The 57,671-nt window shown below is 46.0% G+C and carries 50 protein-coding genes (2 of these 50 cut by a window edge); 34 read left to right on the forward strand and 16 right to left on the reverse strand.

The annotated features are described in order from the left end of the window. From metF to AB4351_RS03390, 3 genes are all read right to left on the reverse strand, one after another. On the reverse strand, window positions 1-845 hold the 5' portion of the coding sequence (gene metF, locus AB4351_RS03380) for a methylenetetrahydrofolate reductase (protein ID WP_004729683.1). Its footprint begins 55 nt before the window's first position; 845 of the gene's 900 nt are visible here — the first part of the coding sequence; its start codon is at window positions 843-845; its stop codon lies beyond the left edge, outside the window. Between the two features lie 297 nt (window positions 846-1,142). Continuing rightward, entirely contained in the window at window positions 1,143-3,554 is a 2,412-nt protein-coding gene (locus AB4351_RS03385) for a bifunctional aspartate kinase/homoserine dehydrogenase II (RefSeq protein ID WP_017063682.1), read from the reverse strand. A 2-nt stretch (window positions 3,555-3,556) separates the two neighbouring features. After that, window positions 3,557-4,738 carry an O-succinylhomoserine (thiol)-lyase gene (locus tag AB4351_RS03390; RefSeq protein WP_017063681.1) on the reverse strand — a complete coding sequence of 394 codons (1,182 nt, stop codon included), beginning with the start codon at window positions 4,736-4,738 and terminating at the stop codon, window positions 3,557-3,559. Between the two features lie 208 nt (window positions 4,739-4,946). On the opposite strand from AB4351_RS03390, the gene metJ reads away from it, so the two are divergent. Next, window positions 4,947-5,267 (forward strand): met regulon transcriptional regulator MetJ, encoded by a 321-nt coding sequence (gene metJ / locus AB4351_RS03395; protein WP_004415993.1) that lies wholly within the window; start codon window positions 4,947-4,949, stop codon window positions 5,265-5,267. Window positions 5,268-5,432: 165 nt separating this feature from the next. On the opposite strand, the gene AB4351_RS03400 is transcribed toward metJ, so the two are convergent. After that, window positions 5,433-6,740, reverse strand: coding sequence for a malic enzyme-like NAD(P)-binding protein (locus tag AB4351_RS03400; protein WP_371713391.1), 1,308 nt, complete (start codon window positions 6,738-6,740; stop codon window positions 5,433-5,435). A 333-nt stretch (window positions 6,741-7,073) separates the two neighbouring features. Beyond that, window positions 7,074-7,292 carry a 50S ribosomal protein L31 gene (gene rpmE, locus AB4351_RS03405; RefSeq protein ID WP_004737142.1) on the reverse strand — a complete coding sequence of 73 codons (219 nt, stop codon included), beginning with the start codon at window positions 7,290-7,292 and terminating at the stop codon, window positions 7,074-7,076. A gap of 331 nt (window positions 7,293-7,623) precedes the next feature. On the opposite strand from rpmE, the gene priA reads away from it, so the two are divergent. From priA to AB4351_RS03420, 3 genes are all read left to right on the forward strand, one after another. Beyond that, window positions 7,624-9,825 (forward strand): primosomal protein N', encoded by a 2,202-nt coding sequence (priA, locus tag AB4351_RS03410; RefSeq protein ID WP_372125060.1) that lies wholly within the window; start codon window positions 7,624-7,626, stop codon window positions 9,823-9,825. A 240-nt stretch (window positions 9,826-10,065) separates the two neighbouring features. Beyond that, complete coding sequence (gene cytR, locus AB4351_RS03415; RefSeq protein WP_048659182.1) at window positions 10,066-11,070, forward strand: DNA-binding transcriptional regulator CytR; 1,005 nt, start codon at window positions 10,066-10,068, stop codon at window positions 11,068-11,070. Between the two features lie 122 nt (window positions 11,071-11,192). Then, window positions 11,193-11,732: an SPOR domain-containing protein gene (locus AB4351_RS03420; RefSeq protein ID WP_372125063.1), complete on the forward strand. Its 540-nt coding sequence runs from the start codon at window positions 11,193-11,195 to the stop codon at window positions 11,730-11,732. Between the two features lie 108 nt (window positions 11,733-11,840). Here the strand turns inward: AB4351_RS03420 and AB4351_RS03425 are convergent, their stop codons facing one another. Next, window positions 11,841-12,101, reverse strand: coding sequence for a hypothetical protein (locus tag AB4351_RS03425; RefSeq protein WP_017061149.1), 261 nt, complete (start codon window positions 12,099-12,101; stop codon window positions 11,841-11,843). A 298-nt stretch (window positions 12,102-12,399) separates the two neighbouring features. On the opposite strand from AB4351_RS03425, the gene hslV reads away from it, so the two are divergent. The 4 genes from hslV to rraA all read left to right on the forward strand — a co-directional run bounded on the left by hslV (window position 12,400) and on the right by rraA (window position 16,012). Continuing rightward, window positions 12,400-12,948 carry an ATP-dependent protease subunit HslV gene (gene hslV / locus AB4351_RS03430; RefSeq protein ID WP_004729692.1) on the forward strand — a complete coding sequence of 183 codons (549 nt, stop codon included), beginning with the start codon at window positions 12,400-12,402 and terminating at the stop codon, window positions 12,946-12,948. Between the two features lie 58 nt (window positions 12,949-13,006). Continuing rightward, window positions 13,007-14,347: an HslU--HslV peptidase ATPase subunit gene (gene hslU / locus AB4351_RS03435; protein WP_017061150.1), complete on the forward strand. Its 1,341-nt coding sequence runs from the start codon at window positions 13,007-13,009 to the stop codon at window positions 14,345-14,347. 155 nt (window positions 14,348-14,502) lie between these two features. Beyond that, the gene (locus AB4351_RS03440; protein WP_017061151.1) at window positions 14,503-15,420 is read left to right on the forward strand and encodes a 1,4-dihydroxy-2-naphthoate polyprenyltransferase; all 918 of its coding nucleotides are present in this window, start codon (window positions 14,503-14,505) and stop codon (window positions 15,418-15,420) included. A gap of 73 nt (window positions 15,421-15,493) precedes the next feature. After that, window positions 15,494-16,012: a ribonuclease E activity regulator RraA gene (gene rraA / locus AB4351_RS03445; RefSeq protein ID WP_017061152.1), complete on the forward strand. Its 519-nt coding sequence runs from the start codon at window positions 15,494-15,496 to the stop codon at window positions 16,010-16,012. Window positions 16,013-16,109: 97 nt separating this feature from the next. On the opposite strand, the gene zapB is transcribed toward rraA, so the two are convergent. Further along, a complete protein-coding gene (gene zapB / locus AB4351_RS03450; RefSeq protein ID WP_008219652.1) occupies window positions 16,110-16,352 on the reverse strand; it encodes a cell division protein ZapB in 243 nt (80 codons plus the stop codon). A gap of 324 nt (window positions 16,353-16,676) precedes the next feature. Here zapB and glpX point away from each other — a divergent pair, with 324 nt between their 5' ends. The 3 genes from glpX to AB4351_RS03465 all read left to right on the forward strand — a co-directional run bounded on the left by glpX (window position 16,677) and on the right by AB4351_RS03465 (window position 18,954). Then, the gene (gene glpX / locus AB4351_RS03455) at window positions 16,677-17,684 is read left to right on the forward strand and encodes a class II fructose-bisphosphatase (protein WP_017061153.1); all 1,008 of its coding nucleotides are present in this window, start codon (window positions 16,677-16,679) and stop codon (window positions 17,682-17,684) included. Between the two features lie 179 nt (window positions 17,685-17,863). Then, window positions 17,864-18,484, forward strand: a complete 621-nt coding sequence (locus AB4351_RS03460; RefSeq protein WP_017063674.1) for a metalloregulator ArsR/SmtB family transcription factor — start codon at window positions 17,864-17,866, stop codon at window positions 18,482-18,484. Between the two features lie 122 nt (window positions 18,485-18,606). Then, entirely contained in the window at window positions 18,607-18,954 is a 348-nt protein-coding gene (locus AB4351_RS03465; protein ID WP_017061155.1) for a DUF3135 domain-containing protein, read from the forward strand. Window positions 18,955-19,015: 61 nt separating this feature from the next. On the opposite strand, the gene AB4351_RS03470 is transcribed toward AB4351_RS03465, so the two are convergent. Together AB4351_RS03470 and AB4351_RS03475 are read right to left on the reverse strand one after the other, a co-directional pair. Beyond that, window positions 19,016-19,444, reverse strand: coding sequence for a DUF805 domain-containing protein (locus tag AB4351_RS03470; protein ID WP_017061156.1), 429 nt, complete (start codon window positions 19,442-19,444; stop codon window positions 19,016-19,018). A gap of 45 nt (window positions 19,445-19,489) precedes the next feature. Next, window positions 19,490-19,837 (reverse strand): 5-carboxymethyl-2-hydroxymuconate Delta-isomerase, encoded by a 348-nt coding sequence (locus AB4351_RS03475; protein WP_017061157.1) that lies wholly within the window; start codon window positions 19,835-19,837, stop codon window positions 19,490-19,492. Between the two features lie 249 nt (window positions 19,838-20,086). Between AB4351_RS03475 and tpiA the strand changes: the two genes are divergently transcribed. After that, entirely contained in the window at window positions 20,087-20,857 is a 771-nt protein-coding gene (gene tpiA, locus AB4351_RS03480) for a triose-phosphate isomerase (RefSeq protein ID WP_017061158.1), read from the forward strand. Between the two features lie 149 nt (window positions 20,858-21,006). On the opposite strand, the gene pfkA is transcribed toward tpiA, so the two are convergent. From pfkA to AB4351_RS03495, 3 genes are all read right to left on the reverse strand, one after another. Next, window positions 21,007-21,969, reverse strand: coding sequence for a 6-phosphofructokinase (gene pfkA, locus AB4351_RS03485; protein WP_017061160.1), 963 nt, complete (start codon window positions 21,967-21,969; stop codon window positions 21,007-21,009). 317 nt (window positions 21,970-22,286) lie between these two features. Further along, window positions 22,287-23,195, reverse strand: coding sequence for a CDF family cation-efflux transporter FieF (gene fieF, locus AB4351_RS03490; protein WP_136977490.1), 909 nt, complete (start codon window positions 23,193-23,195; stop codon window positions 22,287-22,289). A 164-nt stretch (window positions 23,196-23,359) separates the two neighbouring features. Continuing rightward, complete coding sequence (locus tag AB4351_RS03495) at window positions 23,360-23,869, reverse strand: CpxP family protein (protein WP_017063671.1); 510 nt, start codon at window positions 23,867-23,869, stop codon at window positions 23,360-23,362. A 178-nt stretch (window positions 23,870-24,047) separates the two neighbouring features. Between AB4351_RS03495 and AB4351_RS03500 the strand changes: the two genes are divergently transcribed. The 4 genes from AB4351_RS03500 to trmL all read left to right on the forward strand — a co-directional run bounded on the left by AB4351_RS03500 (window position 24,048) and on the right by trmL (window position 27,367). After that, window positions 24,048-24,737 (forward strand): response regulator, encoded by a 690-nt coding sequence (locus AB4351_RS03500; RefSeq protein WP_017066566.1) that lies wholly within the window; start codon window positions 24,048-24,050, stop codon window positions 24,735-24,737. Continuing rightward, window positions 24,737-26,116 (forward strand): envelope stress sensor histidine kinase CpxA, encoded by a 1,380-nt coding sequence (cpxA, locus tag AB4351_RS03505; protein WP_017068848.1) that lies wholly within the window; start codon window positions 24,737-24,739, stop codon window positions 26,114-26,116. Before AB4351_RS03500 ends, cpxA begins: the two co-directional genes overlap by 1 nt. 76 nt (window positions 26,117-26,192) lie before the next feature. Further along, complete coding sequence (locus AB4351_RS03510; RefSeq protein WP_372125067.1) at window positions 26,193-26,810, forward strand: superoxide dismutase; 618 nt, start codon at window positions 26,193-26,195, stop codon at window positions 26,808-26,810. A gap of 77 nt (window positions 26,811-26,887) precedes the next feature. Next, entirely contained in the window at window positions 26,888-27,367 is a 480-nt protein-coding gene (trmL, locus tag AB4351_RS03515; RefSeq protein WP_009844716.1) for a tRNA (uridine(34)/cytosine(34)/5-carboxymethylaminomethyluridine(34)-2'-O)-methyltransferase TrmL, read from the forward strand. A 182-nt stretch (window positions 27,368-27,549) separates the two neighbouring features. Here trmL and AB4351_RS03520 read toward each other — a convergent pair whose 3' ends face one another. After that, window positions 27,550-28,074 carry an FxsA family protein gene (locus AB4351_RS03520; protein WP_012604974.1) on the reverse strand — a complete coding sequence of 175 codons (525 nt, stop codon included), beginning with the start codon at window positions 28,072-28,074 and terminating at the stop codon, window positions 27,550-27,552. Window positions 28,075-28,358: 284 nt separating this feature from the next. On the opposite strand from AB4351_RS03520, the gene aspA reads away from it, so the two are divergent. From aspA to AB4351_RS03575, 11 genes are all read left to right on the forward strand, one after another. Further along, a complete protein-coding gene (gene aspA, locus AB4351_RS03525; RefSeq protein ID WP_017063668.1) occupies window positions 28,359-29,810 on the forward strand; it encodes an aspartate ammonia-lyase in 1,452 nt (483 codons plus the stop codon). A gap of 180 nt (window positions 29,811-29,990) precedes the next feature. After that, window positions 29,991-31,298: an anaerobic C4-dicarboxylate transporter gene (locus tag AB4351_RS03530; protein WP_017061168.1), complete on the forward strand. Its 1,308-nt coding sequence runs from the start codon at window positions 29,991-29,993 to the stop codon at window positions 31,296-31,298. A 510-nt stretch (window positions 31,299-31,808) separates the two neighbouring features. Beyond that, window positions 31,809-33,257 carry a YfcC family protein gene (locus tag AB4351_RS03535; protein WP_017062726.1) on the forward strand — a complete coding sequence of 483 codons (1,449 nt, stop codon included), beginning with the start codon at window positions 31,809-31,811 and terminating at the stop codon, window positions 33,255-33,257. A gap of 804 nt (window positions 33,258-34,061) precedes the next feature. Then, entirely contained in the window at window positions 34,062-35,285 is a 1,224-nt protein-coding gene (gene arcA / locus AB4351_RS03540) for an arginine deiminase (protein ID WP_017062724.1), read from the forward strand. 73 nt (window positions 35,286-35,358) lie between these two features. After that, window positions 35,359-36,270: a carbamate kinase gene (gene arcC / locus AB4351_RS03545; protein ID WP_017062723.1), complete on the forward strand. Its 912-nt coding sequence runs from the start codon at window positions 35,359-35,361 to the stop codon at window positions 36,268-36,270. Between the two features lie 141 nt (window positions 36,271-36,411). Then, on the forward strand, window positions 36,412-37,422 hold the full coding sequence (locus tag AB4351_RS03550; RefSeq protein WP_372125070.1) for an ornithine carbamoyltransferase: 1,011 nt from the start codon (window positions 36,412-36,414) through the stop codon (window positions 37,420-37,422). Between the two features lie 492 nt (window positions 37,423-37,914). After that, window positions 37,915-38,844: an aspartate carbamoyltransferase gene (gene pyrB, locus AB4351_RS03555; RefSeq protein WP_017063665.1), complete on the forward strand. Its 930-nt coding sequence runs from the start codon at window positions 37,915-37,917 to the stop codon at window positions 38,842-38,844. A gap of 15 nt (window positions 38,845-38,859) precedes the next feature. Further along, complete coding sequence (gene pyrI, locus AB4351_RS03560) at window positions 38,860-39,324, forward strand: aspartate carbamoyltransferase regulatory subunit (RefSeq protein ID WP_017062720.1); 465 nt, start codon at window positions 38,860-38,862, stop codon at window positions 39,322-39,324. Between the two features lie 327 nt (window positions 39,325-39,651). Beyond that, on the forward strand, window positions 39,652-40,140 hold the full coding sequence (locus tag AB4351_RS03565) for an arginine repressor (protein ID WP_017063664.1): 489 nt from the start codon (window positions 39,652-39,654) through the stop codon (window positions 40,138-40,140). A 175-nt stretch (window positions 40,141-40,315) separates the two neighbouring features. Then, window positions 40,316-42,163: a protein-disulfide reductase DsbD gene (locus AB4351_RS03570; RefSeq protein ID WP_372125073.1), complete on the forward strand. Its 1,848-nt coding sequence runs from the start codon at window positions 40,316-40,318 to the stop codon at window positions 42,161-42,163. A 212-nt stretch (window positions 42,164-42,375) separates the two neighbouring features. Further along, window positions 42,376-43,005 (forward strand): response regulator transcription factor, encoded by a 630-nt coding sequence (locus AB4351_RS03575; RefSeq protein ID WP_017062717.1) that lies wholly within the window; start codon window positions 42,376-42,378, stop codon window positions 43,003-43,005. Here AB4351_RS03575 and AB4351_RS03580 read toward each other — a convergent pair. Next, window positions 43,002-44,753 (reverse strand): potassium/proton antiporter, encoded by a 1,752-nt coding sequence (locus tag AB4351_RS03580; protein WP_136979831.1) that lies wholly within the window; start codon window positions 44,751-44,753, stop codon window positions 43,002-43,004. The genes AB4351_RS03575 and AB4351_RS03580 overlap by 4 nt on opposite strands. A 426-nt stretch (window positions 44,754-45,179) precedes the next feature. Here AB4351_RS03580 and AB4351_RS03585 point away from each other — a divergent pair, with 426 nt between their 5' ends. The 4 genes from AB4351_RS03585 (at window position 45,180) to AB4351_RS03600 (ending at window position 48,884) form a co-directional block, all read left to right on the forward strand. Further along, window positions 45,180-45,446, forward strand: a complete 267-nt coding sequence (locus AB4351_RS03585; RefSeq protein WP_010435433.1) for a DUF4212 domain-containing protein — start codon at window positions 45,180-45,182, stop codon at window positions 45,444-45,446. A gap of 10 nt (window positions 45,447-45,456) precedes the next feature. Continuing rightward, on the forward strand, window positions 45,457-47,160 hold the full coding sequence (locus AB4351_RS03590; RefSeq protein ID WP_017062715.1) for a sodium:solute symporter family protein: 1,704 nt from the start codon (window positions 45,457-45,459) through the stop codon (window positions 47,158-47,160). Window positions 47,161-47,360: 200 nt separating this feature from the next. Next, on the forward strand, window positions 47,361-47,747 hold the full coding sequence (locus tag AB4351_RS03595) for a hypothetical protein (protein WP_017068852.1): 387 nt from the start codon (window positions 47,361-47,363) through the stop codon (window positions 47,745-47,747). A gap of 12 nt (window positions 47,748-47,759) precedes the next feature. Then, a complete protein-coding gene (locus tag AB4351_RS03600) occupies window positions 47,760-48,884 on the forward strand; it encodes a lyase family protein (RefSeq protein WP_372125076.1) in 1,125 nt (374 codons plus the stop codon). Between the two features lie 148 nt (window positions 48,885-49,032). On the opposite strand, the gene AB4351_RS03605 is transcribed toward AB4351_RS03600, so the two are convergent. After that, window positions 49,033-52,464 carry a PAS-domain containing protein gene (locus AB4351_RS03605; protein WP_372125079.1) on the reverse strand — a complete coding sequence of 1,144 codons (3,432 nt, stop codon included), beginning with the start codon at window positions 52,462-52,464 and terminating at the stop codon, window positions 49,033-49,035. Window positions 52,465-52,581: 117 nt separating this feature from the next. Beyond that, window positions 52,582-53,778, reverse strand: a complete 1,197-nt coding sequence (locus AB4351_RS03610; protein WP_372125082.1) for a 3-phenylpropionate MFS transporter — start codon at window positions 53,776-53,778, stop codon at window positions 52,582-52,584. Between the two features lie 232 nt (window positions 53,779-54,010). Between AB4351_RS03610 and AB4351_RS03615 the strand changes: the two genes are divergently transcribed. From AB4351_RS03615 to acs, 3 genes are all read left to right on the forward strand, one after another. Further along, window positions 54,011-55,843 carry a DUF294 nucleotidyltransferase-like domain-containing protein gene (locus AB4351_RS03615; RefSeq protein ID WP_102333896.1) on the forward strand — a complete coding sequence of 611 codons (1,833 nt, stop codon included), beginning with the start codon at window positions 54,011-54,013 and terminating at the stop codon, window positions 55,841-55,843. 10 nt (window positions 55,844-55,853) lie between these two features. Next, a complete protein-coding gene (locus AB4351_RS03620) occupies window positions 55,854-56,486 on the forward strand; it encodes a 3'-5' exonuclease (protein WP_017062708.1) in 633 nt (210 codons plus the stop codon). A gap of 218 nt (window positions 56,487-56,704) precedes the next feature. Continuing rightward, window positions 56,705-57,671 carry the 5' portion of an acetate--CoA ligase gene (gene acs / locus AB4351_RS03625; protein WP_009844693.1) on the forward strand. The gene runs 983 nt beyond the window's last position, so only the first 967 of its 1,950 coding nucleotides appear in the window; its start codon is at window positions 56,705-56,707; its stop codon lies off the right edge, out of view.

Below are 57,671 nucleotides of genomic sequence, written 5' to 3' on the forward strand. Positions count from 1 at the left end.
ATTTCTGCACGGTTTAGCGTGTAGAAGTGGAAATCTTTCACACCTTCACGGCTCAGTGTACGAACCATATCAATTGCTTGGCTAGCACCAACAAGCTGACGAGTCGTTGGATCATCATCCAAACCTTCAAACTGCTTCGCCATCCAGCCCGGTACTTTTACGTTGTTCATCGCAGCAAAGCGAGATGCTTGCTTGAAGTTAGAAACCGGCAGAATGCCCGGTACAATCTCAACATCAACGCCAGCCGCTACACAGCGGTCACGAAAGCGTAGGTAGCTCTCTACATCAAAGAAGAACTGAGTGATGGCACGGTTGGCACCCGCATCCACTTTACGCTTTAGGTTAATAAGATCAGATTGAGCGCTTTTTGCTTCAGGGTGAACCTCAGGGAATGCCGCTACTGAGATATCAAAATCGTGGCGAGATTTAAGTAGCTCGACTAGGTCAGATGCGTACATCTCTGGCGCGCCGCCGCCTGCTGGAATATCACCACGTAGCGCAACAATACTCTCGATACCATTTGCCCAGTAATCGTCGGCAATTTGAATCAGCTCTTCACGGCTTGCATCAATACACGTTAGGTGCGGTGCAGCCACTAGGCCGGTTTGGTTTTTAATTTCTTTAATGATTGAGTGGGTACGGTCACGTTCACCCGAGTTTGCACCGTAAGTTACCGATACAAATTTTGGTTGAAGTGTTTTAAGGCGGTGAACAGAGTTCCACAGGGTCTCTTCCATCTTCTCACTGCTCGGTGGAAAAAACTCAAATGACACATTGATGTTGTCAGAAAGCTCAGCGATATTCTGATTTAAAGCGTCGATATGACTAGCGTGTGTGTATCCCATCTTACTCTCCCTGTGGCAAAAGCAACCACTAAAAACTCAAATCCTTAAACGACGTTTAGACGTCTATATGTCTGTAGAATGTATTGAATACGATTTAATGTCAACAGATCCATTATGAATTTTTCTCAAGTAGATCGTGAGTAAAACTCAAGTCGTTAGATGGGTCGCAAAGCAGAAATAATGTAGAAAAAAGGCTGAAAAACACATCGTGCTTTCAGCCTTATTTATCTTAGTGAATAGTATGCCATTTACGTACTAAAACAATTGATCTGAGTTTCAAACCAACCGATCTGAGTATCAGAACAGGCTAGACATTCTGTTTAAATCAGATTGAATTGCACCTGCCGTTACTTCACGACCGGCACCTGGGCCACGAATAACCAATGGATTATCTTTGTACCATTTGCTCTCAATCGCAAAGATGTTGTCGCAAGGCAACAAGTTCGCCAGAGCATGTTCTTTAGACAGTGCTTCAACGCCTACGGTTGCCTTACCGTTCTTCTCCAAACGCGCTACGTAACGCAGAACTTTCTGTTGAGAGTGCGCTTTCTCTAAACGCTCAGCCAGCTCTTCGCTCAGTACAGAAGCTTTGTCGAAGAAGTCATCCACAGATAGATCTTGCAGCTCTGCAGGTACGAGCGATTCCACTTTTACGTTTTCAGGTTCGATATCCAAACCAGATTCACGCGCCAGAATCACCAGCTTACGCATCACGTCTGAGCCATCTAGGTCAGCACGAGGGTCAGGTTCCGTAAGGCCTTGTTGCCATGCTAAGTCAACCAACTCGCTGAACGGCACGGTGCCATCAAACTGTTGGAACAACCAAGATAAAGTGCCCGAGAAAATGCCAGACAACGCAATGATGTCATCGCCACTTTCACGTAGGTCACGTACCGTGTGGTTAATCGGCAATCCAGCACCCACTGTCGCGTTGTACAACCAATGACGGCTGATCTTAGCGAAAGCATCTTGTACTTGATGGTAATACTCGCTCGATGCAGAACCTGCCACCTTGTTCGCCGAGATTAGGTGAATACCTTGTTGTGCGATTTGCAGATACTTTGCTGCAAGCACTGGGCTCGCAGTCACATCCAGAACCACTGCTTCGTCATAACCTTGAATAGAGCCCAAACGCTCTAACCAGTCGTTACCATTGTTAGCAATAGCTTCGTCGTCAAAGCGCTTACCTACCGAAGTCGCATCAATGCCTTGATCGTCGAACCAATAGGTTTGGCTATCAACCACGGCAACCAATTCAAAGTTCATTCCACGGCGCTTTTCAAGTTCCGCTTTTTGCTCAGCAAACAGGCTTAGCCAGCTTGAACCAATATTGCCCTTACCACACAAGGCAATCGCAACACGCTTCTGCGCTTGGAACAGTTGAGAATGAATGCCTTTCACTAGACTTGATGTTTCACTCTTACGAATCACAGCCACCAAGCTTAAGCCTGAGTTCGCTTCTGAGATGAACTCAACCGGCGAGCTCTTAAGCTGCTGGTAGAAACCGTAGCAATGGTTAGGGTTCTTAGTCACACCCGCACCCACTGCAGCAATCAGAGAGAAACCTTCTTTTAGCTTAATCTCAGCTTCAATCGCATGGTCTTGGAGATATTCTAATGCACCACCAGCGATCTCTTCTGTGTAGGCAAGACGCAAACAGTGTTGATCCGGTTCAAGCTCATAAGCAAGCGGCTCAAGTTGAGCACGCTTAAGCCCTTCAAGCACTTCACTCTCTAGACGGTCGAAATCATGGCCGTGACCAAAGGTCAGTTGCACGATAAGCACTTCATCCAAAGAGGTAATGATTTTTGCGCCACGACCCGATGCCAGTACACGCTCGATCTGTGTAGAGCCCGCCTCCGGCTGATAGCTGCAGCGTAAGCTGAGATCCATAGCACTTTGAGCCACAGGCTGTAGCGTTCGGCTGTGAAGCACTGGAGCGGCAAGACGAGCCAATTCGCTGGCTTCATCAAGGCGAAGTAGAGGCAATAGACACGCATCTGAAACCAGACGAGGGTCAGCGCTGTAAACGCCTGCCACATCACTCCAAATCGTCACGCGTTCAACTTCAGCCAAAGCACCAATCACGGTTGCTGAGTAATCCGAACCGTTACGGCCAAGCAATACCGTTTCACCCTCGCAGTTCTGAGCCATAAAGCCCGTAATCACCACGCGGCAATGTGCATGCTGCGCCAAGGCTTCTTTGATCAGAGGGTAAGAACGTGCGCGGTCGACTTCAGGCTGAGCGCCCACTTCTGCACGTAAAAAAGCACGCGCATCTTGAGCAACGGCTTGTAAATCATGCTGGCACAACAAAGCCGCGAGTAGACGTGAAGACCAAACCTCACCGTGTCCAAGCACTTTTGCTTTTTGTGCTTCGCTCAAGGGAGCCGTTAGCTCACCCAAAGCGGTAAATTCTTGTTGAATGGTTGAAGTAAGTTGTGCGGCTGATTCACCCTCAAGCAGTGCTTCAATCAGATCGAGTTGGAACTGACGAAGTGCTTGTAGGCATTCATGGGCAATACGACCATCTTTGTCGAGCGCTTCAACAAATTCAATCAAACGGTTGGTTGTTTTGCCTGCTGCCGATACCACCACCAAATCAGATGCTGATGAGTATTCTCTAAGAATGTTGACCACGCGTTGGTAACATTCAGGATTCGCTAAACTGCTGCCACCAAATTTATGTAGCTGGCGAAAGGTTGCCATTATTAACCCTCCCCTTCAGCGATAAAGCGCTGTGTTCTTTCAAACGCTTGCTTGAGGTCATCGATTAGGTCTTCTGCATCTTCAAGGCCAACAGATAGACGCAGTAGTTGCTGAGAAACACCCGCTTCTGCTAAGGCTTCTTCACCCATCGCGCGGTGAGTCATCGACGCAGGGTGACAAATCAGACTTTCAACACCGCCCAATGATTCTGCCAAAGAGAACAGCTCTAACTTATCAACAAAGTATTTAAGCGCCTCGAATGAGCCCGCAAACTCAAAGCTGAGCATGGAACCAAAGCCCGATTGCTGTTTCTTCGCGATATCATGACCCGGATGTTCAGGAAGGCTTGGGTGGTAAATAGTGCCGACGAGATCTTGTTGCTGTAGAGACGCCAGAATTTCACGTGAACTCTCTTCGTGAACACGCATACGCGCACCTAGCGTACGAATACCACGTAAAGTCATGTAGCTATCAAATGGTGTGCCGGTCGCACCAATACAGTTGCCCCACCATGCTAACTCTTCAGCGTGTTCTTCTGTCTTAGTGACCACAACGCCACCAATAACATCTGAGTGTCCATTGATGTACTTAGTGGTTGAGTGGATAACAAAATCAGCACCCAGCTCTAAAGGCTTTTGGAACACAGGTGTCAAAAACGTGTTGTCGACAGCAACCAGAGCACCAACCTCTTTCGCTTTACGGCAAGTTTCTGCAATATCAACCACGCGAACCAGTGGATTCGATGGGGTTTCAATTAAGATCAACTTTGGCTTAAGCGCGAGCGCCGCATCCAGCGCTGCTTGATCCGATTGATCAACGAACAGAACTTTGAAGTCACCTTTTAGCGAGCGAGTGTTAAACAGACGGTAAGTACCGCCGTAGCAATCGTGCGGTGCAATAATAAGATCATCGCCGCCTAAGAAAGCCGAAACCCATAAGTTAAGCGCCGAAGTACCACAGTTAGTCACAACCGCGCCTTTGCCTGATTCAAGCTCAAACAGTGCCGTCTCTAATAAACCGCGGTTTGGGTTACCAGAACGGGTGTAATCGTACTTTGGCACTTCACCAAAAGCGGGAAACCCATAGTTAGTCGAAAGATAAATAGGTGGGACAACGGCATGGTGTTGCGTGTCTGACTCGATACCAGTACGTACTGCGATTGTTGCTGGCTTCCGGCTGCTCATAGGTGCTTCCTTACAAGTTTTGCGTCTGAGAATCACAGCTGCTTGTCGGCATTTTGCGGCTGTGTTAGATATATGTTATTCACTTTACTTTCATAAACGTGAGACGTCAACACTTCTAGACGTCTATATGTCTTTGCTTATGGCAGTAAATCCCGCTAAAATCACCACTATTAATTTATTCTAACAACTAAAGTGATGAAGGTACGCAATGGCCGACTGGAATGGTGAATACATAAGCCCATATGCTGAGCATGGAAAGAAAAGCGAACAAGTAAAGAAAATTACAGTTTCTATCCCTCTAAAAGTGTTAAAGGTTCTTACTGACGAGCGTACTCGCCGCCAGATTAATAACCTACGCCATGCAACAAACAGTGAGCTACTGTGCGAAGCCTTTCTACATGCGTACACAGGCCAACCACTACCAACGGATGAAGACCTTCGTAAAGATCGTCCTGACGATATCCCTGCTGAAGTAAAAAAACTGATGACAGAAATGGGTATCGAGTTCGAAGCGTTTGACGAAGAATAAAAACAACTCAGTCACTGCCTTCATTATTGATTCGCTATAGCTGACCCTATCTATCACATTATGCATTGCGTTTTTATGACTACGCTGCGAATGATAGACATAAAAAAACCGACTCCAGATGAGTCGGTTTTTTATTATTCTTTTCTCTCAATAGAGCAGCAGCTACTACGCCATGTAGTTAGCAGGCATCTCGATACGAGCTACGCCAGATTCAACAGCCGCTTCCGCAACTGCTCGTGCTACGCGAGGAAGTAGACGTGGATCCATTGGCTTAGGAATGATGTAGCCTTTACCAAATTCCAGTGCGGTCTCACCCGCCGCTGCTAGTACTTCAGCTGGAACTGCTTCTTTCGCCAGTTCACGAATCGCTTTAACCGCCGCTAGCTTCATTTCGTCATTGATTTCGCTTGCACGCACATCTAATGCACCACGGAAAATGAATGGGAAACAAAGTACGTTGTTTACTTGGTTAGGGTAATCACTACGGCCTGTACCCATGATAAGGTCAGAACGAACTTCGTGTGCAAGCTCAGGTTTGATCTCTGGATCTGGGTTTGAACATGCAAACACAACTGGCTTATCAGCCATCAACGTTAGTGCTTCAGCAGGCAGTAGGTTAGGACCCGATACACCTAAGAACAGGTCAGCGCCTTCGATAACATCTTCAAGTGTGCGCTTATCCGTGTTGTTTGCGAATAGCTCTTTGTATTCGTTCAGATCATCACGACGAGTGTGAATCACGCCTTTACGGTCAAGCATGTAAATCTTCTCACGCTGAGCGCCACACTTAATCAGTAGTTCCATACATGCAACCGCTGCTGCGCCAGCACCTAAACAAACGATCTTACACTCTTCAAGTTTCTTACCTTGAAGTTCGATCGCGTTCAGCATACCCGCTGCCGTTACAATCGCAGTACCGTGTTGGTCATCGTGGAATACCGGTACATCACAACGCTCAATCAGGCGACGTTCAATCTCAAAACAGTCTGGTGCTTTGATGTCTTCCAGGTTAATACCGCCGAATGTATCTGCGATATTCGCAACCGTATCAACGAACTCATCGATTGTGCGGTGTTTTACTTCAATATCGATAGAATCTAAACCAGCAAAACGCTTAAACAGGAGCGCTTTACCTTCCATAACAGGTTTAGAAGCAATAGGACCAAGGTTACCTAGGCCAAGAATCGCTGTACCGTTAGAGATAACTGCAACCATGTTGCCTTTACCTGTGTACTTATAAACGTTATCGACGTTCTGTGCGATCTCGCGAACAGGCTCGGCTACGCCTGGGCTGTATGCAAGTGCTAGGTCTTCTGCAGAGTTTGCAGGCTTCGTCAGTTCTACGGCAATTTTGCCAGGAATTGGGAACTCATGGTAATCAAGAGCTTGCTGACGGAATTGTTCTTGAGGCGATAACGATTTTTCAGATGATAACGCTTGAGAGGATTGAGCTTGGCTGCTGTCTTCAGACATAGGTGTAGGTTCCTAGGATATTATTATTTGGGGGATCTTGTTCATGTTAATGGATGTACTTCAAAGTTCCTAGGTGGTTGGAGCCTCTGTCTCATTAAAAAACGAGATTTCACTACTAATAAGACCAGTGAGCAGTTGAAATTACTGTCGCTTGTTGAACTTTCGAGCTGAATTTTGGTGAAGAGAGATACGCAAGGAATTGCCCTGCAATAGAAAGATAGGCACCTTATCGTTGGGCGGGATTGAAGCTTGAATGAAAATCAGTGCTTTCTCAAATTTCAGGCAACAAAAAAGGACACCGAAGTGTCCTTTTTCATGTCTAAATAGCGAGAATTACTTCTTGCTAGAAAGAGCACCGAAACGCTTGTTGAAGCGATCAACACGGCCGCCAGTATCTACGATACGTTGCTTACCAGTGTAGAACGGGTGACATTTGTCACATACGTCTAGGTGGATAGATTCTTTTGCAAGAGTTGAGTTGAACTCAAATGTGTTGCCGCAAGAACAAGTTGCAGTAACTGCTTTGTATTCTGGGTGGATTCCAGCTTTCATGGGATAACCTCAAGTAGGCCGTGTCGCTATACGATTCTAAGCCGCACACCACACGTAGTTTAAAAAAGAAATAAAGACACCGCATCGACACAAAAGAGTGATGAAGCCATACCTTTAAGGCGCAGTATAGTAATGAATCTATAAGGCAGGATCAACTGATTTGATACATTTTTCACCAATTCTCTCTTTATTTCCTTTATCGGCCTGAGATTTCGAGCTGTCGTTGTCTGTATACGTTAACTCGCCGCCTTCATCCAAACTGCTTCTCGAATTTAACCGCCTTATCCTTTAGACTGTTCGCTCTCGTCAACTCAGATAAAGCCGTCCCTTTATGCGTCCAATGATTGCCCGCGTGGCACTGCCTGTTCCACTCGACAAGCAGTTCGATTACAAGATTCCTAGCCACCTATTTCCTATTATTGGTGGACGAGTCTCTGTGCCTTTTGGACGACAAACCTTAACCGGTATTGTAACGGCTCTGGTTAACGAATCTGAATTCGAGCTCGATAAGCTCAAACCCATTAAAGCCCTATTAGACAATCAGCCTGTTTGGCCGGAATCTGTCTATTCACTCTTAATGTGGTGCAGTCAATTTTATCAGTACCCTCTTGGCGAAACCTTTGCTAACGCCCTTCCGAGTGCTCTAAGAAAAGGCAAAGCCGCCGACTTCGCAACGCTGGTTGAGTGGCAGTTAACGCCATCAGGCAAAGACCAACTGATGCAAGGTTTTGGTCGCGCAGTCAAACAAGCCAAAGTGATGCACATGCTTGAGCAAGGCCCCGTTCCCCATCAAGAGTTCATTGATGAAGAAGTTGGCAGCGCCGTACTCAAGACACTAGAAGAGAAAGGCTGGATTGAATCGGTAGAGAAAAAGCCGAAGCGTCAGCCGTGGCCAGTTGATCTTGAAAACGACCAAGACAAACCTAAGCTCAATGCTGAACAAGCCATCGCGATTGCGACCGTAAATAGCCAAACCGACTTTGGTTGTTTCCTGTTAGAAGGCGTCACTGGCTCAGGTAAGACCGAGGTTTACCTGAATATGATTAAGCCGATTCTCGATCAAGGTAAACAAGCGTTAGTACTCGTGCCTGAGATTGGCCTCACCCCTCAAACGATTAACCGCTTTAAGCGACGCTTTAATGTGCCTGTTGAGGTTATCCACTCGGGTTTAAACGATTCTGAGCGACTGAATGCTTGGTTATCGGCACGCGATAAAATAGCGGGCATCGTGATTGGTACCCGTTCAGCTCTGTTCACGCCGTTTGCTGATCTGGGTATTATCATTGTCGACGAAGAACACGATGCTTCTTATAAACAGCAAGACAGCCTGCGCTACCACGCTCGTGATGTGGCGATCATGCGTGCTCATAAAGCGCAGATCCCGGTTGTGTTAGGCTCGGCGACTCCGGCCTTTGAAACACTGCACAACGCTCAGATCGGTAAATACAGTTATCTCACCCTTACTTCACGTGCGGGTGTCTCACTGCCGACCACCAATAAGGTATTGGATGTTAAAGGTGAATATCTAGAAAGTGGCTTGTCTGCGTCGTTGATTGCAGAGATGCAAAGACACCTCAAAGCAGGCAACCAAGTGATGCTGTTCCTCAATCGCCGCGGGTTTTCTCCCGCATTGATGTGTCACGATTGTGGTTGGACTGCCGAGTGTAAACGTTGTGATGCTTACTATACCTATCACCAATACAGTAATGAGATGCGCTGCCACCACTGTGGTTCTCAGCAGCATATCGTGCACAATTGCCAAGGTTGTGGGTCTGCGAACTTAGTGACAGTGGGTGTCGGTACCGAGCAGTTAGAGGCTCAGCTTGGCCAACTATTCCCTGAATACAAAACCATTCGTATTGACCGCGACAGCACCCGCCGTAAAGGCAGCTTAGAAAGCGCACTCGAGTCGATTCGTAAGGGTGAATTCCAAATTCTTATCGGCACGCAGATGCTTGCTAAGGGTCATCATTTCCCTGATGTGACACTTGTGGCGTTATTGGATGTCGATGGCTCTTTATATAGCAGTGACTTCCGAGCGTCTGAACGTCTTGCCCAGCTATTCATCCAAGTAGCGGGACGCGCAGGACGAGCAAGCAAACCCGGTGAGGTGATCTTACAGACTCACCACCCAGAACATGGGTTGCTGCAAGCTTTGCTGCATAAAGACTATAACCACTTTGCTCAGACGGCGCTGGCAGAACGTAAGCAGGCAATGTTACCGCCTTATACCTTTATGACTCTGTTTAGAGCAGAAGCCAATGACACTCGCTTGGTGGAAGAGTTCTTGCGTCAGGTTCGTCACACATTGGAATCGCACCCGCTGTTTGATCAATATTGCATGGTGCTAGGACCAACCCCAGCCCCATTAGCAAAACGAGCAGGCAAATCGCGCTGGCAGTTAATCTTACAGACTCAAACTCGCTCGTTAATGCAGAAGCTATTAATGAGCGCTAAGCCGGCAATTAATATGTTACCCGCCGCGAAAAAAGTTCGTTGGTCACTCGACATAGAGCCGCAAGATCTGAGCTAAACCCCTTCGGGTTAAAACTAATGACAAGTTTGTTCACAAATATTTCATATTTCTCGTGAGCAAGTTCACACGAGTCATGTGATTTTTGTTAATCTAGCCGTAACTTTACACGGATTAAACGAATAAAATATTGCAATAAAAAAAGTGTTAGCAACACTTTCATAATATCTATTCGATTACATTTATTATTCACGCCTTAGATACTTAGGCGACAAAGGAACTTAAAAGAGGGTTTAATTTATGGCGACAATGAAGGATGTTGCCCAGCTAGCAGGCGTCTCAACAGCCACGGTATCACGTGCATTGATGAACCCTGAGAAAGTCTCAGTTTCGACTCGTAAACGAGTGGAAACAGCAGTACTTGAAGCTGGATACTCACCCAATACATTAGCTAGAAACTTACGTCGCAACGAATCAAAAACCATCATCACTATCGTTCCTGATATCTGTGACCCTTATTTCGCCGAGATCATTCGTGGTATCGAAGATGCCGCAGTAGAAAATGACTACCTTGTCTTACTGGGTGATAGCGGCCAACAAAAGAAGCGTGAGTCTTCGTTTGTTAACTTAGTTTTCACCAAACAAGCTGACGGTATGCTATTGCTTGGCACTGACCATCCATTTGACGTCAGTAAGTCTGAACAAAAGAACTTACCACCAATGGTGATGGCGTGTGAGTTTGCCCCTGAGCTTGAACTGCCTACCGTACACATCGATAACCTGACCTCTGCATTTGAAGCGGTGAACTACTTAGCTCAGTTAGGTCATAAGCGTATCGCTCAAATATCAGGGCCAGTATCGGCAACGCTGTGTAAGTTCCGCCAGCAAGGCTATCAACAAGCGCTGCGTCGCGCTGGAGTATCAATGAACCCTGCCTATAGCACCGTCGGCGACTTTACTTTTGAAGCCGGTGCTCAAGCGGTTCGTCAATTGTTGGCACTTCCTGAACAGCCTACAGCTATCTTCTGTCATAACGACGCGATGGCCATTGGCGCGATTCAAGAAGCGAAGAAGCTGGGCTTACGCGTTCCTCAAGACCTATCGATTGTCGGCTTTGATGACATCCAATTCGCTCAATACTGCGATCCTCCGCTAACCACCATTTCTCAACCTCGTTATGAGATTGGACGCCAAGCGATGTTGATGATGCTTGATCTACTGAAAGGCAACGATGTGCAAGCAGGTTCGCGTCTACTTGAAGCTAAATTAGTGGTTCGAGGTAGTACAGCACCACCTCGAATGTAACCTTCAAAAATACCCTTACAAATCTGCGGCACATTTTGATGTGCCGCTTCCATTTCTGCACTATTATCCTCGCGCAATCTGGATTACCATGAGGGCAGAATCAGCAACTATTGAAATGTCTTGTGGCTAATAGAGATTATGTAAAGCGCGGTCGTGGTACGAAAAAACCGACCAAAAAACAAGCCCCTCGCCGTAAACCTTGGCGCAGTGGTCTTTTGGCGATCCTCCTTGCCGGTGGTTTTGGTTACGGACTTTACCTATTGAGTAATGATCCTGAGCCGCCAGCACCTGCTCCTGTGGTAACCAAACCAAAACCTAAGCCAAAACCAGCGAAAGTGATTCCGCCGCCTCCTGAAGAGAAATGGGACTACGTTGAAACGCTGCCAAGCCGCGAAATCGAAGTGAAAGCCAAAGAGCAAGAGATCTCGAAGATCCCTTACATCATGCAGTGTGGCGCTTACAAAACCTCGTCGCAGGCAGAAGCTCGTAAGTTGGATATTGCCTTCCAAGGTATCTCGAGTGAGATCCGCAAGAAAGATGGCAGTAGCTGGTACCGTGTGGTTTTAGGGCCATACAAGTTGAAGCGTGACGCAGAACGCGATCGCCATAAGCTGCAACGAGCGAAAATTGAACCTTGCGCTATTTGGAAAGACGGATCTTAATCAACTCAATATATAATAGGGGGAAGAGGATTCCCCCTATTGCTGTTTGAAAGCGTTCAATAGTTCATCGCACAAGCAATACCAGTATGTTAATCAAAAGAGTGCGTTTTAACGAAACTGAGGTACTTGTTCGTAGTACTCAAGCCCAAAGTCAGTCAGGTAGACCTGCTCCTTATTTATCTCGATGTAACCAAAAAAATCCAAGTGCGCTAAAACGTTAGGAAATGGACGTTTAAGAAAAACGTTGACCGAGTTTTTTAGATGTTCTGTTGAACACTCGCCCGCCTCCTGATACATCAGATGATGCAGTATAGACAGCTCATCCAGATCCATATCTCTATTAAAAAAACTGATATTGTCACTATTCATCACACTACTCCTTATGCAGTGAATACCACTGATTAGTGAACATCATTCCTTATAAATCAAACAAAAAGTGTTAACCATTTCACGTTAGAAATTTGTTTTATCTTTTTTTATATTTATCACAAACTATTAACCCACCAACCCTTACCACACATAGGCTCAACAGGTAATGGATGTTTGAAACAACTGGTAACATTTAGTTTTTTTGATATGACATACCATTAAAAGTGGCACTTGAATTCATGATAGTGGAGCCACATATAAGTAGTAACCATAAATAATAATCAAAAGAGGTCGACTCGTGACTACCATTGTATCTGTACGTCGTAATAATAAAGTCGTCATCGCGGGTGATGGACAAGTATCTCTGGGCAATACAGTAATGAAGGGCAACGCCCGTAAAGTACGTCGCCTATACAACAACAAAGTACTGGCCGGTTTTGCTGGCGGTACGGCTGATGCTTTCACGCTATTCGAAAAATTTGAAAGCAAGCTGCAAATGCACCAAGGCCATCTCACCAAAGCGGCAGTTGAGCTAGCGAAGGATTGGCGTAGCGACCGTGCTCTACGTAAGTTAGAAGCACTGTTAGCAGTAGCGGATGAGACCGCTTCACTGATCATCACAGGTAACGGTGACGTAGTTCAACCTGAGAACGACCTGATTGCGATCGGTTCGGGCGGAAACTTCGCTCAAGCAGCCGCTACTGCACTATTAGAAAATACTGATTTAGATGCGCGTGAAATCGCAGAAAAGTCGCTGAACATTGCAGGCGACATCTGTGTCTTCACCAACCATCACCACACTATTGAAGAACTAGAAAGCACCGTTGAGCTGCCAAAGCCAGAGTAACGACCGCTTCCATCAATAACGTTGTATTCAACAGTGATTAAAGAATTAAGGAAAAACCATGTCTGAGATGACTCCTCGCGAAATTGTTCACGAACTCAATCGCCACATTATCGGCCAAGACAACGCTAAGCGCTCAGTGGCTATCGCTCTTCGTAACCGCTGGCGGCGTATGCAGCTTGAAGAAAGCCTGCGTGTTGAAGTATCGCCAAAAAACATCCTGATGATTGGCCCAACGGGTGTAGGTAAAACTGAAATCGCTCGCCGCCTAGCGAAATTAGCAAACGCGCCTTTCATCAAGGTAGAAGCGACTAAGTTCACCGAAGTGGGTTACGTTGGTAAAGAAGTTGAAACCATCATCCGTGATCTAACGGACGTTGCGATCAAGATGACGCACCAACAAGCGATGGAAAAAGTACAATACCGCGCTGAAGAACAAGCTGAAGAACGCATTCTTGATGCCCTTCTACCACCAGCGCGTGATGCTTGGGGTCAGAACGAGCAATCAACTGAAGACACAACCTCTTCAAACACTCGTCAGATTTTCCGCAAGAAACTGCGTGAAGGTAAGCTAGATGACAAAGAGATTGAAGTTGATGTAGCCGCACCGCAAATGGGCGTTGAAATCATGTCACCTCCAGGCATGGAAGAGATGACAAACCAGCTGCAAGGCATGTTCCAAAACCTAGCGGGCGACACCAAGAAAAAGCGTAAGATGAAAATCAAAGACGCATTCAAAGCACTGACGGAAGAAGAAGCTGCGAAGCTTGTGAACCAAGAAGAGCTGAAAGAGAACGCGATCTTCAACGCTGAAAACAACGGCATCGTATTCATCGATGAGATCGACAAAATCTGTAAGCGTGGCGACAGTTCAGGCCCAGATGTATCTCGCGAAGGTGTTCAGCGTGACCTACTGCCTCTTATCGAAGGCAGCACAGTATCAACCAAGCACGGTATGGTTAAAACTGACCACATCTTGTTTATCACATCAGGCGCATTCCAAGTGGCTAAGCCATCTGACCTGATCCCTGAGCTACAAGGTCGTCTACCAATCCGCGTAGAACTTGAAGCACTATCAGCACATGACTTCAAACGCATCCTAACTGAGCCAAAAGCATCTCTAACAGAGCAATACATTGCCCTAATGAAAACAGAAGATGTCAACATTGAGTTCACTGAAGATGGCATCAACCAGATTGCGGACGCAGCATGGCGCGTAAACGAAACCACTGAGAACATCGGTGCGCGTCGTCTACACACAGTGATGGAGCGTCTAATGGATGAGATTTCATTCGAAGCAACAGACAAAGCTGGCAGCAAGCTAGTGATTGATGAAGCTTACGTAACATCGAAACTTGGCGAATTCGTTGAAGACGAAGACCTAAGCCGCTTCATCCTGTAGCACACCAAACTCTAACTTATTGCTCTATCTCAAAGAAATAGCAGCTAATAAGCGAATTCAAGGCCCACTTTCGAGTGGGCTTTTTATTACCCGAAAAATGGGCGTATACTCAAATCACAGTATGAAACGAAGACTTACAAAGAATTAGACCTACGATGAAACAATCTCTACTGATCTGGCTTGATGCCGCACGACCAAAAACTCTGCCTCTCGCACTTGTCTCTATTCTTACAGGAAGTAGTTTAGCGTTCGCCGGTGGTCAGTTTTCTTTATCGATAGCCCTACTGGCATTTTTAACCGCCACCCTATTACAGATTTTATCGAACCTAGCCAATGACTATGGCGACGCCGTAAAAGGCACAGACAACGAAAATCGTCTGGGGCCAACACGTGCCATGCAATCTGGCGCGGTAACAGCGAAAACCATGAAGCAAGCGATCATCCTCAACATCGTGTTTACTATGGTCGCTGGGCTGATTCTTATTTTTCATGCCTTAACCTCGATTGAAAGTATCTTATCTTTCATTGCGTTAGGCATATTAGCCATTGTTGCTGCCATCGCTTATACCGTCGGTAATAAGCCTTATGGCTATATTGGCCTTGGCGACTTATCGGTATTTATCTTCTTCGGTTTATTAGGTGTTTCAGGGACTTACTTCTTGCACACTGGCCATGTTGAACCAAGCCTATTCCTTCCGGCATTGGGCTGTGGCTTGATGGCGGTTGCGGTACTCAATATCAACAACATGCGTGATATCGAAAACGACAGCGAATGTGGTAAGCGCACCATGGCGGTTCGCCTAGGACAACGCAAAGCCAAACACTATCATTTTGCTCTGCTTGGCCTCGCCCTTGCGTCTTTCGCTATCTACCTGCTTATTCAAGAAAAACCGGTCTGGATCAGCCTGCCGTTTTTGCTGAGCATTATTATTGTTTACAAGCATGGCAAAGCCGTTTGGGAAACCGAAAAGCCAGCGCAAATTGCACCAATGATGCCCGTGATTGTGAAATGCTCACTGGTCACTAACCTATTGTTTGCAGGGGTTGTCGTAGCTCAAACTCTATTGAGTTAAATGAGACTAATCATTGCAAAGGGATCAAGCGCCGATATACTCAAAGTAAGCTCATTGTTCAAAAGGTATACTAATGGAATACAACACTTCAGCACTGTGCGACATATATTTGGATCAAGTTGATGTCGTGGAGCCAATGTTCAGCAACTTCGGTGGACGTGCATCCTTCGCAGGACAGATCACGACATTAAAGTGTTTTGAAGACAACGCTTTGATTCGCTCTGTACTAGAGCAAGACGGTCTGGGGCGTGTGTTGTTAATCGATGGGGGCGGCTCACTACGTAAAGCGCTGATCGATGCTGAGATAGCCCTACTTGCCGAAGACAATGAGTGGGAAGGGATTGTGGTTTACGGGTGCGTTCGTGAAGTCGATGAGCTTGAAGACATGAACCTAGGTATCCAAGCCTTGGCTTCTATCCCTGTTGGTGCGAGCCAAGAAGGTGTCGGTGAATTAGACGTTCCAGTGAACTTTGGCAGCGTGACCTTCTTACCTGAAGATTACCTCTACGCAGACAACACTGGCATCATTCTTTCTGCCGAACCTCTAGATGTAGAACTCGATTTGGATGTCGAGGAAGAAGACGTCGAGTAACTCTCACTCAGCTTCAAATAATAAAACAAATCATAAGAACACAAACAAAAACGCCCGCTACTGAGTAGCGGGCGTTTTTTTAAATCTGAAGAGTCGATTACTCTACTTCATCCATTTTACCAAGAAGGTTACGGATGCGATCTTGCCATGCTGAATGCTCTTCCTGCATTTGCTGAGTTTTTTGCTCTAGCTCGTGACGGCTTGCTTTAAGCTCACCAGCTTCTGTTGCTAGTGCTTGTTTCTCTTCTTTAAGCTCTTCCACTTCCATTTGAAGAAGTGCAATTGTATCTACTGCTGTTTGAATTTTTGCTTCTAGCTGCTCTAGTACTTCAAAAGACATTCTGGCCTACCTTTAAGTTATCCGTTTGATGGTGAAGGTTCACTCCACTTATTTCCCCATTCTACTCAGCAGAGCAAGGATAAACACTCAATATATTCGATATTTTGCGCCATTCGATGAAAAAAACAGCACTTTTTACCGAATATTGACGTGAACGATTACCGCCACAACGGCAAACCGATTATTTTGATGAATAATAACTGTTTTCCACTGCGAATTGATCGAGAGCAATCTCCAAAAAACAAAAAGGCAAACGTTTCCTTTTGGATATGGTAAAATTCGCCGCGAAATTTCTATTCCCCCTTTGAAAATTTTGGAGTCCGCATGAAACGCGATTTAGCAATGTCATTCTCTCGTGTCACAGAAGGTGCAGCACTAGCTGGTTACAAGTGGCTTGGCCGTGGCGATAAAAACGCTGCAGATGGCGCTGCTGTAGAAGTAATGCGTAGCCTATTAAACAAAACCGAAATTAGCGGTGAGATTGTTATCGGCGAAGGTGAAATCGATGATGCACCTATGCTATACATCGGCGAAAACGTAGGTGTGGGCGGCGACGCTGTCGACATCGCAGTTGACCCAATTGAAGGGACACGCATGACAGCAATGGGCCAATCAAATGCATTGGCTGTATTGGCTGCGGGCGAAAAAGGCAGCTTCCTTAAAGCGCCTGATATGTACATGGAAAAGTTGGTTGTTGGCCCTGGCGCTAAAGGCGTGATTGACCTAGAACTGCCACTAACAGAAAACCTAGAAAACATCGCTAAAGCACTAGGTAAAACACTTGATACTCTAGTCGTAACCACGCTTGCTAAGCCTCGTCATGATCAAGTCATCGCCGACATGCAAGCAATGGGCGTTCGTGTATTTGCTGTGCCAGACGGTGATGTTGCGGCTTCTATCTTAACCTGTATGCCAGACAGTGAAGTAGACGTCATGTACTGCATCGGCGGCGCACCTGAAGGTGTGGTCTCGGCGGCGGTAATTCGCGCACTCGACGGCGACATGCACGGTCGTCTTCTACCTCGCCACGAAGTGAAAGGCGACACAGAAGAGAACCGCAAGCACGGTGAACTTGAACTTGAGCGCTGCGCAGAAATGGGCGTAACGGCGGGTATCGTATTGAAGATGGAAGACATGGCACGCAGCGACAACGTTGTATTCTCAGCAACAGGCATCACTAAGGGTGACTTGCTAGAAGGTATTTCTCGTCAAGGTAATATCGCAACCACAGAAACCCTGCTTATCCGTGGCCGCTGCCGTACAATTCGCCGCATCAAATCTATCCACTACCTAGAGCGTAAAGATCCAGAAGTAGTAGGTCATATCCTGTAAGCCTAAATTCGGTGAAACAGAATATTCCAAGGCTGATACCTAGTATCAGCCTTTTGTTTTATTAGCGCACCAGAATCTGACCATGGCAGCCAATAGAGTAAATTATCATCAATATAGTAAATGGTTTGCTTTATAAACACCTTGCCTCATAATAGTAAGGTTCATTAGGTAGGGATAGTATGAAAACAAGCGACAGAATCTTACAGACCATTAAGCGTCAAGGCGCGGTAACCGCGAAACAACTGTCAGAAGAATTTGGCATGACGACAATGGGGGCAAGGCAACATCTGCAAAGCCTGGAAGATGACGGTATTCTTGCGTTTCATGATGTGAAAGTGAAAGTGGGTCGCCCGACTCGCCACTGGTCCCTGACTCAACAAGGTCATAACCAATTTTCAGACCGACATGGTGAACTCACCATTCAAGTGATTGATGCTGTCGAGAATCTATTTGGTAAAGAAGGGCTGGCTAAGGTTGCTGCCGAGCGTGAACAACACACTCTTAAGCAGTATCAAACTGCGCTGTCTGGCTGTGATTCACTCATCAGCAAGCTTAAAAAACTCACCCAGCTTCGTGAAGACGAAGGCTACATGGCTGAGCTTCAAGAACATGATGATCACTACATCTTGATTGAGAACCACTGCCCTATCTGTAAGGCTGCAACTCGCTGCCCTAGCCTGTGCCAATCTGAGCTCAACGTGTTTACTGAGTTACTAAAAGATGAGTGTCACGTGAGCCGTACAGAGCACATCATTGCTGGCGAACGACGCTGCACTTACACCTTAACACCCGCCCTTTGATTGCAAAGGTAATCGGCTAATACCGTCTCAATATTGAGAAAATACAAATAGATTAAAATTTGTACAGATTTCTTTCTTAAGCTTAGAGCATATGAAACACGCTTAATGCTAAGGAAGGAATGATGGCGCATCCACAACCCGCTCAAAAACTGCCACCCTTTGATGAACTTGTCCAACTCGCGAAAAGCGACCCGAAAGCATTCAATCAATTCAAACACGAGATGTGCGAACAGATGATTTGTTCGGCTTCAGACGTGATGCAAGACCGACTTCGTGCGCAGCAAAGTCACATCGACTTAGTGGTTAGCCGTTGTAAAAACCCACACCACGCCAATGTCGTACTCATGCAAGAGCTGCGCTGTCAGGTCTGTAAGTTCCAAGATGCACTCGAAGGGCGCTGCGGCTTTGAAGAATCTCTGCCTGAAAATGTCGTGCCTTTTAAGCCGAATACCGAACCTAAAATGTACTGAAATTAGCAAAGCACTAAAAAGAAAAAGGGAGCGTAATGCCCCCTTCTTATTGGTTCGCTGTTCAATATTCACATGGGTCTTCGCCGTAGTCATTACGGCCTTCTGTACCTTTCAACAAACCACACTCAATCAGAATCCAGAAACCACACACTAATGCCGCGACGGTTGCCGCCATATGAATTGGCGATACCGGCTCTGTCGTCGTTGCAACCATTGGCGAAGCTAAACGACCCAATACTAATGGCACATTCAATAGTAGCCAGTAATTAGACTTATTGCGGTCGTGCCAGCGCTTAGCGGTTACCGCAAGGTCTGGGATCACAAGCATCAATAGGATGATTGGTAGCAGGATATAAGAGTAAGCAGGGAACAACACAGAGATACCTGAAGCAAAACCGGTAATCGCTATGTAGTAGAAAACATTCCAAATCCAGTAAGTCTTACGACCAATTCTCCCCTTGAAAGAGAGCAGTAATTCTTTCATCGACATCTTAAATACTCAAATTTATACGCCGCTAAAAGTCAGCAGCAATGGTTAGTTTATTACTTTTTGAAAGCAACTTTTATCCATATCACGAATATTCACCGTTAAGCTTCTTACATGACTCGCTTGTTCTTGCAGGATCTGCATTAACGATCGTGACAATTCTCGCTTTTGCTCTTCCGTTCGTCCCGAAAGTAACTCAAAGCTGATATGAATAAAGTCTACACTATCTTCCTCATCACCGACCAACCAATTATGGCAACGCAGTGAACGAGATTTCACTGATGGCACATCAAACAAGCCACATGTGAGAGCGACTTGGTGGAGATCTTCCAGTAAGCCTTGGATATTTACTCGCTCATCCACTGAATTGGAGTACTCTAGAACTAGATTCGGCATTGTTACTTCCTGTTGTTAACGCAATCGTTTGTCCCTTAATAACAACTAACGATGAAAAATCCGAGAAGTTAGCTATTATTCTGTCTGCCGGATCACTGATATATGCTCAAAATCTACTCTGACCATTGAGTAAGATCCAAGAAAGTCATGACCACAGTCATGATCTGTTGATATTAATCTGTTATATTATTTCGTAATAAAGTTTACTTTTTTACATTCGATTTATTTAAATACTTTGGAGATATTCCTATGCGTCATCCTGTAGTTATGGGTAACTGGAAACTAAACGGCAGCAAAGAAATGGTTGTTGATCTACTAAACGGTCTTAACGCTGAACTTGAAGGCGTAACAGGCGTAGACGTAGCAGTTGCTCCACCAGCACTTTTCGTTGATCTAGCAGAGCGTACGCTTACTGAAGCGGGCAGCGCGATCATCCTAGGTGCTCAAAACTCTGACCTAAACAACAGCGGTGCATTCACTGGCGACATGTCTCCAGCAATGCTTAAAGAGTTCGGCGCATCTCACATCATCATCGGTCACTCTGAGCGTCGTGAATACCACAACGAATCAGATGAGTTCGTAGCTAAGAAATTCGCATTCCTAAAAGAGAACGGCCTAACTCCAGTTCTTTGTATCGGTGAATCTGAAGCACAAAACGAAGCAGGCGAAACTGTTGCAGTATGTGCTCGTCAACTTGACGCTGTTATCAACACTCAAGGTGTTGAAGCTCTTGAAGGCGCTATCATCGCTTACGAACCAATCTGGGCTATCGGTACTGGTAAAGCAGCTACAGCTGAAGATGCACAACGCATCCACGCTCAAATCCGTGCACACATCGCAGAGAAATCTGAAGAAGTTGCTAAGAAAGTTGTTATCCAATACGGCGGTTCTGTTAAGCCAGAAAACGCAGCAGCTTACTTCGCACAACCAGACATCGACGGTGCTCTAGTTGGCGGCGCAGCTCTAGACGCGAAAAGCTTCGCAGCTATCGCTAAAGCAGCAGCTGAAGCAAAAGCTTAATTTAAACCTCACCGTTTAGATTAGATGAAAGGTCAACTTAGGTTGGCCTTTTTTATTACCTGTCGTTTCTGAAACCCAAACGGCAGGCACAAAAAAACCGCTGAATAATCAGCGGTTTTTAAATTCTTTAAGCGAACGCTAAGCGTGGCTTAGAACAACTCTTCTGCAACGCGGAACAGCTCAGAACGGTCTGGGTTCTGCATGTTCTCGATACAATCGATGATGTCGTGGTGAACAAGTTCTTCTTTCTCGATACCCACACAACGACCACCGTGACCTTCTTGAAGAAGGTGAACAGCGTAGTTACCCATGCGAGAAGCCAATACACGGTCAAATGCAGTAGGACGACCACCACGTTGGATGTGACCAAGAACCGTTGCACGAGTTTCACGACCTGTTGAAGATTCGATCTCTTTAGCCAGTTCGTTAGCATCCATCATTAGCTCAGTTAGAGCGATGATTGCGTGCTTCTTACCTTTCGCAATACCATCTTGGATGTTGCTGATAAGCTGTTCTTTATCTAGGCCAGTCTCTGGAGTAATGATGTACTCACAACCACCCGCGATTGCTGACATAAGCGTAAGGTCACCACAGTGACGGCCCATGATTTCAACAATAGAAATACGTTGGTGAGAAGAAGACGTGTCACGTAGACGGTCAATTGAATCAATAACAGTGTTAAGCGCTGTTAGGTAACCGATTGTGTAGTCAGTACCCGCGATATCGTTATCGATTGTGCCTGGAAGACCGATACATGGGTAACCCATTTCAGTCAGCTTCTTAGCACCCATGTAAGAACCGTCACCACCGATAACAACAAGTGCTTCGATACCGTGCTTCTTAAGGTTCTCAATGCCTTTCTCACGAACAGCAACGTCTTTAAATTCAGGGAAACGTGCAGAACCTAAGAAAGTACCACCACGGTTGATCACGTCAGATACGCTTGAACGGTCAAGCTTTTCGATACGGTCTTCAACAAGGCCTTGGTAGCCATCGTAAATACCGTAAACTTCAATGCCAACTGATAACGCAGTACGAACAACGCCGCGAACTGCTGCGTTCATACCTGGAGCGTCACCACCACTGGTCAAAACACCGATCTTCTTAATCATGCTCACCCTCGATTTTTGGGAATCTATTATTCAATTCTTGTTCTTGCTGATTGTATATCAACAAGATTTTAAATCTATATTTGTGCGTTATGTTACATTTCCTCAACAGGAATAGCACTCAAATCGCGTAAAATTATGTAACATTTCTACTTCTGTAAGAGTATTACAGTTTTACTCAATAACTTTGTTGATTCACATCAGAATCAACATTAATTGTTACTAAGGTGGTTTTTGAATCACCTAACAGTTAATAATTTTTACTCACTTTAGTTCAAAAGCCACTCACTTACCATTTGCCCGCTGATTTTTAGCACGCATTACCACGAGTGGAATTTTTGCTGCTTCTCTGGTCCAAATACGACCGAATACGGGTCTTGGTGAATTAATACATCAGCATCAGGGAACACGGAGATAAGCTTAGCCTCTACTTCGTCAGAAATGCGATGCGCTTCAATAAGTGGGATATTATCTTCCAATTCTAGATGCAGTTGGATGAAGCGTATTGGCCCCGAGCGACGCGTTCGTAATTGATGCACACCCAACACGCCTTCCACGCTCAATGATGTCTCTTTAATCTGTTTCAGCTCATCATCTGGCAGCTTATGATCAAGCAGAGACTGAACCGCTTCCATCGCCATTTGATAAGCGCTGTACAGAATGTAGATACCTATACCCACCGCAAATACAGAGTCCGCTTGGCCAAGCCCAAACCAACTCAATGCCAGTGCCAGCATAATCGCAGCGTTCATATAAAGGTCTGATTGATAGTGCAGAGAGTCGGCCGCAATAGCTTGGCTGCCTGTTTTGTTGACCACATGCTTTTGGAATCGAACCAAACCGAAGGTCATCACCATCGCAAATAAGCTGACATAGATACCAATCTCTGGAGAATTCAGTTCATGAGGTCGGAAGAAGCGCTCAATACCATTGAGAATAAGGAAACATGCAGAGCCTGAAATAAACATTGCCTGCGCTAATGCAGCGAGAGATTCAGCCTTACCATGACCAAAGGTGTGCTCTTTGTCGGCAGGCTGCAGAGAGTAACGAACCACGATAAGGTTAACGACAGAGGCCGCGATATCCAGCATTGAATCCACGACGGAAGCCAGCAGACTCACAGAACCTGTTACCCACCACGCTGCGACTTTCACTATCAATAAAATAGTGGCGATGGTGGTGGCTGCCCAAGCGGCGAGCGTAACTAAACGTGCGTATTCTTGTTTCATAACTTGGCTATAAAGTGACTGATAGCACAAAGTATAACCTGCAAACAACCAATTGAATATGACAGCTATGATGTAAAACATTCATTTTTAAGGATCAAAAAAAGCGGCACTCGGCCGCTTCTTTCTAAACACTTTCATTCAACGCTGATTTTTCAAGCAATGAATTACTTGTCTTTGTTCATGCGTTTTCCCATTTTGTCAGCACACTTAGTCATGCGCTCTTGTTGGATTTCTTTCAGTTGAGTCTTTTGCTCAGCCGTTAGTACGCTCATCATTTGGTGTTGCTTCTTAAGCATTGCTACGCGACGCTCAGTTTGCTTCTCAACCATTTGGCTTGCTAGGTCGTTTGCTGCTGCTTCGTCAAAGTTGTCAGCAAGTACCAATGCTTGAACCTTTTCGTGATGCGCTTTCATTTGCGCCATTTTTGCCGTTTTGTTTGCACCGCGCTTTGCTTTCATCTCAGCACGGTCTGCTTCACGCATCTCTTTTAACTGTTCTTTTTGAGCGTCGGTTAGGTCTAGTTGGCGCATTACTTTTTTATCGAAACCGCCACACTTGTCGTGCATACCTTTGTGGTCACCTTTATCACCACCACCGTAAGCATACGCGCTTGCTGTACCAAAAATAAGTGGAAGTGCCGCAGCTGCTAGTACAAGTTTCTTAGTCATTTTCATAATTGTTGCCTCAATTCGGTATAATAAGTCATGTGTTGCGTCTGTTTCTCAGCGCTTGAATATAGATTAGTCTTTCCCTCGTAAAGTGACGTTTAGAAAGCGTAAAGAATCGTAAAGAGTGAAAGTTGACGAATAATTAGCAGTATTATTAACCTAACTAAATGATTAAGGCTTCCCAATGGCGAACATTCTTCTTATTGATGACGACACAGAGTTAACCAGCTTACTTAAAGACATTTTGAGCTTTGAGGGCTTCACTGTCTCCGAAGCCAATGATGGCTATGCCGGGCTTGAAGCGATCAATGATGAGATTGATCTGGTCCTTTTGGATGTGATGATGCCGCGCCTTAATGGCATGGAAACGCTAAAAAAGCTGAGGGAAAATTGGGAAACGCCGGTACTAATGCTGACCGCAAAAGGCGAAGAGATCGACCGTGTGATTGGTCTTGAACTTGGCGCGGATGATTACCTGCCTAAACCTTTCAGTGACCGAGAGTTGTTAGCTCGTATTCGAGCTATCTTGCGTCGTACTCAAACCAACACCGCACCTAAGGCGGCCAGTGATAGAGTTCAATATCAAGACATCGAAGTCTTCCCGGGCAAACAAGAAGCCTACTGCAATGGGGAGCTCATCGACCTCACCACAACCGAGTTCGCCCTACTGAGTCACCTTATCCAAAACCCAGGGCAAGTGATCACCAAAGAAGCATTGAGTTTGGATGTGCTGGGTAAAAGGCTCGCAGCGTTTGACCGCGCGATAGACATGCACATCTCTAATCTACGTAAGAAGATTCCTGAGCGCACTGACGGCAAATCACGTATCAAAACCTTACGAGGCCGTGGCTACTTATTGGTAGAGGAAGATTAATGCGTATACCTAAAATCACCAGCTTATATGGACGTATCTTTGCTATCTTTTGGTTCACCATGTTACTGGTGCTTTTGTCGGTGCTGTCACTTCCCCATTTAGACCCTCGAGTCGCGCGAGATGTGCCCGCAGATCACCTCGATAAACTCGAGCGTATCGCTAAAATCACAGAGAAACGCTACGCCAAAGAACCTAATCTGGGCAAGATTGTCTTCCAACTGGAGGCGCCACGCAGCCGCAAGGATTCTAGAGCTCGCATCTACCTGACCGATCTTGAGGGCGCAGTCCTTACCTCGAAAAGGCATTCAGACTATAAGCTAAAGGCGATTCGTAACTTTGTTACCTCGATTGATAACCCTGAGATACCGAAGCAAAAACTCTACGGACACTACATGGTCGCAGGGCCAGTGCCAATTACTCTCGCTGGTGAAGAGTTGCTGATGTATGCCGGAGTGAAGTGGAACCAACCACCGCCATTCTTACTGCGCCTGTTTGATAGACCTCTGCAGCTATTGCTTGCCGTGATGTTGGCGAGTACCCCGCTATTACTTTGGTTAGCTTGGGCACTGAGTCAACCCGCTCGCAGGCTAGAACGCGCGGCACAACGCGTGGCGAAAGGTCAATTCGAGGTCGATCCAACACTCGAAAAAGGTACTTCAGAGTTCAGACAAGCTGGTGAAAGCTTTAACCAGATGGTAGAAGCGGTAAACCAGATGATTTCGGGGCAACAACGCCTGCTCTCTGATATCTCACACGAGCTCCGCTCGCCACTGACACGTCTTCGCATGGCCAATGCACTGGCGATTCGTAAACAAGGCGAGAGCCAAGAGTTAGAACGCATTGATACCGAAGCACAGCGTTTGGAACAGATGATCAGTGAGCTGCTAACGCTATCTCGTATGCAGGTCGACAGCCATATTACTCGTGAGGTTCAGCCTATCTCGAGCCTATGGGAAGAGATCTTAAAAGACGCAGAGTTTGAAGCCGAACAGATGGGCAAACAACTGACGTTCTCGGAGATCCCAGAACGCTCTATTTCGGGGAACCCTAAACTGCTGATGAGTGCGCTAGACAACATTACACGCAATGCCATCTACTACGGTAAAGACCAAGTGGATGTACAGTTCCATGTGGTTCAAGATCAGCTAACAATTTGCGTCAATGATAATGGTGATGGTGTTCCAGAGGATGAACTCGATTCTATCTTCAGACCTTTCTACCGTGTCTCAACAGCGCGTGACAGAAACTCTGGCGGCACAGGGCTTGGATTAACCATTACTGAAAGTGCGATTCGCCAACACAGCGGAACCATCACCGCAACCCGCAGCCAGCTCGGTGGATTACAACTCGAAATCACGCTGCCTATCTTACCGGTGTAATACCCCCACAAAGATCACAGTTGATAATGATTGTTATTATCATTATGGTAAATCCTCTAATTAAGGAGGATTTACCATGTCGCACACTTTCCCTGCTTTACCCTACGCTTACGATGCCCTAGAGCCTTACATTGACGCTAAGACAATGGAAGTGCATTACAGCAAGCACCATAGAACCTACTACGATAAGTTTGTTGCGGCAGTGTCTGGCAGCGAGCTAGAACAGCAATCTCTGACCGAGATCTTTGCCAACATATCTCAGCACAGCCCTGCCGTGCGTAACAATGGCGGCGGCTACTACAATCACATCTTGTATTGGAATTGCATGTCGCAAGACGGTGGTGGTGAACCTACGGGCGAGCTTGGTGAGGCTATCAAGAGTACCTTCGGTGATTTCGAGACATTCCAAGATCAGTTCGCCCAAGCGGCGATCAATACCTTTGGCTCCGGCTTTGCTTGGCTAGTGGTAGAGCAAGGGCAACTGAAGATCATCTCAACCTCGAACCAAGATAATCCGTGGATGGATACCGTGGCGAGTGATGGCGAACCGATTCTCGCGCTCGATGTTTGGGAACACGCCTACTACATCAGCTACCAAAACCGTCGTCCTGATTACATCAACGCATGGTGGAATGTGGTGAATTGGAAGGCGGTTGCTGAAAACTACGCACAAGCACTCGCGAATAAAGCGTAAGCGAATGGTGGTGAACTGTACTCACTCAGCTTGCCACCGTATACTCGGGCTATCTTTGATTACTCTTGTGAACCAACATGTTTGATATCGCTCTATACGAACCAGAAATTGCACCCAATACGGGTAACATCATCCGCCTATGTGCTAACTGCGGCGCAAACCTGCACCTGATTGAACCGCTTGGCTTTGATTTTGAAGAGAAGAAGGTTCGTCGTGCTGGCTTGGATTACCACGACCTTGCGCGAGTTAAGCGTCACAAGAACCTAGAAGCTTTCCTTGAGTATCTTGAGAATGAACGCGAGGGTGACTTCCGCATCTTTGCCTGCACCACTAAAACGACAGGTCACCACGTTGATGCAAAATTCCAACAAGGTGATGTGTTGATGTTTGGCCCAGAGACTCGCGGGCTGCCTGCTGAATTCATCGAAAGTATGCCAATGGAACAACGCATTCGTATTCCAATGATGCCAGACGCGCGCAGCCTGAACCTGTCTAACGCAGTGGCAATCATTGCTTTTGAAGCATGGCGACAAATGGGTTTTGAAGGCGCGGTATAACCGAACACTCAAGCTTATCTTTTATCTGTTATCTGTTATCTGTTATCTGTTATCGATAGTAAACAGTAAGTAACAGCTAGCGACAGACAATAAAAAAGGCTCTTACCATTATCACTTTCTTGCGAAGGATAAAGGTAAGAGCCTTTTCTGTTTTCCCTCTATATAAAGAGAGAAAAAATTAATTAGTTTAAGCGGTTACGATCGTTGTCGTCGTCTTTCTTCTCAAACTCACCTTCAAAGGTGTTGCCGTCTTTTGATTGGTCAGATGGATCGCGATTGAATGGGTCTTGTCCAAATGGGCTCTGGCCAAAACCAGCTTGTCCACCGGCATGGAAACCACCAGACATGTTGGTCACCACCATTTTTTCCATCATTTTCTTGGCAATCATCGCTCTTGGTGCTGGCAATAATACCAACATACCGAGTGCGTCCGTCATAAAACCCGGAGTCAGCAGCAATACACCGGCAACTGCAAGCATCACGCCTTCAAGAATCTGTTGTGCTGGCATTTCGCCTTGTTGCAAGCGACCTTGCACAGACATAAGTGTCTGAATGCCTTGGCTACGAACCAGCGATGCACCCACAAATGCAGTGATCAAAACCAACGCAATAGTTGGCCACAATCCTAAGAAGCCACCAACTTGAATAAATAGCCCAATCTCAATGATGGGTACGAAGATAAATAGTAATAATAAGATAGGAAACACACGCCCTCCTTTGTTACTTGCAGTTTACGCTGAAAGCCCTAACAATCTCAAATTTATCCTGTAAATAAGCGTGTTTATTGACCAAGAATAACTTTGCAAAATATTGACGAAACAAAACCGAAAAAGGTGATCCACTTAATATTTTTATGCGCTAAGTACAGTATCATGTGCCACATAAGTCAGGACGGATTTATCAGCCCAATATTCTAGCGAACGGAGTATTTGCACACAGAATAGGCTAATAACTAACTATATAATCAGAATAATTCTCTAAGGATCCTGTTATGGCTACTCAATCAGAAGCTCAAGTTGAAGCTCCTCAAGCTACTCGTCTCGAAGAAGATCTATTAGGTCAACGTCATGTTCCGGCTGATGCTTACTACGGCATCCACACTCTACGCGCAGTTGAAAACTTCAACATCTCAAATGTAACGATCTCAGATGTACCTGAATTCGTTCGCGGTATGGTGATGACTAAGAAAGCAGCGGCTTTAGCAAACAAAGAGTTAGGTGTAATTCCAAGCGAAGTGGCTAAATACATCATCCAAGCTTGTGACCTAATTCTAGACACGGGTAAGTGCATGGATCAGTTCCCATCGGACGTTTTCCAAGGTGGTGCTGGTACTTCTGTAAACATGAACGCAAACGAAGTTGTTGCGAACGTGGCTCTTGAACTTATGGGCAAAGAAAAAGGCCAATACGAGTTCATCAACCCGAACGACCATGTAAACCGCAGCCAATCTACAAACTGTGCTTACCCAACTGGCTTCCGTATCTCTGTTTACAACAGCGTTCGTAAACTGATTGATGCGATCGAATACCTAAAAGGTGCATTCGAGCTTAAGAGCCAAGAATTCAACACGATTTTGAAGATGGGTCGTACTCAGCTTCAAGACGCAGTTCCAATGACGGTTGGCCAAGAGTTCCACGCTTGGGCTGTAACCATCAATGAAGAAATCAAAAACCTAGAATACACTTCAAAACTACTGCTTGAAGTAAACCTAGGCGCAACGGCTATCGGTACAGGTCTGAACGCAGCACCGGGTTACCAAGGCCTAGCAGTGAAACACCTAGCAGAAGTAACAGGCCTAGAGTGTGTAGCGGCTGAAGATTTAATCGAAGCAACGTCTGACTGTGGCGCATACGTAATGACGCACGGCGCACTTAAGCGTCTAGCAGTTAAGCTATCTAAGATCTGTAACGACTTGCGTCTACTTTCTTCAGGTCCACGTACTGGTTTGAACGAGCTAAACCTACCTGAACTGCAAGCAGGTTCTTCAATCATGCCTGCTAAAGTAAACCCAGTTGTACCTGAAGTAGTAAACCAAGTTTGCTTCAAAGTTCTAGGTAACGACAACACGGTTTCTTTCGCTGCGGAAGGTGGTCAACTTCAACTGAACGTAATGGAACCTGTTATTGCACAAAGCATGTTTGAGTCTCTAGACATTCTGACAAACGCTTGTGTGAACCTGCGCGACAAGTGTGTAGACGGCATTACGGTAAACAAAGAAGTATGTGAAGCGCACGTATTTAACTCTATCGGTATCGTCACTTACCTAAACCCATACATTGGCCACCACGAAGGTGACATTGTTGGTAAGATCTGTGCAGAAACAGGTAAGAGTGTTCGTGATGTAGTTCTAGAACGCGGTTTATTGACCGAAGAAGAACTTGATGACATTTTCTCTGTTGAAAATTTGATGCATCCTCAGTATAAAGCGAAGCGCTACGAATAAAGTTAGCGAGAAAGGGTTCCAAACGGAGCCCTTTTTTAGGCTCCAATACGGTTAACCATGATTATTTTGTGGATTTCCGTTGGTTGCGCTTTTGCCAAATTGAATCTAAACCATAGAACTATTATGTGAACATTCCAGCGGCGAATGTTCACATAATAAAATCTAAATGAGGTGTTACTTATGATTGCAGTAGAACTGTTTGTCGTCCTGCTCTTTATCTTTTTGGGGGCCAGAATTGGCGGTATCGGTATTGGTTTTGCCGGTGGTGCTGGTGTTATTGCCCTTTCACTTATTCTTGGCGTTCCAACAAGCCAATCTTTCATCCCGATCGACGTAATCTTGATCATCATGTCAGTTATCACCGCAATTGCTGCAATGCAAGTTGCTGGCGGTATGGACTGGTTGGTACAAATTGCCGAAAACTTTTTGCGTAAACACCCTGAACGCATCACCTTTTACGCGCCGATTGTGACCTTTGTAATGACATTAATGGCGGGTACTGGTCACACAGCATTCTCTACGCTTCCTGTTATTGCAGAAGTAGCGAAAGGCCAAGGTGTTCGTCCTTCTCGTCCACTGTCTATCGCAGTTGTCGCTTCTCAAATTGCTATCACAGCTTCGCCAATCTCGGCTGCAGTTGTGGCTTTCGCAGCAATGTTGGCACCATTTGGTGTTGATTACCTAACGCTATTGATGGTTTGTATCCCAACAACCTTCATCGCTTGTATGGTTGGTGCGGTTGTTGCTAACTACATGGGTAGCGAATTGAAAGACGATCCTGTTTATCAAGAACGTCTAGAGAAAGGTCTAATCAAGCTAGCAACAGAAGAGAAACGCGAAATTCTACCTACAGCGAAGAAAGCAACGTACATCTTCCTAGCTGCAATTGGTTTCGTGGTTTGTTACGCAGCGGCTATCTCTAGCTCTGTTGGCCTAATTGAAAACCCGGCGCTAGGTCGTAACGAAGCGATCATGTCTGTAATGCTGGCAGCAGCAGCGGCTATCGTGATGTTCACTAAGATTGATGCAGCGAAGATTTCTTCAGCACCAACGTTCCGTTCTGGTATGACGGCATGTGTATGTGTACTTGGTGTGGCTTGGTTAGGTTCAACGTTTGTAAACGCACACGTTGCTGAAATCAAAGACGTAGCAGGCGCTCTACTGGCTGACTACCCATGGATGCTGGCTCTTGTTCTGTTCTTCGCTTCTATGCTGCTTTACTCTCAAGGCGCAACAACAGTTGCACTGATGCCTGCAGCACTAGCGATTGGCGTAGCACCACTAACAGCCGTTGCTTCTTTTGCTGCGGTAAGTGCGCTGTTCGTACTTCCAACTTACCCTACGCTACTAGCAGCGGTTGAGATGGATGACACAGGCTCAACGCGTATCGGTAACTACGTATTCAACCACCCATTCTTCATTCCAGGTGTGGTAACAATCAGTACTGCGGTAGCACTCGGCTTCGCATTCGGCGGTCTGTTTATCTAACATTCGCTGGTGATTGAACATTTAAAAGGAAGCTTCGGCTTCCTTTTTTGTTTTCTGATCAATGTGTTATTTGATACGCATCAAATAACCATTATAAACTTTAAAAACCGCCTAAAAATAAAGTTTGAATAAAATTCCAAGATTATTCTTCCTAATCATAAACAACACCTACCAAATCAATCTCCTTCCACTTCCAGTTAATCCAAAACGAATATTAATCCAAGCTAACTAACCAAAAAACCTTGACGATTTTCTGCCATTTTTTAGCCCTTTTATTAGCCATTATTTTTGTGAACAGCACCAAACTTAAATACCGGAGTAAGGAATAAAATAACCGCAGCTAAATTAAATCTAACTTCATTTGGATTAGTAAATATAAAAACAACCTTAATTTAAAGTCAGCAACTTTATATCGTTGAGTGCTTTATAAGTGTCCGTGTATTTACAATCTATAAATCATTAGTCGCTAATTCACATCACTTCTATTTAAGATGATGTAAGGAGATAGCCATGACAACTCAAACGATACCAAGCGAGAAAAAAAAGGGCGGCTTCTTTGCCAACTTTAAATTCCCTTCTGCCTACACCATTCTATTTATTCTGATTGCGTTCGTCGCACTGCTTACCTGGATTGTTCCAGCAGGCCAATACGACCGTGCAATGAATGAAGAGCTAGGCCGAGAAGTACCCGTAACCGGAACCTATCAAGCGGTAGAAGGTAACCCTCAAGGCGTGATTGATGTACTGCTCGCGCCTATTGACGGCTTCTATGACCACAATAGCTATGAAGCGGCGGCTATCGACGTTTCGCTGTTCATCTTAATCATTGGTGGCTTCTTAGGGCTAGTAACCAAAACGGGTGCCATTGATGCCGGTATCGAGCGCGTCACCGCCCGCTTAGAAGGGCGAGAAGAGTTGATGATACCAATACTGATGGCGCTATTTGCCGCAGGTGGTACCGTCTACGGCATGGCGGAAGAATCACTGCCCTTCTATACATTGCTAGTGCCGGTAATGATGGCAGCTCGCTTTGACCCTCTTGTTGCCGCTGCGACCGTACTGCTTGGTGCAGGTATTGGGGTGCTGGGTTCAACGATTAACCCATTCGCAACCGTGATCGCTGCCAACGCCTCTGGTATTCCATTTACAGACGGTATCGTGTTGCGCATTGCGATGTTGATTATTGGTTGGGGTATTTGTGTTGCCTACGTAATGCGTTACGCAAGAATGGTTCAAGCCGATCCAACAACATCAATTGTCTACGACAAATACGAAGAGAACAAAGCGCACTTCTTAGGTAATGCGAGCGGCGAAAAACTTGAATTCACCGCGACTCGCAAACTGATTCTGACCATTTTTGGTGGCTCGTTCGCTGTAATGATTTATGGTGTATCCGTTGCTGGATGGTGGATGGCTGAGATCTCAGCGATGTTCTTAGCAGCAACCATCATCGTTGGTATTGTGGCTCGCATGAGCGAAGAAGAGTTTACCACCAGCTTCATTGATGGTGCCCGCGACCTACTTGGCGTTGCGCTCATCATAGGTATTGCACGTGGTATCGTAGTGGTGATGGACCGCGGTATGATCACCGATACCATTCTCTTCTCAGCAGAACAGATGGTAACGGGGCTTTCTTCGGTTATCTTCATTAACGTGATGTTCTTCTTAGAGATTCTACTGTCGTTCTTAGTGCCATCGACCTCTGGCTTAGCGGTACTGACCATGCCAATCATGGCACCACTGGCCGACTTTGCTGGCGTAGGTCGTGACTTGGTTATCACTGCGTACCAATCTGCATCTGGCTTGGTGAACCTAATCACCCCAACCTCCGCGGTGGTGATGGGTGGTTTGGCGATTGCTCGTGTCCCTTACGTGCGCTGGGTTAAATGGGTGATGCCACTAGTCGGTATATTGATGGTGTTCTGCATTGTTGTACTGAGTATTGGTGCGCTGATCTAACTAACAGCACTTCACTCCTTTCTCATCCAAAGCCGCTTCTCACAGCGGCTTTTTTATTGTTCCCTCTCAATGTAACCCTCTGCCACTGAAACAGCTCCTCAAAGCCATACACGCGATATTCAAGGTTCTTCTGTTCGTAGCCAAGCTCAACCAAACTCAAAGCACTCGCAATAGAAGAATCAATCCTACTTTTAAACATCTAATTTTCTTGATGAAATAACACTCTATTTTCAACCATGATGTTTAAAAAATAGTTAGTCACTTATTAGCGTTAATTATATTTAAAGTAATTAATAGCCTAATAAACAGACGAGGATTAATGCCCTTTTCTATCAAAAAACACACTTAAACAGCCGATTTTAAAATGTGATCGCAACAGCTTTATTCGCATTTACTTTGTTAATAAACAATTAATTCCACATCCAAAATTAAATATCTAAATAAAAACACTGCATACTTCCAAGCTAAGTACACTCTTATCAATAAAACTATTCTGCATATAATCCCTCGTAAATTAGATTCTAGTAAGTTTCGTCAAAAAAGCGTGCATAAAGTTCCCTAACTGCTAACTATTTAGAATGTATTATTCATAACTGAAAGTGCATAAAGTTTGTTAAAACCCTTAATTTTAAAGGGCTGCGGGATAAAAAACGATTTGTGATAGATCTCTAAGAATACCTGACTAGCAGGCGTAATATTAATTCCAGACAAGAGATATGAATAAATAATTCATTCTTCTCAACTGAAAATAAATAATTACTCTTAGCGATAAAAGTAATTCAAATATATAAGAGAGAGACGATCATGAGTAAGTTCTATGTAGGTTCTGAAATAGGTCAATTACGCCGCGTTCTAGTTCACCGTCCAAGACGCGCACTGACTCACCTAACACCCTCTAACTGTCACGATTTACTATTTGATGACGTACTGGCTGTTGAACGTGCTGGTAAAGAGCATGACGCATTTACTCAAACGCTGCGTGATCAAGGTGTTGAAGTTCTTCTTCTTACTGACCTACTAGCAGACACGCTAGCAGTGCCAGAAGCGAAAGATTGGCTTTTGAATCATCAAGTTTCTGATTACCGCTTAGGCAAAACCTTTGCTAACGATGTGCGCTGCTACTTGGGCGACTTACCAAACCTAGAACTAGCAAAAATCCTAACGGGTGGTCTGTCTTACGCTGAGATGCCAATGAAATCATCTTCAATGATGCAAGGCATGCACGCACCAACCGACTTCATTATCGAACCGCTACCAAACCACCTATTTACTCGTGACACATCTTGCTGGGTATACGGTGGCGTATCCATCAACCCGATGGCGAAACCTGCTCGTCAACGTGAAACCAACCACGTTCGCGCTATTTACCGCTGGCACCCAACATTTGCTGGCCAAGACTTCATTAAGTACTTCGGCGATGAAGAAAACATCAGCTACGACAACTCAACCATTGAAGGCGGTGACGTTCTTGTAATCGGTCGCGGTACGGTTCTTATCGGTATGTCTGAGCGTACAACAGCACAAGGTGTTGAGCACTTAGCATCTAGCCTATTCAAACACGGTCAAGCGAAACAAGTTATCGCAATGCAGCTACCAAAACACCGCTCTTGCATGCACTTAGACACCGTTATGACGCACATGAACGAAGATACGTTCTCTGTTTACCCTGAAGTGGTGAGTAAAGACGTACAGTGCTGGAACCTAACTGGTGATGAGTCTGGCGCAGTGAAAGTGAAAGAAGAAGGCTACTTCGTAACAGCTATCGAAAAAGCACTTGGCGTAGACAAGCTAAACCTAATCACGACCGGTGGTGACAACTTCCATGCAGAACGTGAGCAGTGGAACGATGCAAACAACGTTCTAACGGTTAAACCTGGCGTTGTGATTGGCTACGAAGGCAACACCTACACCAATGAAAAATACGATAAAGCAGGCATCACAGTTCTTCCTATCCCTGGAGATGAACTTGGCCGCGGTCGCGGTGGCGCACGCTGCATGAGCTGCCCAATTGAGCGTGATGGTATCTAATCACTAAGACGAAAACGGCCAAGTTGAATGATCTTAAATAATCTCAGCTTGGCCAAAATGAGAGAACACAATTATGACTAAGCAAACTGTTGTTGTTGCACTCGGCGGTAATGCCTTACTTCGTCGCGGTGAGCCGTTAGAAGCCGATGTTCAACGCCGTAATATTGAAACAGCGGTTAAAACCATCTCTGAAATCGCGAAAGTGTACAACGTGGTTCTAGTACATGGTAATGGCCCACAAGTTGGTTTACTGGCTCTGCAAGGTTTGGAATACAAAAAAGTAAACCCGTATCCGCTAGATGTATTGGGCAGTGAGACTCAAGGCATGATCGGCTACATGCTGATGCAAGAGTTCAAGAACTATCTACCTAACCGCAACATCTCGTGCATGTTGACGCAAATGACCGTTGATCCAAACGATCCTGCATTCGCCGATCCAACGAAGCCGATTGGCCCGATCTACGAAGAAGCGGAAGCGCGTGAATTGGCGGAGAAATTCCACTGGATCGTCAAACCAGACGGCCAACACTTCCGTCGCGTTGTGCCAAGCCCACGCCCTACTGGCATTGTTGAGCACGAAGCGATCACCCAACTTATCGATGCAGGCCACCTAGTGATTTGTACTGGCGGCGGTGGCATCCCAGTGAAAAAAGAGAACGGCAAATTAGTGGGTGTTGAAGCGGTTATCGACAAAGACATGTCAGCGGCTTTCTTAGCGAAACAACTGGATGCGGATGCACTGCTTATTTTGACCGACGCGGACGCTGTTTACCTTGATTGGGGCAAACCGACTCAACACGCACTGCGCAGCACCACACCAAGTGAACTGGCGAAATTCGAATTTGATGCAGGCTCTATGGGACCAAAAATTGAAGCATCGTGCGAATTCATTCAGCAAGGCGGCAAAGTCGTCGGTATTGGTGCACTCGAAGATGGTTTGCAAATCCTGCAAGGCTTGGCGGGCACCAACATCACCAAAGATTAATCTACTCGCGAGCTTTTCAAACCTTGCGAGAAAACTGAATCACCGTTTGAACTGAAATTAATACACAAAAATTGAATCGCGCTTTCTTGAATTTTCTTTCCCTGTAACAAGAAAGCGCCTAAATCTAAGAAGGAATACATCATGGCTTTTAACCTACGCAATCGTAACTTCCTAAAACTACTAGATTTCACTCCACGCGAAATTCAACACTTATTAGATCTTTCTATGGAGCTAAAAAAAGCGAAGTACAACGGTTACGAACAGCCAACACTAACTGGCAAAAACATTGCGCTTATCTTTGAGAAAACCTCAACTCGTACTCGCTGTGCATTCGAAGTAGCGGCATTCGACCAAGGCGCTCGCGTGTCTTACTTAGGCCCATCTGGCTCTCAAATTGGCCACAAAGAATCAATGAAAGATACCGCTCGCGTTCTTGGCCGTATGTACGATGGCATTGAATACCGCGGCTTCGGTCAAGAGATTGTTGAAGAGCTAGGCGCTTACGCTGGAGTTCCAGTATGGAATGGTCTGACTGACGAATTCCACCCAACACAAATCCTGGCTGACTTCCTAACCATGACGGAATACGGCAGTGGTAAACAACTGCATGAAATCAGCTTTGCTTACCTAGGTGATGCTCGCAACAACATGGGTAACTCTCTGATGGTTGGCGCAGCGAAAATGGGCATGGACATTCGCCTTGTTGCTCCAAAACAGTTCTGGCCACAAGAAGAACTATTGGCTCAGTGTCGTGAAATCGCAGAGCACACAGGTGGCAAAATTACACTGACTGAAGATGTTCAAGAAGGCGTGCAAGGTTGTGACTTCCTGTACACCGACGTTTGGGTATCTATGGGCGAAGCGAAAGAAGCATGGGCTGAGCGTATCAACCTAATGATGCCTTACCAAGTGAACATGGAAATGCTGAAAGCAACGGGTAACCCACATGTGAAATTCATGCACTGTCTGCCAGCTTTCCATGGCGAAGATACCACGGTAGGCAAACAACTTGCGGCTGAATATCCACAGCTAAAAGACGGTGTGGAAGTGACTGATGAGGTAGTTGAGTCTGAATACTCTATCGTGTTCGATGAAGCTGAAAACCGCATGCACACCATCAAAGCAGTAATGGTTGCAACACTAGGCAGTTAATTACCTAAACAGCTAAGAATCGAAACAACTAAGAAGTTAAGCACTCACTTGTTCGCGAGACATTGACAAGTTAAGTGTAATGACAGGGAAATGCGGGCGGCGAACTTGGGATTTAGCCCTTGGATAAAGCCCGCATTTTTTTTCATGTCCTTGAAAAGATTATTACCTGAAAAAGCCTGAGATTTGCAGTTCCAACAAAGGCTTAAATGGAAACTAGAAACGGACGTTATTTCGCATAAAAATCCATTAAATGAATACTTTACGGAAAGTATTGCATGGCCTTTTTATCTGAGTATAATCCTCCGCAATTTGTCTAAAGAGAGCAAAAAATGAACCGCAATTCTGTCGCACATAATTGTCAAACTACACGCCAAAGAGTGGCGGTGGTGTCATTTTTATTTTGCTCTATTGATCGTTTCGAAGCCTCCTATTTTTAGGGGGCTTTTTTTTGTCCGCAATTTGACTGTATGCATAGAAAAAGGAAGACCCGTTATGGCGCATTCGTTATTTAACAAGCACATCATCTCCATTCCAGAGCTCTCTCGTGATGAACTGGAGCTTATCGTCGATACTGCCGCAAGACTCAAAGCAGAGCCAAATCCAGAGCTGCTGAAAAATAAGGTGGTGGCGAGCTGCTTCTTTGAGCCTTCAACTCGAACTCGCCTTTCATTTGAAACCGCAGTTCAACGCCTAGGTGGCACGGTCATTGGCTTTGATAATGGCGGTAACACCTCACTGGCGAAGAAAGGCGAAACACTTGCCGATTCAGTGCAGGTTATTTCATCCTACGTCGATGCCTTTGTAATGCGTCACCCACAAGAAGGGGCAGCACGTTTAGCGTCTGAATTTTCTAACGGTGTGCCGGTAGTAAACGGCGGCGACGGTGCTAACCAGCACCCGACGCAAACCTTGCTGGACCTGTTCTCGATTTACGAAACACAAGGCACGCTCGATAACCTCAATGTAGCGTTCGTCGGCGACCTAAAATATGGCCGTACCGTGCACTCATTGACCCAAGCACTATCGAAATTCAATAACGTGCGTTTCTTCTTTATCGCGCCAGAAGTCTTAGAGATGCCAGATTACATCTGTGAAGAATTGGAAGAGATGGGCATCCAATACAGCACTCACAGCAGCATTGAAGAAGTCGTGCCGGAACTGGATGTTCTGTACATGACTCGCGTGCAGAAAGAGCGCTTTGATGCGTCGGAATACGCACACATGAAATCGGCTTACATCCTCACCGCCGATACATTGAAAGACGCTCGTCAAAACATGAAGGTACTTCACCCGCTGCCACGCGTCGACGAAATCACCACCGACGTTGATAAAACGCCACACGCTTACTACTTCGAACAAGCTGAAAACGGTGTATACGCTCGCGAAGCCCTATTGGCCCTAGTTCTTAACGACACTTTATAAGCAGGAGAAACAGTCATGGTTAAACAAACTCAGCTACAAGTAGAAGCGATCCGTAACGGCAGCGTGATTGACCACATCCCTGCTCACCTTGGTATCAAAATCCTTAAACTGTTTAAGCTACACAAGACAGAACAGCGCATCACTATGGGCTTAAACCTGCCATCATCGGCACTTGGCCATAAAGATCTAATCAAGATTGAGAACATCTTCCTGACCAAGGAACAAGCCAACCAATTGGCTCTTTATGCTCCGCAGGCAACGGTCAATCAGATTGAAGAGTATAAAGTGGTTAATAAGCTAACCCTTGTGCTGCCAGAGCAAATCCACAGTGTCTACTCTTGCCCGAATAGCAACTGTATTTCGCACGGTGAACCTGTCGAAAGCAGCTTTAAAGTGCAGCTAAAACAGGAAAACGTGCAGCTAAAATGTCACTACTGTGAAAAAGTATTCTCTCGCGAGATCATGAGTGAAATTCGCTAACCCTTAGCGCCATTATCACGGTCTCCAAAGCACCCTAATACCGATGGATATTTATGCCAAACTTGGAATAAACATCCATTTAACAAAAGAATAAAACTCCAAAATAAAAGCAATTAACTAGAATTTTATTTGGTGATCCCCTTCAAAAAGATAACTATCCTTTAGTGGTAGACTCAATGGATAGACGATCATACATCACGCATACCTTCCCTCTTTATTTCGGGATTCATCGGTAAGCCCTATTTAACAATCGTACTCTACGGCTTTGGGAGTACGCTCGGCGCTATGGACAAGCGATAACCACATGTTGACCTTAAGGAGTTGTTCATGAACCCAATCACTGAGCACGGTTGCTTGTATTCAGCTGAAGATAAAACACTGACTGCAGCGTGCAAACGCTTACTACAACAACAAAGCTTCTCGACCCAAAATCAACTGCGAGAGAAACTCGTCGATATTGGCTATACCGGTATCAGCCAATCGACCGTATCTCGTATTTTGTCACAGCTTGGTGTTGTCAAAATTCAGAATGCTTGCGGTAAAAAGGTTTACTGCATCACGGTTGAAAGTGCACCGGTTCGTGTCGATGCATCCATCTCATCGCAAATCGAATTCATCACTCATAACCAAGCGATGGTCATCGTAAAAACTCATCCAGGTTGTGCTCAATTAGTCGCAAGATTAGTCGATATCGACCCACATACTGAGATTATCGGCACCGTTGGCGGTAATGATACCGTGCTTATTATTCCAAAAGATACGATGAATATTGATGCTTGCGAACAAGTAGTAAAAGCACGCTTGGGTGTAGCTTAAATGTCTCTTTTACAAAGGCAAGTCACTCAAGTTGAATTGCAGCTCCCCACTCGATTACCCAATAAAATCGCTATCCCGCCTTAGGGGATATTTGTTTGCCGATGAAACTAATAGCAAACTATTACGGTCTGATTGAGTTAAGATACCTTCAACTCCATTTTGATGACTAAATAGTATGCGACGACTTGCCACATTACTTTTTGTTTGTGTTTCCCTATTCACCCAGCCTGCGTGGGCGCTATTTGGGAACGACAACGCCGAGCCAAGCTTCGGAGGCAATAACAATGGTTTTGTCCCTGTAGACCAAGCTTTCCCTTTCAATTACTACCAGCAAGACGACAAAGTCCTTCTCGACTGGCAAGTAAAAGAGGGCTACTACCTCTATCAACATAGCCTCTCGTTCACCGGGCAAAATCTCGCTATCGGTAATGTTGAATTAGAAGATGGTAAGCCGCACCAAGATGAATTCTTCGGTGAGGTGAGCATTTATACTCAGCCGTTATTCGTGCAAGTTCCTCTGCAGAGTTACCAAGATGGCTCACAGCTGATCGTTAAGTATCAAGGCTGTGCGGACGCAGGGTTCTGCTACCCACCAGAGACTCGTATCATCGACATTGAACCTTTCACAGCAACAGGTTCTGCTAATTCGCAAGGTAGTGACTCACAAGCTTCATCTTCTGCTGGCAACGAAACCGATGTTTCTACGCAACCAACATCTCCGAAAGCAGACGTTGTAAGTAACACGACTCAACAGCCAAATGCCCCTGTTTCAAAAGAAGCTGGCTTAGCCGATAAGCTCGGTGACAGTTGGTGGACCCCTCTATTATTCTTAGCACTCGGTGTTGGTTTAGCCTTTACGCCGTGTGTGCTGCCTATGTATCCGATTCTAACGGGTATCGTTTTAGGTGGTGGCAAACTCAGCCAAGGTCGCGCGCTGATGCTGTCCTTTATTTACGTGCAAGGCATGGCGTTAACCTACACCTTATTAGGTTTAGTGGTTGCTTCAGCAGGCATGCAATTCCAAGCCGCTATGCAGCACCCTTACGTGCTGATCGCGCTGAGTGTTCTGTTCGTGGCGTTAGCAATGTCGATGTTTGGCGTTTATAACCTGCAACTGCCAAACAGCATTCAAACTTGGCTCAACAATCAAAGCAATAAGCAGCAAGGTGGCAATACCTTGGGCGTATTCGCAATGGGTGCGATCTCTGGTTTAGTGTGTTCACCTTGTACCACGGCGCCATTGTCAGGCGCGCTGCTGTATGTGGCTCAGAGTGGCGACCTATTTACCGGTGCGATTGCTCTGTATGCATTAGCCATGGGTATGGGTATCCCACTGATTTTAGTGGCAGTGTTTGGTAATAAGCTATTGCCTAAAGCGGGCAGCTGGATGGACAAGGTGAAGATCGTATTCGGCTTTATCTTGCTGGCAGCACCTATCTTCCTGCTAGAGCGCATCATTCCTGAATTGTGGGCAACCGTGCTTTGGTCTGGCCTTGGCTTCATCGCCTTTGGTTGGCTGTACCATAGCAAGAATGCACTGCCATTCGGCGGCTGGAAGCAGAGTGCGGTAGGCATCATCGCGATGCTTGGCCTGTTCGCATCAGCTCAACCTGCGCTCAATTACTGGTTTGCAGAAAAGAGCGTGACGGTAGAACAACACATCCAATTTGCACGCATCAACACGGTTGAAGAACTAGAAATCCAGCTCATCGAAGCGAAGAAACTCGGTAAGCCTGTGATGCTCGACTTCTACGCCGATTGGTGTGTGGCGTGTAAAGAGTTCGAGAAGTACACCTTCCATCAAGCTGATGTGGAAAACAAGCTTTCTGACTTTGTACTGCTACAAGCCGATGTAACGAGAAACATGCCTCAAGACATTGAACTGCTTAAACAATTACAGGTACTTGGCTTACCGACGATTGAGTTCTGGGATGGCGAGGGTAACCATGTTCCAAATGCTCGTGTAACCGGTTTTATGCCTGCTGATGTATTCTTAAAACACATGCAAAACCACCAGCTATAACGGCAATATTCACTAAAATATAAGCCGAATCGAAAGCCGCACCGCCCCTCCGTAACGAGATGGCAGTGCGGCTTTTTTGCTATTCAGAGTAACGCTTTCTTATTCCGGGGATAAAAGTCGATATGGTTCAGACTTTTAATGCATAGATATTGTCCACATACTCAATCAGGATGATAATAAATATTAACTAAATTGTTAAAAGTATGAACGTCATGGACTCGACCTATACCATCATCATTGCTGATGACCACCCTCTCTTTCGCAACGCCCTGTTTCAGTCAGTTCATATGGCGATCAGTGGTGCGAACCTGCTTGAGGCCGATTCTCTCGATGCCTTACTGACTCTGCTAAAGAAAGAAGGCGAGCCGGATCTATTACTGCTCGATCTGAAAATGCCGGGCGCCAATGGCATGTCAGGCTTAATTCAACTGCGCGCTGAATACCCAGATCTACCGATTGTGGTGGTTTCTGCCAGTGAAGATGCCAGCGTGGTCACTCAGGTGAAGAGCCACGGTGCGTTTGGCTTTATTCCTAAGTCGAGTGATATGCGTGAGTTGGTGAGTGCACTGAATCAAGTGCTGAATGGCGACCCGTTCTTCCCTGAAGGGCTTATCACCAATAATGCAGCGTGTAGCGACCTTGCAGAAAAGATTTCCACACTGACGCCTCAGCAATACAAGGTATTAGGGATGCTTTCTGACGGCTTGCTTAACAAGCAAATCGCGTATGAATTGAATGTTTCGGAAGCGACCATCAAAGCACATATGACGGCCATCTTCCGTAAACTGGATGTGAAAAATCGTACTCAAGCGGTTATCTTGCTACAAGAAGTCCACAATTAAGCTTCACTGATATCCTCTTCTAAAGTCGTCTTAGGTAAACATAAACCCAACCTGACGACTTTATGATCATCTATCTCTGCAACCACCCAAGTGATGTCATGCCACTCAAAGCTATCACCCAATACAGAGTGTGCGCCAAGCTCTTGAGCAACCAATTGTTTTAGCGTCATTTCTCGCTCTTCTTCCGAGCCAAGTTCAATACCATAACAATCACTCACTGCCGCAACTGATAGCTCAACATCCAAGAAGAAGTCACCAAAGAATCGTGCCGCCTCTTCTGCTAGAGGCGCCTCACTGAACAACGAACTTAAGCTGTCCAAATCTTTGTCTTGACCAAGCACACATAAGATATCGTTCGCCTCTAACACGGTGCTGCCTGATGGGTGAAGCATGGCATCTTGTCGAAACACTGCCGCAATGCGCGTCCCTTCTGGCATAGATAAGCGTTTAAGCGGCTCGCCGACACACCACTTCTCGTCTTTCAATTTGTAAACAAACATCTCCCACTCACTGGTCGGATAAATCTCCATACCGGTACGAGAAATCGGTGTTGGCGTCGGTGGTAAAGTCACTTGAGCGAGTCTTGCAACTTTCATCAAGCTACCGCCTTGAACAATCAGCGAAACCATAACCACGAAGAAGGCGATATTGAAATACAGCTGAGCATTGGGCAGGCCTGCCATCATCGGGAACACCGCCAGAATGATCGGTACCGCGCCGCGTAGACCGACCCAAGAAACAAACCAGCGCTCTTTGGTGGAAAAGCTTCTGAACGGCAGTAAACCCAACCAAACCGACAGCGGACGAGCAAACAAAATCATACCGAAGGCCAGTGCCAGCGCAGGCAGAGCAATGTCCATCAACGTTGATGGCGTCACCAATAAACCCAATACCAAGAACATCACGATCTGGCTTAGCCACGTCATGCCATCAAGAACATTAAGAATAGAGTGTCGAGAGCGCGTCGGACGATTACCAATGAACAAGCCCACTAGGTAAATCGATAAGATGCCGCTGCCGCCAAGCATGTTAGAGAACGCAAACAGCGCCACGCCCCCACTGAGTACCAGAATGGAATAAAGGCCATCAGCCAATTGTACTCGATTGATTAAGCTCCATAGAACCCAGCCGCCGCCAATACCAACAAGAGTACCGATACCAAACTGCATCGCAAAACTTTGCAGTAGGAAGTTCATTCCCATCTCAGCGTCAGGGTTACCTAACAGCGCAATTAAGGTCACCGTCAGGAAGACCGCCATTGGGTCGTTAGTGCCCGATTCGATCTCTAGGGTTGAGCCAACACGCTCATTGAGACTCTGTCCTTTCAGCAAAGAGAATACCGCTGCCGCATCGGTTGAACCAACAATCGCCCCGACCAAGATGCCCTGCATTAATGACAAGTCAAACAGCCAAGCCGCCATTAATCCGGTTAAGGTTGCTGTACATGCGACACCTATCGTCGCCAGCGAGAGCGAAGGCCAGAAAGCGACCTTGAAGCTCGCCACCTTGGTTCGCATACCGCCATCCAACAGAATCACGGCAAGCGCAAGGTTACTCACCAAGTAGGTCAGTGAGTAATCATCGAAATGAATATTACCGGGTCCATCTTCACCCGCTAACATACCAACGAATAAAAAGATCAAAAGAATCGGAACGCCCAATCGTGAGGACACTTGTGAGAAAAGCACACTGATGGCGATGAGCACCGCACCAGTTAAAAATAAGTGGTTGATAGTTATTGCGTCCAATTCGTTCCCCCAAAGAATAAAACTCAAGATATAAGCATGTTGATCTTCTGCCGTTTAGCAAGGCACGGTCGGTGAAAGTGCCGTTGTTACTATAACAAACTTATGTTTCGCTTCGTGTCATAAGCAGGGCTAAATACCGTTTCTCGGTCATTTAGTTGTTAAATTTTATGACTCGCAATCTAATTCATCCCTTTTTGTTAGACCTTTGGCTAATTTAACAACATTGTAACATCACATTTTTCTATGGTTATGTCTCCTAGCTCCCATATTTCAGTACATTAGCGCTAATACCATCCCGACTAAAGTTGCACAGATCCCTTGACTTATCCTTGCTACATTCTAAATCGTAACATTACGTTAACACGCTATTTTACAAAACGGTTTCACAAAAACAGTTTCTACGAAAACGGAATAAAGGAGAAGGCAATGGCGTTCGAATCTACGGAACATGCTCAAGCCTACTGGAAGGAAAACTTGGGAATTATGGGAACACTGCTCGCGGTCTGGTTTGCGGTGTCTTACGGCGCTGGCATCTTATTTGTGGATGCCCTCAATACCGTTCAGTTTGGCGGGTTCAAGCTAGGATTTTGGTTCGCTCAGCAAGGTTCGATATACACCTTCGTGGCGCTGATATTTATTTACGTTGTCCGCATGAATGCGCTCGACAAAAAATACAACGTACAGGAAGACTAGAGGCTAGAACATGGATATTCAAACTTGGACGTTTATTCTCGTCGGTATTACTTTCGCGGTATATATCGGCATCGCAATCTGGGCTCGTGCAGGGTCTACTAGTGAGTTCTACGTTGCTGGCGGTGGTGTACACCCAGTAGCAAACGGCATGGCGACCGCCGCTGACTGGATGTCGGCAGCATCATTCATCTCAATGGCAGGTATCATCTCATTCGTTGGTTACGACGGTGCGGTTTACCTAATGGGTTGGACAGGTGGTTATGTACTACTTGCGCTATGTTTAGCACCTTACCTACGTAAGTTCGGTCAGTTTACGGTTCCTGATTTCATCGGTGAGCGTTACTACTCGAAAACGGCACGTATGGTAGCGGTATTCTGTGCAATCTTCGTATCGTTTACGTACGTTGCAGGCCAGATGCGTGGTGTGGGCGTTGTATTCTCTCGTTTCCTAGAAGTTGATATTAACCTAGGCATCATCATTGGTATGGGTATTGTGTTCTTCTACGCAGTACTAGGTGGCATGAAAGGCATCACTTATACGCAGGTAGCTCAATTCTGTGTCCTCATTTTCGCCTTCCTTGTTCCAGCAATCTTTACCTCAATCATGATGACAGGTAACCCACTTCCACAAGTTGGTATGGGCTCTACGCTATCAGGCACAGATGTTTACCTTCTTGATAAACTGGATGGACTGACCGAAGAACTCGGATTTACCGCCTATACCGAAGGTAACAAGAGCATGGTAGATGTATTCTTCATCTGTGCGGCTCTAATGGTCGGTACTGCGGGTCTTCCACACGTAATCATTCGTTTCTTCACGGTACCAAAAGTACGTGATGCTCGTATCTCAGCGGGTTGGGCACTACTGTTCATCTCATTGCTATACACAACAGCACCAGGCGTTGCAGCATTCGCTCGTGTAAACATGATCGAAACAATCAACGGCCCTGACATGCAAGGTGTCGCTGCAGCGGACGCACCAAGCTGGTACAAAAACTGGGAAAGCACTGGCCTAGTAGGTTGGGAAGATAAGAACGGCGATGGCAAAATGTTCTACTCGGGCGATGAGCGCAACGAGATGAAGATTAACCGTGACATCATCGTACTGGCTTCTCCAGAGCTAGCGAAACTACCAAACTGGGTTGTAGCACTGCTTGCAGCCGGTGGCCTAGCAGCCGCACTATCAACAGCCGCGGGTCTACTATTGGTCATCTCAACGTCGATTTCACATGACTTGTTGAAGAAAGGCTTCAGACCAAACATGACCGACAAGCAGGAGCTGTTAGCCGCTCGTCTGGCAGCCATGGTCGCGATTGTCGGTGCCGGTTACTTAGGTATTAACCCACCAGGCTTTGTAGCACAGGTAGTAGCGTTTGCCTTCGGCTTAGCCGCAGCATCCTTCTTCCCAGCGATTATCCTAGGTATCTTCTACAAGAAGATGAACAAGGAAGGCGCAATTGCAGGTATGTTGTCAGGTATTGCCTTCACAGCAAGCTACATCATCTACTTCAAGTTCATTAACCCAGCAGCAAGCACACCTGAAAACTGGTGGTTTGGTATCAGCCCAGAAGGCATCGGTACGCTAGGTATGTGTCTAAACTTCGTAGTATCGATTGCTGTAAACAAAGTAACTGCTGAAGTACCACAAGATGTACAAGATATGGTTGAGAACATCCGTTACCCGAAAGGTGCAGGTGAAGCTCACGACCACTAAGCACGACCATTAAACAAAGATGTTTAGCAAAAAATGAATCAGTACTTACATTGTAGGGATTAGGTACTGACTCCAGAAAGCCGATACTTCGTGTATCGGCTTTTTCTTTTTCTGCTCACTTTATAAAAAGATAAACAAAGGGTTGTTTTTAAAATTTTATTTGATAATAATTATCATTAGCATCCAATAAAGAGATGCAGATGATGATGAAAGAGCAGCAGGTTCTCTATTCGAGATTTTACAAAGCACAGGATCGCTTTGCTTCATTAGAACAAGTTCAAGGCCATGAGCCGTTTGTAATTCGAGAGTATATCGAGTGTGCACTGACGCTTTCGGCTTACTATGAAAAGCATGCCGCTCAAGAAAACATCTTGTTGTGCGAGCTGTATCTACGCCAAGTTTTCTTTCATTTGATTGAAGCGATTGAGTCTCCTCAGCGCAGTTTCGCCTTTCGTCATATCTGCCTAGACTCTATTCACTCACCACTATTTTATTTGAAGCGCCACTACTGCCAGCAACCTCAAGGCCAAGCGCGTTTTTTGAATCTCAGCCAAACACTAAAACAAGTCCAAGCCCCACTTGGCTAACAAGGATAGAACATGACCCTACAATTTCGGATTGAAAAAGACAGCATGGGCGAAGTGAAAGTCCCTGCCGATGCGCTATACCAAGCACAAACTCAGCGTGCAGCGGATAACTTCGCGTTTAGCTCTCACAAGATGCCGACCAGTTTTATTCAAGCACTGGCGTTAATTAAACAGGCAGCGGCAGATACCAATGCTCAGTTAGGTCTACTGGAAGGTGATATTGCCAACGCGATAGCCGAAGCCAGCCAAGAGATCATTGAGGGTAAACACCTCGATCAATTCCCTATCGATGTCTACCAAACCGGTTCAGGTACCAGTTCCAACATGAATGCCAATGAAGTGATTGCTACGCTTGCCTCAAGAAGCTTGCAAGGCGACGTGAACCCCAATGATCACGTCAACATGGGCCAAAGCAGTAACGATGTGGTGCCAACCGCAATTCAAGTGAGCGTTGCTTTGATGGCTGAAAATAAGCTATTACCTGCATTAACTCACCTTTCTGAAGCACTCACCATCAAACAACAGGAACTTGCGGAGGTCGTGAAGACCGGCCGCACTCATCTAATGGATGCGATGCCAATGACCTTTGCTCAAGAGCTAGGTGGTTGGAAATTTCAGATAGAACACGTTAAGCAAGCAATAGAGAACACCCTGCCCGCTATCAAGGCTTTAGCACAAGGTGGTACTGCGGTTGGAACAGGGATCAATGCTGACCCACGCTTTGCCGATAAGTTTGCGAGTAACCTGTCTCAATCGACAAAGATCAGTTTTAGCTCGAGTGAAAACTTCTTTTTTAGCCTCAGCAGTCAAGACGCGATCGTTGCGCTGTCAGGTCAGCTTAAAACTGCAGCAGTTGCGATCCTCAAGATCTCAAACGATCTTCGCTGGATGAACTCAGGCCCGCTGGCTGGCTTAGGGGAAATTGAGTTACAAGCGCTGCAACCGGGCTCGTCTATCATGCCAGGAAAGGTCAACCCTGTGATTGGTTACCTAAAAGCAGCAGATATTGCCAAGAAGGCCTACAAAGAAGGCTTACCGATTCTTGATGTGGCAGAAAGAGAAACCGATCTTAGCCGAGAAGAACTCAGCAAACTGCTCAATCCGACCACACTGACACAGGGTGGTATTGCTGGTTAGCTAGTTATCTAGTTATCTAGTTATCTAGTTATCTAGTTAGTTAAAAAGCGAATAGGCATTAACAATCCTTACTGAAACAAAAAAGGCCTCATCCGAGGCCTTTTTTACATCCGTTCATTAATTAGAAATTCGAGCTGATTATTCTTAACTAACTCACCCGATTTAGAACCGCTCTTAATTTTAGCGGTTTCACGGGCTTAGCGATAAAGCTGAAGCTATTGGCTTTTATCGCTGTCAGCATGTCATCGGTTCTATCAGCACTGATGATGACCCCTTCAAAAGAATCCCCAAGACGTAAACGACACTGCTGCAGGACTTCGAGTCCAGTTCGACCATTATCCAAACGATAATCAGAGAAAATCACATCAGGCTGCCAACCATCATCTAGGCACTTCAAGCTTTCAACTAGATCAACGGCTGTCTTAACCTCACAACCCCAACGACCAATCAAGTTCTCCATACCGACTAAAATCTCTCGTTCATTATCGACACACAATATTTTCAAGTGCTCGATATCACTGGTCGCCATTGGCGTCGAAGCTTGTACAACCGGAGCCACCTTTTCAGCTCTCGCTAAGGTGATGGAAAAGACACTGCCTTGACCCGGCCATGAACGCATCGATATTTGATGACCAAGCACATGGGCAATACCTTTGGAGATGGCTAATCCTAGCCCTAACCCCTGATCAGCACGCACTTGGCTACCACGAGTAAATTCTTCGAAGATCTCTTGCTGCTTGTCTTCATCGATACCGGTTCCGTTATCCCACACATCGATTCGAACCTGACCATTTACTCGTCTCGCACCAAGTACCACTTTTCCTTCAGGGTTATAGCGAAACGCATTAGTTAAAAAGTTCTGAATCACACGTCTTAATAACTTAGGATCAGAATGAATGAACAATGACGACGGGATCATTTGAAACTGGATTTTTTGTTGTATCGCTAAAGCGCTAAATTCCGCATTCAAATTGGTTAGTACATCATGCACGGCAATCGCATGAATGTTGGTTTCTAACTTGCCCGACTCCAAGCGCGAGATATCCAACAAATCACCAATCAGATCTTCAGCCGCACCAAGCGCACTCTCGATGTGAGATGAAAGCTGTTTGACCTCTTGTTCTTTTGCGACCTCAGATAGCGAAGAAGCAAACAAACGAGCAGCATTTAATGGCTGCATCAAATCGTGACTCACAGCCGCAAGAAAACGACTCTTGGATTGTGATTCTTGATCCGAAATCTGAGTTGCTTTTACCAAGCGATGGTTAAGCTTCTCGAGTTCTTGAGTTCGTTCATGAACTCTCGATTCCAAGCTTTCGTTAGCATCTTTTAGCGCTTGCTCTGCTTGTCGGAATACCGTGATGTCGGTAAAGCTCATCACAAAGCCACCACTTGGCATCGGGTTACCTTGCACTTCAATCACTCGACCATCAGGACGAATACGAGAAGAAGTATGTCGGGTGCCTTGTTCAAGGTGATAAACACGGCGGCGAACGTGATCTTCCGGGTCGCCAGGACCACACAAACCTTGCTCAGCATTATGACGAATCACATCTGAAATGGGTCGACCAACCTGAATCAAGCCAGCAGGGAACTCAAACAGTTCTAAGTAACGTTGATTCCACGCCACCAGCCTCATTTGTTTGTCGATTACTGCAATACCTTGGCCAATATGTTCAATCGCACCTTGCAGTAAACCACGACTGAAGTCGTACAGCTCAGAAGCTTCATCAACGATAGTCGCAACCTCTTCAAGCTGCATGTTTCTGCCTTGTAAAGCAGAAGTGAGTACTAACTTAGCAGACGAAGCACCAAACACCCCAGCAAGCACGCGCTCTGCGTGTCGAATCAGACTTGCAGGCGCTTGTTGATTAGGAAGCAGCGGCTGACCGTGTTGTTGCCAATAGCTGTGTAAGGCACTTTTGGCACGCTTACGGCCTACAAAACGCGACGCCAGCATCTCTAATTCAGCGACCGTCACTCGGTTCTGGTAAAGGCTGATATTCTCGTTTTCAGGCAGCGGCGTGCCAACAAATGCTGCTGATTGTAAGCGCTCACTTAGGCTTGGGCGAGTCGTCATCGAAACCACGGCATAGCACAAGGTATTAAGTACAATACTCAGCACAATGCCCCAGTTTGAACTGCTGATATTCCAGCTACTGAGCAGTTCTGGCGGCGTGATAATCCACAGTAAAAGGTTACTTTCACTGTCGCCAGCCAACATGCTGGTTTGGCTCATCAAGGTAATCAGCCAAATCAACGAGCCCACCATTAAGCCGACATACACGCCCTTGCGGTTACCCGGGCGCCAGTACAAACCACCAATAAGTGCTGGCGCGAATTGAGCAATCGCAGCAAAGGAAAGAAAGCCAATCGCTGACAGTGAATGGATGGTATCGAGCGCCTGATAAAACAGCCAAGCACCCAGTAACAGCAGTAAAATTAGCCCGCGGCGAATCACCAATAGCAGGCCAGAAAAGTGTCGATGGGTTCTTTGAGTTAGGCGCATACGGCGCAGTAACAATGGCATCACTAAATCATTCGACACCATGATCGCCAAGGCGATGGTCGACACTATCACCATGCCACTTGCCGCAGACGTACCACCAAGGAAAGCCAGCAAGGCAATGTGATTAGCGCCTTCTGACATTGGCACACTGATCACATAGGTATCCGCTGGCATACCAGTAAGTAGTCCTTGTCCTGCCCAAGCAATTGGCAGCACGAACAGTCCCATCAAAATCAGGTAAAGCGGAAACAACCAACGAGCGGTATGCAGGTCTTGAGGACGTTCGTTCTCTACCACCATGGTATGGAACTGGCGTGGCAGACAGACAATCGCCAACATGGTCAAAACGGTATGAATAATTAAGGTCGGAATATTGGGTGATTCGTAGGTGGAAGCCGCCACATCAAGCAAGTCGATCTTGTCGCTGCTCATCGCCAGATACATGATGAATAGGCCAACGATCAGGAATGCCGCGAGCTTAACGATGGATTCAAACGCCACCGCCATCATCATGCCACGGTGATGCTCTGTGTTATCAATGTGTCTTGTACCAAACAGCATGGTGAAAATAGCCAAAGCACCGACCACAAACCAAGACACATGATAGTCCTGATAACCGAAGTCAGCCGCTAGGTTGGGTGCAACAATATCCAACCCCATGGTAATACCACGCAGTTGCAGAGCAATATAAGGAAGGATACCAACCACGGCGATAACCGTCACCGCCACCGCTAAGCCCTGAGATTTTCCATAACGAGCCGCGATAAAGTCGGCAATGGAGGTGATATGTTCCCGCTTCGCAATCAGGATCAGCCGCGCCAAGATCCGCCAGCCTAGTGTAAAGACTAGAATCGGGGCGAGGTAAATGGGTAAAAAAGACCAAGGGTTGTTACTCGCCTGCCCGACCGTTCCATAGAAGGTCCAAGAGGTACAATACACGGCAATCGAAAGGCTATAGATCCACGGGCGCCAACGCGATAGCCAACGAACCTGCCTGTCTCCATACCAAGCGATCAGAAATAACACGCCCAAGTAGGCTAAAGAGACTGGAATTACTATCCATCCTTGCATTGAAAACCCTTTTTCATCCATAAAAAAACCTCTCCATAAGGGAGAGGTTTCATTTAACTAAGGATGGGTGATTAACTCAATCGCATCGCTTAAATTCTGTGCTTTAGACTCTAATTATCAGCATTTGCTGTGAGATTCTGACTGTTCCGAATCTGATTGATTAATCTCAACCACTGAACTTCTTTCATCCAACTTAATGAACAGAGCAAGTGCACCCATTGCAGCCATGCCCCAGAAGATATTTGCGCCCCAAAGCTCATAACCCCAACCACTTAAGGTGGTCATCAGTGCAATAAAGGCACCTAATGGAATCGCGTTATACAGGGCTTGTAGCGCAACCATCTTGTTTTGTTCTTCAGATTGGATGTATTGAATCGCGGCGATGTGTGCCATGGCAAATGTCACACCGTGCAGCAACTGCACCATCACCAGTGCAAAAATCGCCGTGGTTGATGCGGTAATACCCCAACGCGCCATCACCCCAATAGCCGCGACGACAAACAAAGTACGCAGTGACCAGCCTGAGAATAATCGCTTACTCAGAGCAAATACGGCCACTTCAGCAACAACACCCAAACTCCACAAATAACCGATGATAGCTTCTGAGTGACCCGCTTCTTTCCAATAAATCGCACTAAAACTGTAGTAAGCCGCATGACTACCTTGCAGCAGCGCCATCAAGGCTAAAAACTTTACCACTGACGACTCACGCAGCAGTTCACCTAGTTTTGGTCGCGCCGCTTGTTGCTCAGATTGTGTTACTGGCATCACATTGGGGTTTCTCATCGCAAGAATCAATGACAGCAACACACCGGCAAGCGCAGTATACAAAATCATGTCGGTGCCGAATTGTGCCACCAAATAGCCAACAACCGTTGAACCTGCGATAAAGGCAATTGATCCCCAAAGACGAGTTCGGCCGTAGTCGAGCATTTTCAAACGACTGTAATGGTTAGCCATCGCATCAGAAAGAGGAATGATCGGCCCACAACAGAGGTTAAACAGTACCGTTGCCAACAACATCAGTATAAAGCTGCCACCGGTGAAGAGGTGGAAACCGACAAACAGCAGCGCAGCGAAACTCAAACAGCGTAGCGCTGGCATCAAGTGTTCCACTTTATGGATACGCGGCGTAATCACTAAGTTGGCCACACAACGAGTCGCAAAGCCGATACCAATCAATACGCCAATATCACCAGCAGACACGCCTTGGTCTTCAAACCACAACGCCCAAAATGGCAAATACACGCCATACGCAAAAAAGAAACCAAGAAAATACTGAGAGATCCAGCCATAGGGTGAAGGGCTAAACATAAATGACCTATAAAGTGTGCGGAAAAAGGCAGCACCAATTATGCCTATCTCGCATACGATGAAAAAGGGAATTATTACTGGGATAGTATTCCCATATTCAATGGGTCTGGATATCGCATTTCAACAAGAGATTTCACGCTCATCAATACTCATACTCGCATTTAGACTAAAGTCGTCTGGAGCTTCGCTGGTATTTTGTCAGACTGATTAAAGACTCCCATTTCTTCTTGTGATGCTTATGCCTGACAAATTTAATATGCAGCACCCGCCCTTCGATAGCCTGTCCGACGCCGAACAGTTGAAGCTTCGCTCTTCATTAGACGTGGTGTATTACCGCTCTCAAGAAGTGATACTGGAAGCTGAAAGGCCGAGCCGACACCTGCATATTTTGATCAAAGGAGCTGTTGAAGAGCGCGCGAGCAGTGATGGTGAGATTTACGCACACTATGCCAATGACGATATTTTTGATGTCCGCAGCCAGTTTGAACCCCACACAAAACACCAATATATCGCACTCGAAGATACATTAAGTTATCTGCTGCCCACCGATATTTTTCTTGAGCTTTACCACGCCAATGGCCAATTCGCTGCCTACTTTGATAGCAACCTATCAACACGAAAAGCTTTGATAGAAGCCGCCCAGCAGCAACAGAATCTTGCCGAGTTTATATTAACCAAAGTGGATGACTCTATCTATCACCCACCACTGATACTTGAACCAAACCAACCGATCAACCAAGTCACTCAAACCCTTAAAGAACAAGGGTTAGACTCGGCCCTAGTCCATTTGGAACATAATGATCCAAAAGCTTTTGGATCATCATATTCCTTGCCGTATGGAATCGTCACTCGAACCAATTTATTGCATGCTGTGATGCTCGATAATTTCACACTGGATGCGCCTGTCGGTGAGATCGCAACGTTTCCGGTGATGCACGTGAACCAAGGCGATTTCTTATTTAACGCCATGATTACCATGACCAGAAATCGAGTAAAAAGGTTGATGGTTTGTGATGGTAAAAATGCGGTCGGCATGGTGGATATGACACAGATTCTCAGTGCATTCTCCACACACTCCCACGTTCTTACTTTGCGTATTGCGCGCGCCACCAGCGTTGAAGAATTGGCAATGGCATCCAACAAACAACGTCAACTGGTCGAGAGCTTGCTCAGTAATGGGATTCGCACACGCTTTATCATGGAGCTGATTTCTGCGGTCAACGAACAGATCATAGAGAAGGCTTTTGAGTTGGTGATCCCACCTGCACTGCATAATCATTGCTGCCTAATCGTGTTGGGTTCTGAGGGGCGTGGAGAGCAAATTCTCAAAACCGATCAAGACAACGCTCTGATTATTCAAGATGGTTTGGAATGGCATCAATGCCAAAGTGCCATGAACGACCTCACCCATACCCTTCAACAATTGGGTTACCCACTGTGCCCGGGCAACGTAATGGTCAACAATCCGAAATGGGTGCATTCAGAACAAGAGTGGAAACAAACCCTCACCCATTGGGTAAAAAAAGCCACGCCAGACACCGTGATGGATATCGCGATCATGGCAGATGCACACGCAGTAGCGGGGAATAGAGAGTTATTAAAACCTGTAAAGCAGCACCTCAGTGATTTAATGCTCGGACAAGAATTGATTCTGACGGAGTTCTGCCGCCCGGCGCTGAACTTCTCAGTTCCCCTGACCCTGTTTGGTAATGTGAAGCAATCTAAGTCCGGACTCGATATCAAACAAGGCGGTATTTTCCCTATCGTGCATGGTGTGAGAGCGCTTTGCCTAGAACATGGTGTCACGGTCAACAACACCTTCGAACGCATTGAGCAGCTGGTCAGCAAGAAAGTATTAGAGCAAAGTACTGCCGATAATCTCAGTGAAGCACTCAAGCAATTCTTTAAGTGGCGCTTAGCCCAAAGGCTTTCTCAGCAGCACAGCAGCAACAAGATTAACGTCAAACTGATGGAACGAGCAGACAGGGATCTGCTTCGTCATAGCCTGCACGTGGTGAAGAAATTCAAGCAATGGCTCGGCTACCACTATCAGATACGGGATTAGGCATTGAACGATGAATAGGTTGGTTCGCTATTACTGGCATCACAAGCTCAAAGGCTCCCTCTATCAGCCTCTGTTTACTGCGCCTATTGATCATGAATATGTATCGCTCGATTGTGAAACCACCAGCCTAGATCCCAATCAGGCAGAATTAGTTACCATTGCCGCGACCAAGATCATCGGTAACCGAATCATTACCAGCCAACCTTTTGAAGTCCGGTTGCGCGCCCCCCAATCGCTCGATTGCAATTCAATAAAAATCCACCGTATCCGTCATCAAGATCTAAAGCACGGCATCGAAGAAAAACAGGCTTTAATCGAGCTACTGAACTTCATTGGAAATCGTCCTTTAGTCGGCTATCACATCCGCTATGATAAAAAAATTCTCGACCGCGCCTGTTTAAAACAGCTTGGATTTCCACTGCCTAACCGATTAGTCGAAGTGAGCCAACTCTATCAAGACAAACTCGAAAGACAGCTGCCCAATGCCTATTTTGATCTCAGTATGGACGCCATCTGTCGCCAACTCGATTTACCTATCCCGGTCAATAAACATGATGCATTACAAGACGCTATCTCCGCTGCGCTGATCTTTGTGCGCCTGAAACATGGTGACCTTCCCCGTTTCAACTCTTCTTATTCTTAATTCAACCACTGGCGCTTCACATAGAGAGCAACATCTCAAAATTGAACTTAACTCGCTATTTTGTAAGTGAAAAGCAGCGTCTCATCCTAAAGTCTAATTGTGGAAATCGCCGTCCTAGCCGAGAGTGATAACACAAAGACGGTTCTGTAATAGACCTAGAAACTGAACACAAAGGAAGTTGCCAGTTCATTAGGAATGTAGGCACAAGGAGAGATGCAATGAGTGAAGCCCACGTTTATCCGGTAAAAGAAAATATTAAATCAACCACACACGCGGATAATGACACTTACCTAGCCATGTACCAGCAATCTGTTTCTGACCCTGAAGGCTTTTGGGGTGAACACGGAAAAATCGTTGATTGGATCAAACCTTTCACACAAGTAAAAAACACCTCTTTCGACCCTGGCCACATTGATATTCGCTGGTTTGAAGATGGCACGCTTAACGTTTCGGCTAACTGTATCGACCGCCACCTTGCTGAGCGCGGTGATGAAGTCGCTATCATCTGGGAAGGCGATGACCCGGCAGATGATAAAACTCTAACTTTTAATGAACTGCATAAAGAAGTGTGCCTGTTTTCGAATGCTCTAAAAGAGCAAGGCGTGCGCAAAGGTGATGTGGTTTGTTTATACATGCCAATGGTGCCAGAAGCGGCAGTAGCCATGCTGGCGTGTACCCGTATCGGTGCGGTTCACACAGTCGTATTTGGTGGTTTCTCACCAGAAGCACTGTCTGGTCGTATTATCGATTCAAATTCTAAAGTCGTTATCACTGCCGATGAAGGCGTGCGTGGCGGCCGTGCTGTTCCACTGAAAAAGAATGTCGATGAAGCACTGACGAACCCTGAAGTGAAAAACATCGAGAAGGTTGTTGTATTCAAACGCACTGGCGGTGATGTGGCATGGCACGAACATCGCGATGTGTGGTGGCACGATGCTATTGCTAATGTATCTGCAGATTGCCCACCAGAAGAGATGAACGCAGAAGATCCACTATTCATCCTTTATACGTCAGGCTCAACAGGTAAACCTAAAGGCGTTATGCACACCACAGGTGGCTACCTTGTTTATGCTGCGATGACCTTCAAATACGTATTCGATTACCAAGAAGGCGAGACTTTCTGGTGTACAGCCGATGTGGGTTGGATTACCGGTCACACATATCTTGTTTACGGACCGCTTGCTA

Source organism: Vibrio sp. 10N.261.51.F11 (assembly GCF_041471665.1).
In the GTDB taxonomy this organism is placed as follows: domain Bacteria; phylum Pseudomonadota; class Gammaproteobacteria; order Enterobacterales; family Vibrionaceae; genus Vibrio; species Vibrio crassostreae_C.

Coding starts and splice junctions, on each gene's coding strand:
- AB4351_RS03570 (WP_372125073.1), top strand. CDS start 40,316: ATGCGACGACTTGCCACATTACTTTTTGTTTGTGTTTCCCTATTCACC.
- priA (WP_372125060.1), top strand. CDS start 7,624: ATGCGTCCAATGATTGCCCGCGTGGCACTGCCTGTTCCACTCGACAAG.
- AB4351_RS03475 (WP_017061157.1), bottom strand. CDS start 19,837: ATGCCGAATCTAGTTCTAGAGTACTCCAATTCAGTGGATGAGCGAGTA.
- AB4351_RS03390 (WP_017063681.1), bottom strand. CDS start 4,738: ATGAGCAGCCGGAAGCCAGCAACAATCGCAGTACGTACTGGTATCGAG.
- aspA (WP_017063668.1), top strand. CDS start 28,359: ATGGCTACTCAATCAGAAGCTCAAGTTGAAGCTCCTCAAGCTACTCGT.
- AB4351_RS03585 (WP_010435433.1), top strand. CDS start 45,180: ATGGCGTTCGAATCTACGGAACATGCTCAAGCCTACTGGAAGGAAAAC.
- AB4351_RS03530 (WP_017061168.1), top strand. CDS start 29,991: ATGATTGCAGTAGAACTGTTTGTCGTCCTGCTCTTTATCTTTTTGGGG.
- AB4351_RS03510 (WP_372125067.1), top strand. CDS start 26,193: ATGTCGCACACTTTCCCTGCTTTACCCTACGCTTACGATGCCCTAGAG.
- AB4351_RS03400 (WP_371713391.1), bottom strand. CDS start 6,740: ATGTCTGAAGACAGCAGCCAAGCTCAATCCTCTCAAGCGTTATCATCT.
- AB4351_RS03500 (WP_017066566.1), top strand. CDS start 24,048: ATGGCGAACATTCTTCTTATTGATGACGACACAGAGTTAACCAGCTTA.
- AB4351_RS03620 (WP_017062708.1), top strand. CDS start 55,854: ATGAATAGGTTGGTTCGCTATTACTGGCATCACAAGCTCAAAGGCTCC.
- AB4351_RS03550 (WP_372125070.1), top strand. CDS start 36,412: ATGGCTTTTAACCTACGCAATCGTAACTTCCTAAAACTACTAGATTTC.
- pyrB (WP_017063665.1), top strand. CDS start 37,915: ATGGCGCATTCGTTATTTAACAAGCACATCATCTCCATTCCAGAGCTC.
- AB4351_RS03605 (WP_372125079.1), bottom strand. CDS start 52,464: ATGCAAGGATGGATAGTAATTCCAGTCTCTTTAGCCTACTTGGGCGTG.
- AB4351_RS03600 (WP_372125076.1), top strand. CDS start 47,760: ATGACCCTACAATTTCGGATTGAAAAAGACAGCATGGGCGAAGTGAAA.
- AB4351_RS03465 (WP_017061155.1), top strand. CDS start 18,607: ATGGCGCATCCACAACCCGCTCAAAAACTGCCACCCTTTGATGAACTT.
- pyrI (WP_017062720.1), top strand. CDS start 38,860: ATGGTTAAACAAACTCAGCTACAAGTAGAAGCGATCCGTAACGGCAGC.
- AB4351_RS03425 (WP_017061149.1), bottom strand. CDS start 12,101: ATGAATAGTGACAATATCAGTTTTTTTAATAGAGATATGGATCTGGAT.
- AB4351_RS03595 (WP_017068852.1), top strand. CDS start 47,361: ATGATGATGAAAGAGCAGCAGGTTCTCTATTCGAGATTTTACAAAGCA.
- AB4351_RS03470 (WP_017061156.1), bottom strand. CDS start 19,444: ATGTCGATGAAAGAATTACTGCTCTCTTTCAAGGGGAGAATTGGTCGT.
- zapB (WP_008219652.1), bottom strand. CDS start 16,352: ATGTCTTTTGAAGTACTAGAGCAGCTAGAAGCAAAAATTCAAACAGCA.
- rraA (WP_017061152.1), top strand. CDS start 15,494: ATGGAATACAACACTTCAGCACTGTGCGACATATATTTGGATCAAGTT.
- tpiA (WP_017061158.1), top strand. CDS start 20,087: ATGCGTCATCCTGTAGTTATGGGTAACTGGAAACTAAACGGCAGCAAA.
- AB4351_RS03495 (WP_017063671.1), bottom strand. CDS start 23,869: ATGAAAATGACTAAGAAACTTGTACTAGCAGCTGCGGCACTTCCACTT.
- arcA (WP_017062724.1), top strand. CDS start 34,062: ATGAGTAAGTTCTATGTAGGTTCTGAAATAGGTCAATTACGCCGCGTT.
- AB4351_RS03610 (WP_372125082.1), bottom strand. CDS start 53,778: ATGTTTAGCCCTTCACCCTATGGCTGGATCTCTCAGTATTTTCTTGGT.
- pfkA (WP_017061160.1), bottom strand. CDS start 21,969: ATGATTAAGAAGATCGGTGTTTTGACCAGTGGTGGTGACGCTCCAGGT.
- rpmE (WP_004737142.1), bottom strand. CDS start 7,292: ATGAAAGCTGGAATCCACCCAGAATACAAAGCAGTTACTGCAACTTGT.
- AB4351_RS03590 (WP_017062715.1), top strand. CDS start 45,457: ATGGATATTCAAACTTGGACGTTTATTCTCGTCGGTATTACTTTCGCG.
- AB4351_RS03460 (WP_017063674.1), top strand. CDS start 17,864: ATGAAAACAAGCGACAGAATCTTACAGACCATTAAGCGTCAAGGCGCG.
- AB4351_RS03535 (WP_017062726.1), top strand. CDS start 31,809: ATGACAACTCAAACGATACCAAGCGAGAAAAAAAAGGGCGGCTTCTTT.
- arcC (WP_017062723.1), top strand. CDS start 35,359: ATGACTAAGCAAACTGTTGTTGTTGCACTCGGCGGTAATGCCTTACTT.
- AB4351_RS03440 (WP_017061151.1), top strand. CDS start 14,503: ATGAAACAATCTCTACTGATCTGGCTTGATGCCGCACGACCAAAAACT.
- AB4351_RS03385 (WP_017063682.1), bottom strand. CDS start 3,554: ATGGCAACCTTTCGCCAGCTACATAAATTTGGTGGCAGCAGTTTAGCG.
- AB4351_RS03575 (WP_017062717.1), top strand. CDS start 42,376: ATGGACTCGACCTATACCATCATCATTGCTGATGACCACCCTCTCTTT.
- metJ (WP_004415993.1), top strand. CDS start 4,947: ATGGCCGACTGGAATGGTGAATACATAAGCCCATATGCTGAGCATGGA.
- AB4351_RS03615 (WP_102333896.1), top strand. CDS start 54,011: ATGCTTATGCCTGACAAATTTAATATGCAGCACCCGCCCTTCGATAGC.
- hslU (WP_017061150.1), top strand. CDS start 13,007: ATGTCTGAGATGACTCCTCGCGAAATTGTTCACGAACTCAATCGCCAC.
- cytR (WP_048659182.1), top strand. CDS start 10,066: ATGGCGACAATGAAGGATGTTGCCCAGCTAGCAGGCGTCTCAACAGCC.
- glpX (WP_017061153.1), top strand. CDS start 16,677: ATGAAACGCGATTTAGCAATGTCATTCTCTCGTGTCACAGAAGGTGCA.
- fieF (WP_136977490.1), bottom strand. CDS start 23,195: ATGAAACAAGAATACGCACGTTTAGTTACGCTCGCCGCTTGGGCAGCC.
- cpxA (WP_017068848.1), top strand. CDS start 24,737: ATGCGTATACCTAAAATCACCAGCTTATATGGACGTATCTTTGCTATC.
- trmL (WP_009844716.1), top strand. CDS start 26,888: ATGTTTGATATCGCTCTATACGAACCAGAAATTGCACCCAATACGGGT.
- AB4351_RS03565 (WP_017063664.1), top strand. CDS start 39,652: ATGAACCCAATCACTGAGCACGGTTGCTTGTATTCAGCTGAAGATAAA.